At 57.4% G+C, this 57,500-nt stretch carries 56 protein-coding genes and 1 pseudogene (1 of these 57 running past the window's edge); 21 read left to right on the top strand and 36 right to left on the bottom strand.

The window, feature by feature from the left end; genetic code table 11:
• Both V7680_RS05655 and V7680_RS05650 read left to right on the top strand, forming a co-directional pair.
• Positions 1-1,163, top strand: partial view of an acyl-CoA carboxylase subunit beta gene (locus V7680_RS05655; RefSeq protein WP_335652312.1) — the 3' portion only. Its footprint begins 358 nt before the window's first position; 1,163 of the gene's 1,521 nt are visible here — the last part of the coding sequence; its start codon lies off the left edge, out of view; the stop codon is at positions 1,161-1,163.
• 228 nt (positions 1,164-1,391) lie between these two features.
• Positions 1,392-1,775 carry a hypothetical protein gene (locus V7680_RS05650; RefSeq protein ID WP_335652311.1) on the top strand — a complete coding sequence of 128 codons (384 nt, stop codon included), beginning with the start codon at positions 1,392-1,394 and terminating at the stop codon, positions 1,773-1,775.
• A 12-nt stretch (positions 1,776-1,787) separates the two neighbouring features.
• Here V7680_RS05650 and V7680_RS05645 read toward each other — a convergent pair whose 3' ends face one another.
• On the bottom strand, positions 1,788-2,879 hold the full coding sequence (locus V7680_RS05645) for an endonuclease/exonuclease/phosphatase family protein (RefSeq protein WP_335652310.1): 1,092 nt from the start codon (positions 2,877-2,879) through the stop codon (positions 1,788-1,790).
• A gap of 327 nt (positions 2,880-3,206) precedes the next feature.
• Positions 3,207-4,115, bottom strand: a complete 909-nt coding sequence (locus V7680_RS05640; protein ID WP_335652309.1) for a haloalkane dehalogenase — start codon at positions 4,113-4,115, stop codon at positions 3,207-3,209.
• 568 nt (positions 4,116-4,683) lie between these two features.
• Between V7680_RS05640 and V7680_RS05635 the strand changes: the two genes are divergently transcribed.
• Positions 4,684-5,412 carry an outer membrane protein gene (locus V7680_RS05635; protein WP_335652308.1) on the top strand — a complete coding sequence of 243 codons (729 nt, stop codon included), beginning with the start codon at positions 4,684-4,686 and terminating at the stop codon, positions 5,410-5,412.
• Between the two features lie 348 nt (positions 5,413-5,760).
• Here the strand turns inward: V7680_RS05635 and V7680_RS05630 are convergent, their stop codons facing one another.
• The 5 genes from V7680_RS05630 to V7680_RS05610 form a co-directional block, all read right to left on the bottom strand.
• Complete coding sequence (locus V7680_RS05630; RefSeq protein ID WP_335652307.1) at positions 5,761-7,962, bottom strand: M3 family metallopeptidase; 2,202 nt, start codon at positions 7,960-7,962, stop codon at positions 5,761-5,763.
• Positions 7,963-8,132: 170 nt separating this feature from the next.
• Positions 8,133-8,981 (bottom strand): phosphodiesterase, encoded by an 849-nt coding sequence (locus tag V7680_RS05625; protein ID WP_335652306.1) that lies wholly within the window; start codon positions 8,979-8,981, stop codon positions 8,133-8,135.
• A 27-nt stretch (positions 8,982-9,008) separates the two neighbouring features.
• On the bottom strand, positions 9,009-10,814 hold the full coding sequence (locus V7680_RS05620; RefSeq protein ID WP_335652305.1) for a cytochrome c3 family protein: 1,806 nt from the start codon (positions 10,812-10,814) through the stop codon (positions 9,009-9,011).
• A gap of 15 nt (positions 10,815-10,829) precedes the next feature.
• Positions 10,830-11,711, bottom strand: a complete 882-nt coding sequence (locus tag V7680_RS05615) for a hypothetical protein (RefSeq protein WP_335652304.1) — start codon at positions 11,709-11,711, stop codon at positions 10,830-10,832.
• A gap of 157 nt (positions 11,712-11,868) precedes the next feature.
• Positions 11,869-14,319 carry a cyclic nucleotide-binding domain-containing protein gene (locus V7680_RS05610; protein WP_335652303.1) on the bottom strand — a complete coding sequence of 817 codons (2,451 nt, stop codon included), beginning with the start codon at positions 14,317-14,319 and terminating at the stop codon, positions 11,869-11,871.
• Positions 14,320-14,562: 243 nt separating this feature from the next.
• Between V7680_RS05610 and V7680_RS05605 the strand changes: the two genes are divergently transcribed.
• Positions 14,563-15,525, top strand: a complete 963-nt coding sequence (locus V7680_RS05605; protein ID WP_335652302.1) for a tetratricopeptide repeat protein — start codon at positions 14,563-14,565, stop codon at positions 15,523-15,525.
• A gap of 92 nt (positions 15,526-15,617) precedes the next feature.
• Here V7680_RS05605 and V7680_RS05600 read toward each other — a convergent pair whose 3' ends face one another.
• Positions 15,618-15,776, bottom strand: a complete 159-nt coding sequence (locus tag V7680_RS05600) for a hypothetical protein (protein WP_335652301.1) — start codon at positions 15,774-15,776, stop codon at positions 15,618-15,620.
• Positions 15,777-16,085: 309 nt separating this feature from the next.
• On the opposite strand from V7680_RS05600, the gene V7680_RS05595 reads away from it, so the two are divergent.
• Positions 16,086-16,424 (top strand): hypothetical protein, encoded by a 339-nt coding sequence (locus V7680_RS05595; protein WP_335652300.1) that lies wholly within the window; start codon positions 16,086-16,088, stop codon positions 16,422-16,424.
• Between the two features lie 81 nt (positions 16,425-16,505).
• On the opposite strand, the gene V7680_RS05590 is transcribed toward V7680_RS05595, so the two are convergent.
• Positions 16,506-16,943, bottom strand: a complete 438-nt coding sequence (locus V7680_RS05590) for a MerR family transcriptional regulator (protein ID WP_335652299.1) — start codon at positions 16,941-16,943, stop codon at positions 16,506-16,508.
• Between the two features lie 68 nt (positions 16,944-17,011).
• Here V7680_RS05590 and V7680_RS05585 point away from each other — a divergent pair, with 68 nt between their 5' ends.
• Entirely contained in the window at positions 17,012-17,662 is a 651-nt protein-coding gene (locus tag V7680_RS05585) for a cation transporter (RefSeq protein ID WP_335652298.1), read from the top strand.
• A 64-nt stretch (positions 17,663-17,726) separates the two neighbouring features.
• Here V7680_RS05585 and V7680_RS05580 read toward each other — a convergent pair whose 3' ends face one another.
• From V7680_RS05580 to V7680_RS05515, 14 genes are all read right to left on the bottom strand, one after another.
• The gene (locus V7680_RS05580; protein ID WP_335652297.1) at positions 17,727-18,044 is read right to left on the bottom strand and encodes a helix-turn-helix domain-containing transcriptional regulator; all 318 of its coding nucleotides are present in this window, start codon (positions 18,042-18,044) and stop codon (positions 17,727-17,729) included.
• A gap of 2 nt (positions 18,045-18,046) precedes the next feature.
• Positions 18,047-18,388 (bottom strand): type II toxin-antitoxin system RelE/ParE family toxin, encoded by a 342-nt coding sequence (locus V7680_RS05575; protein WP_335652296.1) that lies wholly within the window; start codon positions 18,386-18,388, stop codon positions 18,047-18,049.
• Positions 18,389-18,565: 177 nt separating this feature from the next.
• A complete protein-coding gene (locus V7680_RS05570; RefSeq protein WP_335652295.1) occupies positions 18,566-20,008 on the bottom strand; it encodes an AMP nucleosidase in 1,443 nt (480 codons plus the stop codon).
• Between the two features lie 55 nt (positions 20,009-20,063).
• Complete coding sequence (locus V7680_RS05565; protein WP_335652294.1) at positions 20,064-20,762, bottom strand: ATP12 family chaperone protein; 699 nt, start codon at positions 20,760-20,762, stop codon at positions 20,064-20,066.
• Complete coding sequence (locus V7680_RS05560) at positions 20,759-21,061, bottom strand: hypothetical protein (protein ID WP_335652293.1); 303 nt, start codon at positions 21,059-21,061, stop codon at positions 20,759-20,761. Before V7680_RS05560 ends, V7680_RS05565 begins: the two co-directional genes overlap by 4 nt.
• Positions 21,058-21,714, bottom strand: a complete 657-nt coding sequence (locus V7680_RS05555; RefSeq protein ID WP_335652292.1) for an HAD-IA family hydrolase — start codon at positions 21,712-21,714, stop codon at positions 21,058-21,060. Before V7680_RS05555 ends, V7680_RS05560 begins: the two co-directional genes overlap by 4 nt.
• The gene (locus tag V7680_RS05550; protein ID WP_335652291.1) at positions 21,711-22,346 is read right to left on the bottom strand and encodes an FMN-binding negative transcriptional regulator; all 636 of its coding nucleotides are present in this window, start codon (positions 22,344-22,346) and stop codon (positions 21,711-21,713) included. Before V7680_RS05550 ends, V7680_RS05555 begins: the two co-directional genes overlap by 4 nt.
• A complete protein-coding gene (locus V7680_RS05545) occupies positions 22,346-23,563 on the bottom strand; it encodes an RluA family pseudouridine synthase (protein ID WP_335652318.1) in 1,218 nt (405 codons plus the stop codon). The genes V7680_RS05550 and V7680_RS05545 overlap by 1 nt, the downstream gene beginning before the upstream one ends.
• 68 nt (positions 23,564-23,631) lie before the next feature.
• On the bottom strand, positions 23,632-24,009 hold the full coding sequence (gene crcB / locus V7680_RS05540) for a fluoride efflux transporter CrcB (protein ID WP_335652290.1): 378 nt from the start codon (positions 24,007-24,009) through the stop codon (positions 23,632-23,634).
• Between the two features lie 9 nt (positions 24,010-24,018).
• On the bottom strand, positions 24,019-24,282 hold the full coding sequence (locus tag V7680_RS05535) for a ribbon-helix-helix domain-containing protein (protein ID WP_335652289.1): 264 nt from the start codon (positions 24,280-24,282) through the stop codon (positions 24,019-24,021).
• A complete protein-coding gene (gene hemH / locus V7680_RS05530; protein ID WP_335652317.1) occupies positions 24,273-25,280 on the bottom strand; it encodes a ferrochelatase in 1,008 nt (335 codons plus the stop codon). Before hemH ends, V7680_RS05535 begins: the two co-directional genes overlap by 10 nt.
• A gap of 2 nt (positions 25,281-25,282) precedes the next feature.
• Positions 25,283-27,571 carry a xanthine dehydrogenase family protein molybdopterin-binding subunit gene (locus V7680_RS05525; protein ID WP_335652288.1) on the bottom strand — a complete coding sequence of 763 codons (2,289 nt, stop codon included), beginning with the start codon at positions 27,569-27,571 and terminating at the stop codon, positions 25,283-25,285.
• Positions 27,561-27,998, bottom strand: a complete 438-nt coding sequence (locus V7680_RS05520; protein WP_335652287.1) for a CoA-binding protein — start codon at positions 27,996-27,998, stop codon at positions 27,561-27,563. The genes V7680_RS05525 and V7680_RS05520 overlap by 11 nt, the downstream gene beginning before the upstream one ends.
• A gap of 17 nt (positions 27,999-28,015) precedes the next feature.
• Positions 28,016-28,978 (bottom strand): Mrp/NBP35 family ATP-binding protein, encoded by a 963-nt coding sequence (locus V7680_RS05515; protein ID WP_335652286.1) that lies wholly within the window; start codon positions 28,976-28,978, stop codon positions 28,016-28,018.
• Positions 28,979-29,109: 131 nt separating this feature from the next.
• Here V7680_RS05515 and hflK point away from each other — a divergent pair, with 131 nt between their 5' ends.
• The 4 genes from hflK (at position 29,110) to V7680_RS05495 (ending at position 34,503) form a co-directional block, all read left to right on the top strand.
• Complete coding sequence (gene hflK, locus V7680_RS05510; RefSeq protein WP_335652316.1) at positions 29,110-30,150, top strand: FtsH protease activity modulator HflK; 1,041 nt, start codon at positions 29,110-29,112, stop codon at positions 30,148-30,150.
• Positions 30,150-31,001 carry a protease modulator HflC gene (hflC, locus tag V7680_RS05505; RefSeq protein WP_335652315.1) on the top strand — a complete coding sequence of 284 codons (852 nt, stop codon included), beginning with the start codon at positions 30,150-30,152 and terminating at the stop codon, positions 30,999-31,001. The genes hflK and hflC overlap by 1 nt, the downstream gene beginning before the upstream one ends.
• 275 nt (positions 31,002-31,276) lie before the next feature.
• Entirely contained in the window at positions 31,277-32,818 is a 1,542-nt protein-coding gene (locus V7680_RS05500; protein ID WP_335652285.1) for a Do family serine endopeptidase, read from the top strand.
• Between the two features lie 104 nt (positions 32,819-32,922).
• Positions 32,923-34,503 carry a helicase HerA-like domain-containing protein gene (locus V7680_RS05495; protein WP_335652284.1) on the top strand — a complete coding sequence of 527 codons (1,581 nt, stop codon included), beginning with the start codon at positions 32,923-32,925 and terminating at the stop codon, positions 34,501-34,503.
• Positions 34,504-34,551: 48 nt separating this feature from the next.
• Here V7680_RS05495 and V7680_RS05490 read toward each other — a convergent pair whose 3' ends face one another.
• The 3 genes from V7680_RS05490 to queF form a co-directional block, all read right to left on the bottom strand.
• Positions 34,552-34,944: an acyl-CoA thioesterase gene (locus V7680_RS05490; protein WP_335652283.1), complete on the bottom strand. Its 393-nt coding sequence runs from the start codon at positions 34,942-34,944 to the stop codon at positions 34,552-34,554.
• Positions 34,945-35,025: 81 nt separating this feature from the next.
• Complete coding sequence (locus V7680_RS05485; protein ID WP_335652282.1) at positions 35,026-36,114, bottom strand: glutathione S-transferase family protein; 1,089 nt, start codon at positions 36,112-36,114, stop codon at positions 35,026-35,028.
• Positions 36,114-36,584, bottom strand: coding sequence for a preQ(1) synthase (gene queF, locus V7680_RS05480; RefSeq protein ID WP_335652281.1), 471 nt, complete (start codon positions 36,582-36,584; stop codon positions 36,114-36,116). Before queF ends, V7680_RS05485 begins: the two co-directional genes overlap by 1 nt.
• 28 nt (positions 36,585-36,612) lie before the next feature.
• Here queF and V7680_RS05475 point away from each other — a divergent pair, with 28 nt between their 5' ends.
• From V7680_RS05475 to V7680_RS05455, 5 genes are all read left to right on the top strand, one after another.
• Positions 36,613-37,887, top strand: a complete 1,275-nt coding sequence (locus tag V7680_RS05475; RefSeq protein WP_335652280.1) for a hypothetical protein — start codon at positions 36,613-36,615, stop codon at positions 37,885-37,887.
• A gap of 193 nt (positions 37,888-38,080) precedes the next feature.
• A complete protein-coding gene (gene sseA, locus V7680_RS05470) occupies positions 38,081-38,917 on the top strand; it encodes a 3-mercaptopyruvate sulfurtransferase (protein ID WP_335652279.1) in 837 nt (278 codons plus the stop codon).
• 26 nt (positions 38,918-38,943) lie between these two features.
• Positions 38,944-40,143: a cystathionine beta-lyase gene (metC, locus tag V7680_RS05465; RefSeq protein ID WP_335652278.1), complete on the top strand. Its 1,200-nt coding sequence runs from the start codon at positions 38,944-38,946 to the stop codon at positions 40,141-40,143.
• Positions 40,140-41,477 (top strand): mechanosensitive ion channel family protein, encoded by a 1,338-nt coding sequence (locus tag V7680_RS05460; protein WP_335652277.1) that lies wholly within the window; start codon positions 40,140-40,142, stop codon positions 41,475-41,477. The genes metC and V7680_RS05460 overlap by 4 nt, the downstream gene beginning before the upstream one ends.
• Positions 41,478-41,780: 303 nt before the next feature.
• Positions 41,781-42,560 carry a TorF family putative porin gene (locus tag V7680_RS05455; protein WP_335652276.1) on the top strand — a complete coding sequence of 260 codons (780 nt, stop codon included), beginning with the start codon at positions 41,781-41,783 and terminating at the stop codon, positions 42,558-42,560.
• A gap of 56 nt (positions 42,561-42,616) precedes the next feature.
• Here the strand turns inward: V7680_RS05455 and V7680_RS05450 are convergent, their stop codons facing one another.
• From V7680_RS05450 to V7680_RS05430, 5 genes are all read right to left on the bottom strand, one after another.
• Positions 42,617-44,164, bottom strand: a complete 1,548-nt coding sequence (locus V7680_RS05450; protein WP_335652275.1) for an ABC transporter ATP-binding protein — start codon at positions 44,162-44,164, stop codon at positions 42,617-42,619.
• Entirely contained in the window at positions 44,161-44,949 is a 789-nt protein-coding gene (locus tag V7680_RS05445) for an ABC transporter permease (protein ID WP_335652274.1), read from the bottom strand. Before V7680_RS05445 ends, V7680_RS05450 begins: the two co-directional genes overlap by 4 nt.
• Positions 44,950-44,953: 4 nt before the next feature.
• Positions 44,954-45,874 (bottom strand): ABC transporter permease, encoded by a 921-nt coding sequence (locus V7680_RS05440; RefSeq protein ID WP_335652273.1) that lies wholly within the window; start codon positions 45,872-45,874, stop codon positions 44,954-44,956.
• Between the two features lie 6 nt (positions 45,875-45,880).
• On the bottom strand, positions 45,881-47,026 hold the full coding sequence (locus V7680_RS05435) for an epoxide hydrolase family protein (protein ID WP_335652272.1): 1,146 nt from the start codon (positions 47,024-47,026) through the stop codon (positions 45,881-45,883).
• Positions 47,027-47,125: 99 nt separating this feature from the next.
• Entirely contained in the window at positions 47,126-47,995 is an 870-nt protein-coding gene (locus V7680_RS05430; RefSeq protein WP_335652271.1) for a 3-hydroxyacyl-CoA dehydrogenase family protein, read from the bottom strand.
• 76 nt (positions 47,996-48,071) lie between these two features.
• Between V7680_RS05430 and V7680_RS05425 the strand changes: the two genes are divergently transcribed.
• A complete protein-coding gene (locus V7680_RS05425; RefSeq protein WP_335652270.1) occupies positions 48,072-49,163 on the top strand; it encodes a DUF1176 domain-containing protein in 1,092 nt (363 codons plus the stop codon).
• Positions 49,164-49,166: 3 nt separating this feature from the next.
• Here the strand turns inward: V7680_RS05425 and egtD are convergent, their stop codons facing one another.
• The 5 genes from egtD to gluQRS all read right to left on the bottom strand — a co-directional run bounded on the left by egtD (position 49,167) and on the right by gluQRS (position 53,194).
• Entirely contained in the window at positions 49,167-50,126 is a 960-nt protein-coding gene (egtD, locus tag V7680_RS05420) for an L-histidine N(alpha)-methyltransferase (protein WP_335652269.1), read from the bottom strand.
• Between the two features lie 17 nt (positions 50,127-50,143).
• A complete protein-coding gene (egtB, locus tag V7680_RS05415; protein ID WP_335652314.1) occupies positions 50,144-51,298 on the bottom strand; it encodes an ergothioneine biosynthesis protein EgtB in 1,155 nt (384 codons plus the stop codon).
• 191 nt (positions 51,299-51,489) lie between these two features.
• Positions 51,490-52,068 (bottom strand): cob(I)yrinic acid a,c-diamide adenosyltransferase, encoded by a 579-nt coding sequence (locus V7680_RS05410; protein ID WP_335652268.1) that lies wholly within the window; start codon positions 52,066-52,068, stop codon positions 51,490-51,492.
• A gap of 13 nt (positions 52,069-52,081) precedes the next feature.
• Entirely contained in the window at positions 52,082-52,312 is a 231-nt protein-coding gene (locus V7680_RS05405; RefSeq protein ID WP_335652267.1) for a hypothetical protein, read from the bottom strand.
• Between the two features lie 15 nt (positions 52,313-52,327).
• The gene (gluQRS, locus tag V7680_RS05400; RefSeq protein ID WP_335652266.1) at positions 52,328-53,194 is read right to left on the bottom strand and encodes a tRNA glutamyl-Q(34) synthetase GluQRS; all 867 of its coding nucleotides are present in this window, start codon (positions 53,192-53,194) and stop codon (positions 52,328-52,330) included.
• A gap of 104 nt (positions 53,195-53,298) precedes the next feature.
• Here gluQRS and V7680_RS05395 point away from each other — a divergent pair, with 104 nt between their 5' ends.
• The 5 genes and pseudogenes from V7680_RS05395 to obgE all read left to right on the top strand — a co-directional run.
• Positions 53,299-53,865: an HNH endonuclease gene (locus V7680_RS05395; RefSeq protein WP_335652265.1), complete on the top strand. Its 567-nt coding sequence runs from the start codon at positions 53,299-53,301 to the stop codon at positions 53,863-53,865.
• A 177-nt stretch (positions 53,866-54,042) separates the two neighbouring features.
• Positions 54,043-54,279: an FRG domain-containing protein gene (locus V7680_RS15735; RefSeq protein WP_442954977.1), complete on the top strand. Its 237-nt coding sequence runs from the start codon at positions 54,043-54,045 to the stop codon at positions 54,277-54,279.
• Positions 54,185-54,559 (top strand): hypothetical protein, encoded by a 375-nt coding sequence (locus V7680_RS05390; protein WP_335652264.1) that lies wholly within the window; start codon positions 54,185-54,187, stop codon positions 54,557-54,559. Before V7680_RS15735 ends, V7680_RS05390 begins: the two co-directional genes overlap by 95 nt.
• Positions 54,560-54,621: 62 nt before the next feature.
• Positions 54,622-57,309, top strand: coding sequence for a phosphoenolpyruvate carboxylase (ppc, locus tag V7680_RS05385; protein ID WP_335652263.1), 2,688 nt, complete (start codon positions 54,622-54,624; stop codon positions 57,307-57,309).
• An 80-nt stretch (positions 57,310-57,389) separates the two neighbouring features.
• Positions 57,390-57,500 (top strand): annotated as a pseudogene (gene obgE, locus V7680_RS05380) (GTPase ObgE); the annotation flags it as partial.

Below are 57,500 nucleotides of genomic sequence, written 5' to 3'. Positions count from 1 at the left end.
TCGGCATTCCGATGATCCGGATGATCGACGGCACCGGCGGTGGGGGTTCAGTCAAGTCGCTGGAAGATATGGGCTTTACCTATGTTCCGGCGGTCCCCGGCTGGGAAGATATTATCAAGAACCAAGACACGGTGCCGGTGGTGGCACTGGCGCTCGGTCCGACCGCGGGCATGGGCGCGGCGCGTACCGTCGCCAGCCATTATTCGATCATGGTCAAGGGACTATCCCAGATATTCGCCGCTGGCCCTGCGGTCGCTGCCGCGATCGGCGATGATCTCAGCAAGGAGCAATTGGGCGGATCGGACATTCATACCACCAACGGCGTGATCGACGAAGAGGTGGCCAGCGAAGCCGAGGCTTTCCTGACGGCTCGCAAATTCCTGTCTTACCTGCCGAGCAATGTGAACCAGCTGTCCGCCCGCACCGAAAACTGGGACCCCGTCGACCGCAAGGACGAAAGCCTGCTCTCCGCCGTTCCGCGCGCCGACAAGCAGGTCTATTCGATGCGCAAGATCATGACATCGGTGTTTGACGAAGGCTCGGTATTCGAAATGGGCAAGCGCTGGGGCCGCGCCGCGATTACCGCCTTTGCCCGGCTCGACGGCTGGCCGGTTGCTGTACTGGCCAATGATCCGTCTTTTCTGGGTGGATCATGGGAGGCAAAATCATCCGAAAAGGTCGAACGCTTCGTCAAGCTGGCCCAACAATTCCATCTGCCGGTCGTCCATCTGGTGGACAATCCCGGCTTCATGATCGGCGGCGAAGCCGAGCGCACCGGCACCATCCGCTATGGCGTGCAGGCGATGAACGCGGTGTATAGAGCGACCGTGCCATGGGCCAGCGTCATCGTTCGCCGCGCCTATGGTATTGCCGGCAGCGCGATGAGCAATGCCGAGAATTTCCAATATCGCTTTGCCTGGCCCTCGGGCGACTGGGGATCGCTGCCGATCGCTGGCGGCCTGGAGGTCGCTTACAAGAGCGATATCGAAAGCGCCGAAGATCCGGCCGCGCGGCTCGCCGAGATCAAGGCGAAGCTCGACAAGGTCACCTCGCCCTTCCGCACCGCCGAGCAGTTCAGCGTCGAGGACATCATCGATCCGCGCGAGACACGGCCCTTGTTATGCGAATTTGCCGATCTCGCGTGGCGAAAACTGGGCACATAATAAGCGCCCCGCGCGGTTCAGGGAACGGGATGGTGAATCGAGCGGGAGAGCAGTTGATTCGTTCACAGGTCGATCGGGGGCGCCGGTTAACATTGTCCTTCAACCCTCTCCATTAATCCCCTGGCTCATTTCGGGACTCACCCGGTAAATTATTCCTGCTCAAAATCAGACAGTTGACCACGACTGTGACGATAATCACCGGAAGATGTCGAATTACTCCTATCGATTTTGAACGAACCAGATATCATTTCATCTACCAAAACGAACGGTTCATCGCTGGTAAAGCAACGAAATGCGATTTGGTGCGAAGTAATCGAAGTAAGTTTGGCACAATCAAGGAAGGAAGAAACGATGTACTTATCTCCTAGATCATTCATCAATCAGCCTGTTCAACCATTGGCCGAACAGGGGAGCCAGCGCGGCTATCAGCCGCTCTATCATCTCGATATTGTCAACCGCTGCCCCGGTTGCGGCAAATCAAGCTGGCATGTCGGCCGGTTCAGTGCGGAATGCGCGCATTGCGAGACTGCTTTGCCGCTGGCGATGGTTGCCAGTCAGCCGATGCAGCCGCGTTTTACCGAGCATTTCAGCAAAACCGCGATGGCGGCCTGACCCCACTCGGGCTCAGTCTGATTTCAAACCCGCCAGATAGGAAGCTGCCGCATTTGACTTGATCCGCACCCACATCGGTTTGTGGTCGGACAGCTGATAAGTGCGCCAGTTTCCCTTGTAATATTTGGTCAGCGCAGCACCCTGCTTGTCCTTGCCGCCGGCCTTCTTGCGCAGCTCGCTTTCATATTCGAGCGTGTCACCATCGCGGAACACCGACTTGTAAATCTCGAAAATCCCGGCATTGGCTTTCTTCGGATCGTCGGTCTGGCGGTCGATGAAGTTCAATGTGTCATCATCGGTCATGAACGCGATCTGGTCATAATATTTTGTGAGATCCAGATTGGATGGCCGGTTGAGCGCGTTGGGAATCCGAAAGCCGTGCCGTTTCAGCGCCGTCATCGTTTCATGATCCGGGTGAACGATATTGAAATCACCCAGCAAGATCAGCGACCGGCCTTCCTTTTGCGCCTGTTCGGCCCGATCGCCGAAATAGTCTGCAACGCGGTCGATTTCCTGCACCCTTTGCTGCAATTTCGATCCCGAAGAGGAGCCGTAGAAAAGATGGACGGTGCAAATATCGAACTTGAACCAGCCGGATTGGAAAGCGGTGATAAACGGTGATCGCCGGAACTGCTTGCCCTGGAACAGCTCTCCCCCCTCTCCCGCCGTATCATCGGTGATCAGCATGTCGGTCGGCAGGACGATTTCACCGGCGATATTCTGGAACCGCACCTTGCGCTTGTCATAGAGATAGAGCAGCCGCTCACCGCCGCTGCCCAGCTTGTGATGGGTCTTGTCCGAGGCAATGAAATCATAGTCCGGCCCGAGCCGGTCCATCACCGCGCGCCAGTCGTCGAGATCGACCACTTCCTGCACCGCGACAAAGTCGAAGCGCGACAATATCTCGGCGATATACATCAGGCTTTCCGGTAGCCTTCTGACCTTGCCGAAATTGCGGATATTCCAGGTCGCGAGCAACAAGGTCTGCTCGCTGTCCTTGTCCGGCACTTCCCGGTCGAGCTGGCCGATCAGACGCTCGAGATTGCCGACAACCCGCGCCCGGTCGCTTTTGGGGACATATTTGAGATAATAATATTGCGGCATGATGCTTCTCCCATATTCAGGAACCGATACATGCGACCATCTTGTCTTTTGCCGGACTATAGCTGATCTTGCCGGTGTAGGACAGTCTCGATCAATCCTTGCCGTTCGGCTCGCGTTTGCCGGGCCCGAGGTCAGCAAAGCTAGCGGCGCCGTTCGACCGGAGGGTCCTTCGACAGGCTCAGGACGAACGGGTTTGGTTGCCGTTCATTCTGCGCTTGATGAACGGGGGCTGGTTCCGTTCGTCCTGAGCTTGTCGAAGGACGTCTCTCGTCTAGAAGCATGGTTCGACAGGCTCACCACGAACGGATAACCGACTCCTCTCCGCCCTCAAATATCCCCGAACGACTTCAACGCCGCCGGTGCGACCACATCACCCCATTCCTGCACGAAATGTCCCGCTTCCTCGATCAGCAAAGGCTCGGGACAGCCGTTGATCAGGCCGCGCATCATGTTCATCACCGGCGGACCAAGCACCGGATCGGAGCCGCCGATCGCCATGAAGCTGGGCCCCGTGAATTCGCCGCTCCAGAAAGCCGCTGCCTGTTTGCTGACCGCGACGCCGTCCATGTCGGGCGATACCGGCACCAGCGCCGGGAAAGTCCGAGCCCCGCCCTGATAGCTGGAATCAGGATAAGGCGCATTATAGGCCGCCGTTTCCGCCTCGGTCATTTGCGGCGTACCGCGCGCGATAATCTCGCCGGCGTCGAACACCGGTGTGGTCAGCGCATATTCTTTCCACGCGTTGAAGCCGTCGCCCGCACCGGTGCCGAGGCCCAGAGCGGTGTTCATGATGATCAGCCGCGACAGCCGCGCCTTGAAGGCCTCGTCGACCGGCAGGGTCAGGCCGATCAGCCCGCCCCAGTCCTGCACCACCAGGGTGATATTTTTCAGATCCAGTCGCTCGACCAGCGCCAGGATATGGTCGCGGTGAAAGTCGAACGTGTAAGTGGCGAAATCGGTCGGCTTGTCGGACCGGCCAAAGCCGAAGAAATCGGGACAGACGCCCCGCGCGCCGGTGGCGGTGAAATGCGGGATCATCTTGCGATAAAGGAACGACCAGCTCGGCTCGCCGTGCAGACAGAGAAAAGTCTTCTCTGCATCCGCTGGCCCGGTATCGACCCAGGCCGCGCGCAGCCCTTCATAGCCCGGCAGATCGTCGGCATAATATAGCGGAAAATCAAAGTCCGGGATATCGGCAAAACGATCTTCGGGCGTGCGGACAGCGGCGATAGTCATGGCGGGGCTCCTCTCGAGTGGCGACCTGCAACCTGTCAATATATCGGAAGCCGGTCAAGCGATGATGGATTGCGCCGAATATAGCAGGTTCGCCATGGCAAGAACGAAATTCTGGCGAAACTTTACAGAGACCGGCATTTTTATTTTCTGTAATCTTTGCCTCAAAACCCCGTAATTCAGCGCTTTCACCAAGGCCAAAGCCCTGCCTAGTGTAATCTTTGGAATTGCCCGCAGCGAAGCGCTGACAATCAAGGGGGAAGAGGCAGGACAGGCTCATCGCGATGCCTAACATAAGCGCAACCGCCGTCTGTAGGAAAGAGACATTGCACAGCAGAACCTGTCGCCCTCGACGGTCCGTCCAACCGCCAAAACGTGCTATTTTTGCAACTTTTCGACTTTATCGAAATTTATCCGATTTGTGATGGAACGACATTGGCCTGTGGACCGTTCACCCTACTCGTCGATCAATGACGCCCAGTATTTAGCCATGGATCGACGATAAGCCCGCAATCATAGCGGGCACCGCCGGAACGTCCTCGTTCCACATTTAGTTAATTGGAGTAATATTATGAAATCCCCCATGATCACCCCCCTGATCCTTTCCTCCGTCGTCGGTGCCTTTGCCGTTGCCACACCCGCAGCCGCCCAGTCCGACTCCACCTTCACCGGCCCACGCGCTGAAATCCTTGGCGGCTATGACACGCTACGCTCGGGAAGCGACGTTGACGTCGACACCGACAATGACGGCATTTTCGAGAATAACACTCTCGACCAGTCGGTCGACGGCTTCGCTTATGGCGTGGCTCTCGGCTATGACATTGATGCCGGCCCGGTCGTTCTCGGCCTCGAAGGCGAATATATGGATTCGACCGGCCGTCAGGAAGGCGATGAAGACGTCAACGCGCCGTTCGGCTATCGCATCAACCTGAAGCGCGATCTCTATATCGGCGCGCGTATCGGTGCGAAGGTCACCCCGACCACTCTGCTCTACGCCAAGGGCGGTTATACCAACACCGCAGTCGAATCCCGCTTCCAGGACCGGGCCGAAGCCGATGGCGTTGACCTGAACTTCGACGACAGCCAGCAGGTTGACGGCTACCGCCTCGGCGCGGGCGTCGAGCAGCTGATCGGATCCGGCAAATCCGGCAACGGTTCCGGTGCCTATGTCAAACTCGAGTATCGCTATTCCAACTATAGCTCGCTCAAATATAACGACACATTGTTCAACGATAACAATGAAATCGGCGTCGACCTCGACCGCCATCAAGTGGTCGCGGGCGTTGGTTTCCGCTTTTAAGTTGGAGCTAGGCTAGCAACAGAAGGGCGCGCCGTTCATTGGACGGCGCGCCCTTTTTTTGTTTTGGGAGATGGCCTACCGCGAACCGCCTGTGCGTCCACCATCTCCATAAGCTGCGAGGGAAAAGGCGTAGACAGCGCTTCGGGTTCAGAGCCGATATATTGCTGCCATGTGGGACTGGCTTCGGGGTGGTTTTGATAGTAGCTGCACATTGGTGCATGTGTGGCCGGCTCCAGAGTAGCCACAGGCACTGAATGCCGTCACATAAAAAAGGGGAGCACAACCGCACTCCCCTCTCCTAACTTCATCCAGACAACAGCGGCTCAATTCACCGCGTCGCCCTCAGCCTCATTCACCCGGTACAGGAAAGCCGCGCTTCTTGAGGATATATTTGACCTCGGGATCGCGGCCGCGGAATTTGCGGTAGGCTTCCTTGCGGTCGGTTTCGTTGCCGGTCGCCAGCAGGATCGAGCGGAAACGTTCCGCGGTTTCCTTGTCCCACACATCGCCGGCTTCTTCAAAGGCGGCCCAGGTGTCGGCGTCCATCGTTTCCGACCAGAGATAGCTGTAATAGCCGGCCGAATAGGCGTCCGACGAGAAGAGGTGATTAAACTGTGGCAGGCGGTGCCGCATGACGATCTCTTTCGGCATGCCGATTGCGGTCAATGTCTCGCGCTCGAACTTGTCGGGGTCGGTGATCGCTTCCTCACGATTGTGCAGCTTCATGTCGACGATCGCCGAGGACAGATATTCCACCGTCGAGAAACCCTCGTTGAAGGTTTTTGACGCCTGAATCTTGTCGACCAGTTCCTTCGGGATCGGCTCGCCGGTCTTGTAATGGGTGGCGTAGGTCGAGAGGATATAAGGCGTCATCAGCCAATTCTCGTTCACCTGGCTCGGATATTCGACAAAGTCGCGCGGGGTGCCCGCGAGGCCGGGATAGGTGATGTCATAGTTGAGATAATGCAGCGCGTGACCGAATTCGTGGAACAAGGTCGTGGCATCATCGAGGCTGATCAAAGTCGGCTCGCCGTCGCCGCCCTTGACGAAATTATTGTTGTTCGACGATATGGTATATTCGTTTTTGCCACCCAGCTTGTAACTGTCCTTGTAGGTAGTCATCCACGCGCCGGAGCGTTTGCCGTTGCGGGCGAAATTGTCGAAAAACTGGACGCCAATAACCTTGTCGCCGCGTTTGACTTCAAAAGTGCGAACTTCGGGATCGAACACAGGAATGCTGCCGGTAGTTTCGGTGAAGGTCATGCCATAGAGTTTGCCGGCGGCATCGAACAGCGCGTCCATCATCTTGTCGAGCTGGAAATAGGGTTTGATCTCGGCGGAATCGAGGTCATATTTCGCCTTGCGGACCTTTTCCGCATAATAGCGATAATCCCACGGCGCGATGGTGATACCAGCGCCTTGGGCATCGGCTATTTCCTGCATGTCAGCGACTTCTTCACCGACGCGCGCGACGGCGGCTGGCCAGACCTTCATCATCAGGTCCATCGCCGCTTCCGGTTCCTTGGCCATCGTGTCGGCCATGCGATAATGGGCGTGGGTCTTGAAACCGAGTAGCTTGGCGCGGTCGGCGCGCAGCTTCAGGATTTTGGCGATGGTCGCGTTGGTGTCATTCTTGTCACCATTGTCGCCGCGGTTGATATAGGCGTTGTAAACCTTCTCGCGCAGATCGCGACGGGTCGAGTTCTGCAGGAAGGGCTGCATCACCGAACGGGTGTTTTTCAGCGCCCAGCCGGTCTTGCCCTGCTCTTCCGCCGCAGCTTTCAGCGAGGAGACAAAACTGTCCGGCAGGCCAGCCAGATCGGCTTCGTCGGTCAGGAAGATGAAGGTTTCCTCATCGGCCAATACCTTGTTGGAAAAGTCGTTAAACGCCTTCGACAATTCGGTATTGTAGGCGATCAGCGTTTCTTTTTTCGCGCCGTCGAGCAGAGCGCCATCGCGGACGAGCTGCTCGTAATTGCGTTCGACCAGACGGGTCTGCTGGGCATCGAGGCCAGCGGAAGCGCGATTGTCATAGACCGCTTTGGTCTTGGCGAGCAATTTGGGATCGAGGGTCAACTGGTCGAAGAAAGCGGAGACTTTCGGCAACCATTCGCCCTGGATTTCGCGAACCTGGTCGTTGGAAAGGTTGCTGCTGTGCACGCCCCAGATCGCGAACAGGTCATTGGCTTCATTACCGACCAGTTCCATCGGCACGGTGAAATTTTCAAAGGTCGCAGGGGCCGGATTGTCTCGGATCGCGTTTACTTCGGCCTGGATCTTGTCCATCGTCTGCTGGAAGGCGGCCGGAAAATCGGCGACTTTGACTTCATCCCACGGCGGCACGCCATCATAAGGACCTGTCCATTTTTGCAGGATGCTATTGTCGCTTGCCGCGCTTGGGGCGGATTGATTGGCGCTCATTTTGTTCAGTTCAGCTGTGGTCATTTTTTTCCCATGGTGGTCGGCGAAAGCGGGCGTCGCGGTCGCGCCGATAAGCGCGGCGCTGGAAACGCCCAGAAAGATTTTTCGGCTGGAAATCGTGAATCGCATTAGTGTTTCTCCAAATATCAGACCGCTCTCGCGCGTCTACCTGAAGCGCATGAGGCGCTGTTGGAGATGGTCTAGCCAAAGCGAAGCGGAAACGCAAAAAAGGTTGCGTTAGAAATCACTTATTAGACGAACGACCGTGTCCCGACGATGAACAGCATCGAAAAAACCGGTTATTTCGGTCTTTCGGCGAGCAAAGCACGGACCAGAGGCTGGAGATTTTCGTCGTAGCGAGCGAGCAGGACATGCTCTTCGGCGGTCTCGAAATGGCTGACCAGCTGGCGCCCGTTCCAGTAATGCAAAGCGATCGATGGCGCGTCGGCGACGATCATGTTGCGGCCATCGGGATTTTCCGGATCGATCGGATTGAGATCCAGCGCCACTTGCGGCGCAGTAGAGGCGCAAATTGCCAGACTGATATCGCGCCACCAGGTCGAGATATTGCGATGCAAATGTCCGGTGATCATGCCCTTTACATTATCGTGACCGGCTACTGCATCGGCGAGCCGAGCAACCCAGGGCTCGTCGGGATGGGTGTTCATCCAGTCGATGCCGCTTTCGACCGGTGGGTGGTGCAGAACCAGTATTGTCGGCTTGTCTTCATTCTCCGCAAGCCGCTCCGACAGCCATTTAGCCCGGGCCTCGCAGAAGGCACCGCCATGCCTGCCCTCCTCCAGCGTGTCGAGAAACAGCAGCCGCAATTCCGGTGTGTCGACCTCATATTGGACAAAGCCCTCAACCGTCGGAACATTCGGAAATTGCTTGGAGAACGGCGCGCGCAAATCATGATTGCCGAGACACATGTAGGTCGGAAATGGCACCCCCGAAAGAGCGTTTTCAAGCCGCCGGTAGCTTTCCAGATCACCGCGGTCAACAAGATCGCCGGTGGCCAGCAATAGATCGGGCTGCGGTTTCATGTCGCATATCGTCTTGATCGCCTGATCAAGACGCTTGCGGTTAAATTCCGCTGGATTATCCGGATCGAAACCCAGATGAATATCCGTGATCTGCGCCATCAACATGGGCGACCTCCCCTATTTGTTGTGGCCCTACTGACCGGCAATCTGCTTCTCCGGCTTCACTTGTTTGTCTTTTTTCTGGTCCCTGACCAGCCAGGGCGCACCATCGTCGGCGTGATAGTCATGGCACATGGCGCATGACGACGGCACGTCGGAAGATTTCTGGAATTCCCCGCCATGACATTCGCGGCAGGTCTTGATCCCGGGCAACAGCAGATCGTCGGCAGCCTTGGATGTAGTCGCATTGTGGCAGCTCGTGCATGTCTCGTCATTATGGGCATCATGGCTGAACCAGCCTTTTTCCATATAGCGATCGGTCTGGGTCACCGGCTTGATGCCATAATCGACCCGTCCGCGAGCGGTCGGCGGGGTAACCCCATGACAGTCGAAACAGGCGCCTCCGCGAGAGAATACCTGATTGATCGCGAGATTGGCGCGGCTCGGACGGAACTGGACGGCGCGGGCATAATCGCTGGCGACGCGGACATCATTGCTCTCGCCTGGGCGGCGGCGTTTCATCCCGCCGAGATTGATCGGACGGTTCGGGCGGGTGGAGCGATAATAAGCCCTGAGATCAGCCTGAACCATCGCCGGTTCCCCGTGTCGCAAGGTCCGGACCGTGCCGCCAATCTCGTCAAAGGCGAGACTATGGCACATGCTGCAGTCCTCTTTCATATCGACCGGTTCAAAGCGCACGCCCTTGGGATCGACCGTGTGGCAATCCTTGCAAGCGAGCGATGAACCAAAGCCAAATTCTTTCGACAGTCTGCGGCCCATTTGCGCGACACCGCCGGTCTTTGACAAATGCACGTCATGCGGGAATTTCAAGCCATTATATTCGGTCGGCTTCTCATCGAGCGATATCCGTTTGCGCTCCGGATTCTTGCCGCCAGGCGACACCAGAACGGCCGGCCTGAACTGCGGATGTTCAATCCCGAAGTCCGATGCGTTTTCCAGTTTCGTGTCGGTCAAACGTCCATCCATCCCATTGTGGCAATCCGCACAGAATTTTTGCGCAGTAGGCTGCATAGCACCGCCGCCTTCATGCTCGCTGTGACATTCGACACACCTGCCCGGTGGTTTGTTGAAAGCAGACGCAAACGCAGCGCCGATTTTCTCCAGCCCCTCCGGACCGCCGCGAGCGGTCAGCAGGCGCGGCTTGGCCGCATGGTCATGGGCATCGTCTTCATGACAAGTCAGGCAGGTATTGTCCGTGACGGTGACAAAAGCATCGACGTGACAGGCCTGACAGTCTTTCTCTAGCCCGTGATGGGCTTTGCTCAACGCGCCGGTTGACCACATGGTATCGGCGTGGAACTGGTCGGGCCGTTCCTCGACCCCGCGCCAGGTCGCCCAGGTGTAGATCGGCCAGACCAGAAACGCCGCCAGCACCAGAGCGATAAAACCCCAGGCAGTGAGCCGTTTCCCCGGCAACAGACCCTTGAGTGTATAAAGAGTAGATTCGCTGCGCGTTTCGGCGGAATCAGACAAGGCCTCGACCCGCTTGACGGTCAGGACAATATCCTCGCCCTCTTCGCTGACGACGATGACATGGCCGCCAAAGCCGAGCTCGGCGCCGGCGGACGGATCGATGGTGACCGAAATCCGGTGCTTGCCGTCAAGCGTGAAATTCTGGCCCGAGGTGCTTTCGACAATGATCTGACCGTCATCGCGCTTGCTGATGGTTGCATGGTCCGGATTGACCGCAAGATCGGGCAAATGGATCGCGTTGGTTGTACTGCGGCCGATACCGATTTCGCTGGCCGGGAACGGGTTAGACCGGATAATTTCCCGTCCGTCTGCTGTGGTCGCGATCTGGCGTACTATGAAGGTCATGTTTGGCTCTCCATCCTACCAGTAAAAAAAGACGCTGATGATATGCGCGGTGAGCGAGGCGATCAGCGCGAAGGTCATCGGAACATGGACGAACAACCAGACTTGCAGCATTGCCTTGAGCTTCAGATGGCGCCGCACGCGGGCCAAGGTCGCTTCCTTTTTCTCGAGTAGCGCATCGACCTTGTCGAGCGGATCATCGCCGCCCATTTTCGGTTGATAGGCACGCTCACGACGCAGATCTCCTTGCGCCTGACGGGTCGCACAATCGGGATATTTTCCGGAAATCCGACGGAAGAAGCCGCCGCCGAACGGATCCTGTTCGAGCGATTGCAGCACCAGAGCCGCATGTTCCCCCGACAGGGGCTGCGCCGATTCATGCAACTGCCGGTCGAGTGAACGGAGATTCTCGAGCATCTCTGTCTCGGTCATCTCGTCGCGATTGTCGGATAAAGCCTTGGGGATGGTCACGTAAAAATAGATACCGACGATGCCGGAAATGATGACGATCATCATGAACACATAGGCGGCGGTATGGATGTTCCAGCCAAGCTGGAAACCGGTGTGGAGCGTACCGATCACGATCAGGCTCAGCCCGAGATAGATATGCGCCGATGTCCAGGCCTTGAGCGACCATTGGCCCGACGTCATCGCCCGCTTGCGTACGCCTAGCATCGTCAGCCAGAGAATCAGCAATGCGCCGATTGTGCCTAGCGTATAGCCGTACCAGCTGCCACCATTGTGGCGTGGCGACACGTCGATGAACATATAGCTGACGATGCAGATCAGCATGATCGCCGATGAAATTTTCAGCCAGCGGAAACCGGCATGGCGGAGGAAACCGTCATGCATCACCACTTTCTTGCGGCCGGACTTGGCGGGCGCTGCTTGGCTGGCCATTAAACAACCCCTCCCGGCGCGACGGGTTCAGCTTCTATTGTTACCGTTCGTGCTGAGCTTGTCGAAGCATGGCGTCTTGCCAGCTGTCCTTCGACAGGCTCAGGACGAACGGTGTTCAGGGACGGACGAGTTAGAAGGTTTGCAGAAAGAACCGCCATCACACATCCTCCGCTTCAAGTTTGGAGACGGTAAGGAATTCCTCCGGAGCCACCCGGATCGCCGCACCGGTCGGGCAAGCCCGGACACAGGCGGGGCCACCGCTGATACCGGCACACATATCGCATTTGATCGCCTTTTTCGGCTTCTCGACCGCCAGATCGCTATGGTCGGAAACCCATTTCTTGTCGGGCTCGCCGGGGCCAGGACCAAAACCGAACAGCAGCCAGTTCAATATGCCCGGCTTCTTCGGCGGCACCTTGTCCATCCGGATCACGCCATAAGGGCAATAGCGCTGGCAATTGCCGCAGCCGATGCAGGTGTCGTCGATAAACACCTCGCCATCGGGTCCGCGATGGATCGCGTCTGGCGGGCAATCGGACATGCAATGCGGATGTTCGCAATGGCGGCAGCTGGTCGGCACATGAAGATGCGCATAAGTGCGCCCCGCCTCGCGGTCGAGCCGCGACAGGCCTTCATGGCTGTCGGCGCAGGCTTTCTCGCAATTGTCACAACCGACGCATAGATTTTCGTCGATCAGCAGCACGTCGGTTGCTTCGCCAATACCATTGTCGACGAGGAAATTGGCGATCCCCGAATACATGTCGACAACACCCGAGAAACTGTCCTTTTTCGCTTCGACAAAGGCGTTGATATCTTGGCGCGCGGCCATTTCCTTCTTCGCCTTGCGCATCAGATCGGGGTGGGCATCGAGCACTTTCTTGAACGCATCGCCGTTGATCTTGATAACCTCCGACTTGATCGCGGCCTTGACGGTCGCGGTGCGATAGCCGCCGGCAATCAGCGTCATTTCACCGACATAGGAACCGGCAGGCAGATAGGAAAGGAACACCGGCTTGCCGCCAATCTCTTTCTCGACCACCATCGAGCCGACGCGAATGACGTAGATGTCATTGCCCTCGCCGCCTTCCTCGATAATCGCCTCGCCAGCGCGGACATTGATAATCTCGCTGGACTCGACAACCTCGACAATATCTTCCTTGGTCAGCCCCGACCCGAACATTTGCAGCAATTGGCGCTCGGTGGATATCTGGGTGATCCGCCGTTTGGCGGCGGGGACCGATGCCTGCAATTTGAGCGCTGCGGTGCGCGAGATTTCGACCACAATCACATCTTCAGCAGCCTTGATCGTCGCGCCGCGGCGGCGACCGGAAATCAGACCGACTTCACCGAAGATCGAGCCCTGTTCGATCGGCACGGTAATCGAGGGATCATCCGGGTTTATCTCAACCGCGACCGAGCCTTCGGCTATGGCGAACAGGGAGCTTCCCGGATCACTTTTCTCGAAAATCACCTCGCCCCGGCGATAGCTTTGCGGCTCGCTGTCGAGCATGAATTCGCGCATTTGCAGCGGCGACAGGTCGTTGAGGATGGTCACATTGGAACGGAAGAATTCGAGCCATTCGTCGACCGGACGGCGTTGTGGCAGGCTGGCAAATTTCGCTTCGAGGATCGGCTCATCGGCGGGTTTCAGGTCGCTGTTGCCGTTGATGAACTCGATAACATCATAGCCCTGGTTCATACAGTGTTTGATCAGCGGATAGCCGGCAAGCGCGCCGATGACATAAATACCCTTCTTGGTGCTCTCGAACGCCGGCGACAATTTGGGATAGGCCTCGCGGTCCTCGCTGGTAAACTCGATCCCGCAATCTTCGACGAATTTGCGCGGCGGCGCGCTGCCCATGCGCGCGATGATCCGGTCGCATTTGATCACTTCCTGCCCGTCGCGGGTTTCGAGCACCAGCTCGCCATCCTTGACCTCGGCCGGTGTGGTCTCGTTGCGGATCATCACCTTGCCCTGCTCGCCTGCTTCCATCAGCAGTTTGACATTCGCTTTCTTGGCCCGGGCAAATTCTGCCGAGCGGTTGAGGATGGTGACGACATTGTTCTGCGCCGCGTCGGCGGCAAGACCCAGCGCATTTTCGATACCTGCGTCGCCTGAGCCGATGACCGTAATATGTTCATCATAATATTCGCCGGGATCGTCGAGCTGATATTGCACCAGCTTGTTGTCACCGCCGGGGCAGCGCATTAGATTTGGATTGCCCTGGGTTCCGATCGCCATGACGATGGTTTCGGTCTGCACCGTCTCACCGTTTTTCAGGCTGATGGTGAAATTGCCCTCTTCGCCTTCGATTTTGACTGGCTCGGCCTGATACATGACATTGACGCCATGGTCGGCGGTTTGCTGGTCCCACGTGCCGAGAATGGCTTCGCGCTTGCCGGCATCAAAATCCATATCGGAACGCAGAACCAATTGGCTCGGCGTCGCCATGACATGCTTGCCCTTTTGATATTTATAGATGGTGTCAGAGAGATGATCGGTCTTCTCGAGCAATACATGTTTCAGCTTCAGCTGTGCGGCGCGCCCAGCGGCACTCATGCCCGCTGGTCCGGATCCTATAATTACTACTCGAAACTTGTCCGCCACGCGCTTGCTTCCCCCCTTATGCTTTCCCCGACCAAATGCACCCTCATACATTTTTGCGATCCGGTTCAGCTATCTGTCCGGCTTTAGCGCGACCCAAAAGATTGAACTTTGGCAGTATCTTACCAAAATGCCTCTCCATTGCCAGTGCAAAATAAATCAACCATCTCGGCGCTTGTCAGGCAGCGAACGGCTCCGTATCTCTGCGCACAGATATAGCGACAAGAAATAGCTTGGGAATAGATCATGGCAGCAACAGGTTCATCGATGAACATCAACCGTATCGCTCTGATAATAGCGGCTTTACTCGCGCTCGGCGCGATCGCCGTACAGGTTTATCGCAGCATGAACGATGGTTCCGGCTCGGACGTGTCTCTCGCCGGTGGCGCTGACGAATCCGAGGAAGCGCCAAGCGTTGACGAGGTCATCGCCGGGCTAGAAAAGAAGCTGCAGGAAAGCCCTGACGACGCTGAAAGCTGGCGGATGCTGGGATGGAGCTATTTCGAGACAGGAAAATTCCCCGAATCGGCGACCGCAATGAAGCGCGCGACCACGCTCGATCCCGACAATCCGGAATATTGGTCGATGCTGGGCGAGGCTTTGGTCATGTCGAGCGATGGCCAGCAAGTGCCGGCCGACGCCGCCCAGGCCTTCCGCAATGCCCTGAAATATGACAAGAAGGACCCGCGCGCTCGCTATTTTCTGGCGGTGCAGAAAGACATTTCCGGCGATCACGAAGGCGCGATCGATGACTGGTTCACTCTACTCGAAGACACGCCCGCCGACGCGCCTTATGCCACCGATATCCGCCGCGTGATCGGTCAGGTCGCCAAGAATGAAGGCATTGATGTCGCCGCACGCCTCGCCAAGGCTGCGCCCGCTGCACCGACCGGCGGCATCACCACCACCGGTCCGGCCACCGCCACAGCCGCGATCCCCGGCCCCAGCCGTCAGCAAATGAAAGAAGCAGCCGCTTTGCCCGCTGGCCAACAGGAAGCAATGATCGCCGGCATGGTCGACGGGCTGGACAAACGCCTGACAGCCAATCCCAATGACGCCAATGGCTGGATCATGCTGATCCGCAGCCGCATGCAACTCGGCCAGACGGTGCAGGCAAAGCAGGCGCTGGAGCGTGGCTTGAAAGCGTTCAAGAATGACGGAGCGGAAGCGAAGCGGATCAGAGAAGCGGCAGCGGCTCTGGGGGTTTAACGAAGAGAGGGATGACTATCGCAACATCTCCGGAATCGTTCGCCCCCCAACAGGCAATAGTCCGTTCGGGGGACGGCGCAGCTTAACTGACCTCAGTTTGTACGATCGCGAGAATCTGACAGCTGCAGGGCTTCGATGGCCTCGGCTATTCTCAGCGCCGCGATCATTTCTCCCGATTCGTCCAGCCGAAGAAGCATCCGGTTTAGCGCATCGACCATATCAGATATTTCGTCTCTTTGGTCGATCCTCATAAACTCTCTCTGGCGCATGATCGTTCGGGGAAATTTGCTTTATATTCAAATAGAACAAGCTGGTCCGAACGTCCCTTGATTTGGCAGCCTGTTAGGCCAACAGCAGAATCGCGGCAAGGACCGTTCAGACCGAGGATACATTATTTTACGCGTGACGCCTTTCGGTGGCAGGAGCTATGCTATATCGAGCCGATTGAAACACGCGAATGAAGCGTTAATTCTCTACCCTCGAGCAATGGGGCAAAATAACGAGGCTGCAGATATGAAATCGGTAATGACAATCATGGAACCAGTGGTCGGTGAAGCCCGTTGACCGATCTCTCCGCCAAACAGCTTGACCGTTTTGTACGGACTGTCGCCCATACCCGTCGGCAGATATCCAAGCATTTTTTCGACAATCTAAATCTCCCGGCGGCGCCGTGCCTCGATATTCTATTCGCATTGCACGCAAATGATGGCGCGCCGCTCGATATGGAGAGCCTGTCAGAATATATCTCCAGCGGCAGCTCCATCACGGTCAGATATCTGAACCTGATGGTCGCCAAAGGCCTGGTGGAAGTTGATGACGGCAACGTACGGATCACTTCCGACGGCACCAGCGAGCTGCTGAACATCATGTCGCAATATCGCGAGGATTTTAACCCGTAGATCTGTTGGCCAGCGCGCCCTGACGGGGTACGGAGAAGCCTGGTGGAACCGCTGCCTTCTCGGCGAAACAATCTCTATTCGCTAGCCGTTCCCTTGTGGGCCTTTTGCTTGCTCGCGGATATTCACCAGCGTTATCGAAGCCAGGGACGAAATGATCCGGCAGTCACCGACCGTGCCGTCCCCCGAACATTGCAACAGCAGCGCCAATTGGTCACGCAACGCGGTAAGGTCGGCAATTTTCTGTTCGACCGCGAGAAGATGCGCCGACGCGACTTCATCCACCGCATCGCATGATTCCTCGTCATCATCAGCCAGCGTCAGCAGTTCGCGGACCGATTTCAGTGTGAAGCCCAGGTCCCGCGACCGTCTTATGAACATCAATCGTTCGAGATGGGACAGCTCATAGTCACGGTAATTGGCCTGCGTCCTCGCCGGCTTTGGCAACAGTCCGGACGCTTCATAATAGCGGACGGTTTCGACCTTCGTGCCCGTCGCCTTTGCCAGTTCCCCAATTTTCATCGCTTGACCCTATAGTTACTACAGGGTGCATAGCTAGGAACGAATCACAAAATGTCTAGGGAAATTTGATGGCCGGAAATTGTTGTGGAAGCGGAGCGGACGATCAGGCCTCTCTCAATGATCCGCGCTGGCGGCTGGCTTTGTGGATAGCGCTGGCGGTCAATGCGGGCATGTTCATCTTCGAATTTGCAGCCGGTGCGGCAGCGGATTCCCGCGCGCTTCAGGCCGATGCGCTCGATTTCTTCGGCGACAGCGCCAATTACGCGATCAGTCTGGTGGTGGCCGGCATGGCCCTGACCTGGCGTGCGCGCACTGCCTTTCTGAAAGGACTGACGCTGCTCGCCTTCGGGCTCTGGGTGCTGGTGACGGCGATCCTGGCTTTCATCAACGGCACCGCGCCGCATGCCGAAATGATGGGCATCGTCGGCGCGATGGCTCTGGTCGCCAATGTCGGCGTCGCCTTGCTGCTTTATCGCTTCCGCACCGGGGACGCGAATATGCGCTCGGTCTGGATATGTTCGCGCAACGACGCGATCGGCAACGTCGCGGTAATGATCGCGGCATTCGGCGTGTTCCAGACCGGAAGCGCCTATCCCGATCTGGCGGTCGCCGGCCTACTGGCGGCGCTGGCGATCAGCGGCGGCGGGCAGGTAGTCTGGCAAGCCCGCGGCGAGATGCGGTCGGTGAGCGCGGAGGATGAGGGTGTGAGGGATAGGTGAAGAGGTTGAGGCCATAGCTTGTCATGCTATGGCAAGCAGCTGATATCCTCAAAACAACCGCTTCCTAGTCCACCGCCTCAAACGTCAAACTGACTTTCTCCTGCGCCTTCAAATGCGCAAGAACCGCAAAGAGATTATCCGTGCGCGGATTGCCTTTGGCGCTCAACATCCGCATCAAATTTTTAGGACTCTTGTCGAGTTCCTTTCCAAGCTTTTCAAAGCCGACCGTGGCATTGACATAGTCACGCAGGACGATCTTTCCGGTTTCAACATCGCCGTCCATGAAGGCATTCATCGCCTCTTGGAACAAGCCTATACGAAAGACCGGATCGCGATCAGCGCGGGCCTTTACTGTGTCTTTGAAGCTGCGGGTCAATGCCATGGCTAGCCTGCTTTCCTTTTCCGTTTCCTATAGTCCGACCAAAGCGCTTGCGCCTGATCAACGTCTTTTTGCTGGCGTTTTTTGGTACCGCCGGTCAGCAGCAGCACCAGAGTGTCACCATCCTTGCCGAAATATATCCGATAGCCGGGGCCAAAATTGATACGACGCTCCGAAACGCCGGAACCGACCGGCTTGATATCGCCCAGATTGCCAGATTCCATTCTAGCAACCGCCGTGCGGAACTTCAACGCTGCCTGCGTGTCGAGTCCGTCAAACCAATCGGCAAAAGGACAGTCGCCTGCCGCCATCACATATTGCTCGACTCTCATACTTATTGGTAACATATATGTTACTATATCACAAGGGGAGAGAACAACGGAGACTTCGCGCCTGAGCTTTAGCGAAGGAGGTTAGCCGGATTCGGTGAGGGGTGGCGCCAAGCCGCGGCCTCTCCAACGTCGCCTAGGCATCAAGATGCCAAGGCTTTGGTATCCTCTCCCTCAAGGGGAGAGGATGATATCCTACCTGAACAACGGCTCGCCGAAACTGCGCAGCTTGCGACTATGCAGCGTCCCTGCTTCCGCCTCTTTCGCCAGCAGATCAATCGCCCGCAGCCCGATCGCGAGATGCTGGCCGACGCGTTCCTGATAGAAAGCATCCGCCATGCCGGGCAGCTTGATCTCGCCGTGCAGCGGCTTGTCCGAGGCGCATAGCAGCGTCCCGTAAGGTACGCGGTAGCGGTAGCCGTTGGCTGCAACCGTTGCCGATTCCATATCGATCGCGATGGCGCGGGACTGGTTGAGACGCTTGGCAATCTGCTCAAAACGCAGCTCCCAGTTGCGGTCGCCGGTGGTGACGACGGTGCCGGTGCGCAATTGCTGTTTGAGCTTGGATTTGTCGATGCCGGTTTCTTCCTGCACCGCCTGGGTCAGCGCCAGTTGCACCTCGGCAATTGTCGGCAGCGGGATGCTCGGCGGCAGCACATCATCAAGCACATTGTCGTCGCGCAAATAAGCGTGGGCAAGCACATAGTCGCCGAGCCGCTGGGTCCGGCGGAGCGCACCGCAATGGCCGATCATCAGCCAGACATGCGGGCGGAGCACCGCGAGATGATCGGTGATCGTCTTGGCATTGCTCGGACCGACGCCGATATTGACCAGGGTCACGCCGGGACGACCGTCGCTGCGGACCAGATGATAGGCCGGCATTTGCGGTGGTTTGGCGATGGGCGGGGCAGAGGGCTTGCCATCCTGACCGGTGATCCGGTTCCCCGGTTCGACCAGCATGGAGGCTTTGCCGGATGTCACTTCGGCCAGACCATGTTCGATGAACTCGTCCACATAGCGCTGATAGTTGGTGAACAGGATGAAGGGCTGGAAATGCTCGGGCGCAGTCGCGCAATAATGGCGGATCCGGTGGAGCGAATAGTCGACCCGCTCGGCGGTGAACAAGGCCAGCGCGGAAGCTTCCTCGCCCTGGAATATCTGGCCGCCGTCGACGATTTCGTCATTGGTTTTGACCAGATTGGGGGTGTGGAAATAATTGGGCAGCTTTTCCTTCTTCGCCCGGTCAAGACCGGCACCGGCATCCTCGAGCGCAAAGGCCAGCGGTATCGGCGTGTCGGACAGACCGACCCAGATTTTAGCGGTGAAGGTCGTGTGGATACGTTCCAGCTGGTCGAGCAGATAGAGACGGTATAATTTCGGTTCGGTTATCGTCGTCCGGTAGGTGTTGATATCGGCTAGATGACCAGATGCCAGATGGCTGGTTTCGGTCGCCTGATCGGCCGGAATCTGGACACTGATCTGCGGGTAAAGACCCTGCTGGCGATCATCCTGGGACAATTTCGATGTCGCATAGCGGGCAAAGCGTGTCGCCGTGACAGCGATTTGTTCCGCGTAAAGTTTTTCAAGCAAGGCCACGGCTTCGGCTGGCGTGGCGCATAGAGTGGAATCGGTTGTCATGCAGTCTCCGTTACAGTTTCAGCCCTTTAACGGAAAAACGGAGCGAAGGGAAAAACTAACGGCGCGAAAGATCAAGAAAGCGGGCAGCCGCTTCAAATTCGGCCTGCTTGAGATTGCGCATGGCAACGGCCACATCGTCACGGCCCCATTGCTGCTCCTGCCAAAGCTCTTCCAGATTGACGATTGGCCAAAGCGTCTCGCTATCGTGGGTCTGTTCAACAAGCCCCAATGTGGCAATTAACGAGCCGGACAGGCCGACAAGCGACAGCATCGCCGCGACGGTAAATCCATCCTGCGCCTCGACCACATTGGTCAGACGCGTGATCGTTTCTTCCGGCTGCGCCTCATATCGGATGCCGTGGATCAGATTGAAACCAACATCATAGCGTTGCCGCGCCCAGTCGAGCAGCGGGTCCCAATGTTCGGCCTGATGGTCGATCAGCGCCTGCTGACCTTCATCAGCACGATAGTAGAGCATGTCGCTGTCGGCATAGGCGGCGATCCGGGAGATTATCCGGGGACGTTCGTTATCCACCTGATCCAGCGCGCCCTGCGCCAGACCGGTCAGCGGCATCGATGCGGGAATGATATCCTCACGTTGCGCCGCCCATTCTTCGGCAATTGCATCGGCAAGACCGGATAGCGGCACGGCCAGAGGATTGCGCTGGGGTGTCTTCATCGGACGACCGTCGAGCGAGATGGCAAAGGCGTCGCCCACCGGGGAAACCGATACGTCCTTGTAAAAGCGTTTCACTGTTTTTCCGTGCTTTCCGCCGCTTTGGCCATTTCTTCTTCGGCCACGCGGGCGCGAATATATTTGCGGATGATCCATACCGGCGCCGCCCACATCTGGGCCATGCCCAAAAAGATCAGCGGATAGCCCGCGAGCGGAGGAACCGGTGGCAGGCGGTCGAGCACGATCGCCAGTCCGAGCATCACCAGCACAACGCCAAGCAAACGGACGATACTGACCAAGAAATGCACGGCCTTCGCCTGTTTTTCCTTCACCGGATCGGGGATATATTCCGGCTGGTCGTCGATAGGGTTGCTCATCGGTTCAATATTCCGTTCAAATCCGCCATCGTCGCGGCCACCACTTCCGCGCCCGCGCTAATCAGCTCATGCTCGTCATGATAGCCCCAGTCGACCCCGACCGCGCGGACTTTGGCATTGACCGCCATTTCCATATCGAAGCTGGTATCGCCGATCATCGCCGTGGTCTCGGGCGAGGCGCCGGCTTCGGCGATCGCAAGCTCGACCATCGCCGGATGCGGCTTCGACGGATGCCGGTCGGCGGTCTGCAGCGTCACAAAACGGTCCGAAAGCCCGTGGGTTTCCAGCACATGGCGAAGACCGCGATCCGATTTTCCGGTGGCTACGCCGAGGACCCAGCCAGATGCCTCCAACTCTTCCAGTATCTCGAGCAAACCGTCATAAAGCGGTTCGTGAACCCCTCCCGCCTGGCGCAGTTCGACGAAACCGTCCTTATAGGATTGGGTCACCGCGGCGACGATCTGCTGATCGCCTTCGGGGTGCAATTGCGCCACCGCTTCCATCAGGCTGAGACCGACGATCCGGCGCACCAGATGGTGGTCCGGCGGGACCAGACCGTGCTTTTCAAAGGCCTGATCCATCGAGGCGCAAATATTGGCCTGGCTGTCGACCATAGTGCCGTCGCAATCGAACAGGGCGAGCTTGTTGGTCATCTTGCGCTGAATTCCTTCATCAAATGGGCGATCGCGCGGCGACCGGTGGCATCCAGCGCCGCAGCGGCGCTTTCCCGCACCGCAGCCGGTTTGTTCTGGCCAAGCTTGGCGGTTGGACGCCAGGCCAATATTTCCATTTCGAAGCCGATAATCGCGTCGACCATCTTGTCGAATTTTTCCGGGTCCATCTTGTCCCGATGCCACGGTTTTTTGGGAGCCAGCTTCGCTTCATTCCGGGCGGACAGGTCGTCGAGCAGGCTGATCAGGCCTTCGCGCTCCATCCGGCGGACCGTGCCTTCAAGCTCCAGAGCCAGATAATTCCACGTCGGCACTTGATCGTCGATCCCGTACCAGTCCGGGCTGATATAGGCGTCGGGACCGTTGATCACGCACAGCGCCTTGTTCTTCGCAATATGCTTCGTCAGGGCATTGCCGCGCGACAGATGAAATTGTAGCGCGCCATCGCCGGTGGAAAAGACCGGAACATGAGCAACGCGCGGTCCATCCGGCGTTTCGGCAAAGACCATCCCGAATCCGATATCCGCAATCATCGCCTCGAGCGCAGCCCGCTCGTCGGCGTCCTGATGATCATTGGCAGATTTGGGCCATCGGAAGGCGGGATCGGGATGCATTATTTGGGTTTCTTGTGGAGAGCCTGTTTGACTTTTGCCTTGTGCGGCATGTTCTTCTTATGCGTCGCCTTGCCGGCATTCGGGCGTTCCCGCTTGGTTGGCTTGCCCGCCTTGGTCGGCTTGCCATCGGTCTCGCCACGGCCACGACGTTCGCCCCGCTTGTCCTTGCGAATCATTTTTGCGTGGGCCTTGGCCTGCTGCTTGCGGACCATTTTGCCGCCCGGCTTCTTCTCGTCGAGGGGAAGATCGCCGAGGATCATATCAAGCCCGAGATTATCGATGGTTTCCGCAAAATGCGTTGGCAAGTCAGCGGTCACGTCGAGATTGTGGCCGTCGGGATGTTCGATCCGCAGGCGCCGAGCGTGCAAATGCATCTTGCGACTGATCGCACCGGTCAGAAATGCGTCCTTGCCGCCATATTTGCCGTCGCCGACAATCGGATGGCCGATCGCTGCCATGTGCACGCGCAACTGATGGGTGCGACCGCTATGGGGTTGCAATTCGACCCAGCAAGCGCGGTTGCCTGCCCGTTCGATAATCCGGTAGCGCGATTTGGCCGACTGGCCATTCTCTTCATCGACGTGCATTTTCTCGCCGCCGGAGCCCGGCTGTTTCGAAAGCGGCAGGTCGATCACGCCATCGGCAATCTCCGGCACGCCCATGACAATCGCCCAGTAAACCTTGCGCACGTCGCGACCGGCAAAGCGTTTGGAGAAAAAGGACGCTGCGCCCGGGGAGCGCGCCAGCAGGATCACGCCGCTGGTGTCCTTGTCGAGTCGATGGACCAGCTTCGGCCGCGATTTCGCGTCATAGGTCAGCCCGTCGAGCAAACCGTCGAGATGGGTTGTGGTTTTGCTGCCGCCCTGAGTCGCCAGGCCCGGAGGCTTGTTGACCACGATCGCGGACTTGTCTTTGTGAATCACCAGTTCGCGGACGAAATCGATCTGGTCCTGCGACAAGTCGGTCTTCACTTTGGCGACGCGACCCGGCCGCTCGATTTCCTGCGGCGGCACGCGCAATACTTGTCCCGCCTGAACGCGATCGCCCGGCGATACTCGCTTGCCATCCAGCCGCAACTGCCCGGTCCGCGCCCAGCGCGAAACGATGTTGAACGGCACATCTTCCATATGACGTTTGAACCAGCGGTCGACGCGGATATCGTCATCATCGGGAGAAACCGTGAATTGCCGGACATCAAGTGTCTTCAGCGCCTGCATCTGCTCCTTGGGCGAGCCCTGGGGCGTTTCTTCCTCGGAGCCGCTTTCGGCTGTGGGATCAAAACCGCTCATGCCAGTGCCCTAACTGCCATCAGGCCCGCAAACAGAGCCAGCACCGAACCGACAACAGAGAGCAAGGCATAGCCCACGGCTATGCCCCATTCATTTCGCTCAATCATATTGAGAACTTCCAAACTAAAGGCCGAAAAAGTTGTAAAACCGCCCAGTAGGCCAACACCAAGCAATAGCCGCCACGGCTCGTCGACAAAATTACTGCGGGCCAAAACCCCCGCCAACACACCCATCAAGAAACCACCGGTCACATTGGCCACCAAGGTACCGATGGGGTAACCCAACGGAGCAAGATGGAAGACAAGTCGGCCGAGATGATAGCGTCCCGCCGCACCCATCGCACCGCCTGCCATGACAAGAAGGGTAGCGTTCATGGGCGTCCCTTAGTCGGCTTGGGTGATTTTTCCAAGCAGATCATTGGTCAGCCACAAGCGGATGGCGGTTGCGAGACCCGGCGGTTGTGCCGCGGTGATCCGTTCGACGTCGATTCTTGCGACCAATGCGTTGAGCGGCAGACCGCGCTGATCGGCGGCGGCTTTGAGCAAATCCCAGAACAGAGGTTCGAGGGAAATCGAGGTTTGATGCGCGGCAATGGTGATGCTGCGCTTGACTGGCGGGTGGAAGATTTCGGGCTTTTCTAGATCCACCCGGACAATTCCCGCCGCACCAATGTCTCCAGCATTTTGATGCCGATGTCGCTGTCATTGAGGCAAGGGAGATAGGCAAATTTCTCGCCGCCGCCCGCTTCGAATTGCTCCTTGCCCCTGATCGCCAGTTCCTCGCAGGTTTCCAGACAATCGCTCGAGAAGCCCGGCGCGAAAATCGCGATATTCTTTTTCCCCTGCCCGGCCAGCGACTCCAGCATTGTGTCGGTCGCCGGTTCCAGCCATTTTGCCCGGCCAAAGCGCGACTGGAAAGCCACGACCAGCTCCCGGCCCATCTTCTCCGACAATAGCCGTGCGGTTTTCCGGCAGTGACAATGATAGGGATCGCCCAGTTCCAGTGTCCGCTGCGGCATACCGTGGAAGCTGGCGACGATCGCATCCGGCACAAAATCCAGCGCCGCTATATCGCGCTCGAGACTGGTTGCCAGCGCATCAATATAGGCTGGATCGTCATGATAGGCCGGCAGCAGCCGGATCGCCGGTTGCCAGCGCATGGCAGCGATTGCGTCGAACACCGCATCATGGACACTGGCCGTGGTGGCACCACTATATTGCGGGTAGAGCGGCGCGATCAATATGCGGTCGCAGCCTGCCGCTTTCATCGCGTCCAGGCGGCTTTTGACGCTCGGATTGCCGTAGCGCATCGCCCAGTCGACCATCACGCCGTCCATGTTGGGGGCAAGTTTTTCAGCCTGCTTGCGCGTATAGAAAGCTAGCGGCGAACCGTCCTCGGTCCATACCAGGCTGTAAGCTTCTGCGGATTTTGCCGGCCGAGTGTTGAGAATGATCCCGCGCAAAATCGGCTGCCAGATGATCGAGGGAATCTCCACCACCCTTTTGTCCGACAGAAATTCCTTGAGATAGCGTTTGACCGCTTTCTTCTCCGGCGCGTCGGGTGTGCCGAGATTGACCAGCAAAACGCCGATTTTCTTGACTGCAACCGGCGGGTGGTCCGATGGCAGAGGTCCTGTTTTACGCATGGTCACGACACTTCTCCGAACAGGGGCAATTGCCGGAACCTGGTGCCGGTTGCCGAGAATAAGGCATTGGCAACCGCGGGTGCTACCGCCGGTACGCCGAGTTCTTCATAGCCGACCGGCTCTTCGTCGCTTCGCAGAAATTCTATCTGGATCGGCGGGATTTCGGCCAGTCGCGGCAAAGAAAGGTCGCTGAGCCGTCTGGCGGTTGGCAAGCCATTCTGAAAGCGGGTCGCGCTGCCCAGCGCCATCGCTAGTCCGAATACGATGCCGCCCTCGATCTGCTGCCTCGCGATATCGGGATGAATGATCCGGCCGATATCGACCGTTGCCGAAATCCGGCGAACCTCCATACCGCTAGTCCCCCTGCTCGCGCTCACGATCACTGCGATATGTCCGCCGTGCATGCTGTGACAGGCGATGCCTTGACCGCTGCTGTCGAGGCCACCATCCCATCCGGCCATGGCCGCGACACCAGTCAGACAGCGGGCCAGTCTCGGCTGGTTGTTCATCATCTGCATTCGGAACGACAATGGCTCGATACCGGCTTTGGCCGCCAGTTCGTCGATGAACGATTCGAGGTAGAATATATTGCTGCTATGGGCGTTGCTGCGCCAGTTCCCGGTCGGCACGCCTACAAAAGCGCTATGGTGATCCACGGTCAGATTGGGAATATCATAAGGCACTTCGAGACCGGCCACTGCCTTGATGTCGGCTTCACCAATCGTCGACTGCATCGCTTCGACCCGGTCCATCCCGTCAAACAGTCGCTTAACCTGTTCCCGCGCCGAGGGTGGAGCGGCGATCTTGATCTGTAGCGCCTCCAGGCGTCCCGCCTTTGCCATCGCTGCATCAAATCGCGCCTGGCTCGGAGCCCGATAGTGATCGTGCATCATATCCTCAGCGCGGGACCAGACCAGCTGCACCGGCCGCCCCATTTGTTTGGCAATCAGAGCAACCTGTCCAGCGATATCATTGTCGAGATTGCGGTCGAACGACCCGCCACTGAGCATCGGATAGAGCGTCACGCGATCCTGGCTGATACCCAGCGCGCGTGCAGCAGTCTGAACCGCCGCAACCGGTGCCTGGGTGGCCATCCAGAGCTCCAGTCCGCCATCCTTATATTCTGCCGTAGCGGTTCGCGTCTCGATCGGCGCATGCAGCGCAGCATCGGCGTGATAGCGAGCACGATAGATATTATCGTCGTCAAACACGCCGTTGGTATCACCGCGCGACACGAAGCGTATCCCCGGGCCGTCTTCCAGCGCCTCGCGCAAAGCCGTGTCGATTTTGTCGCTATCGGCCATGAAGCCTTTGGTTTCGAAAACCGGGCTCATCTTGTCGAGGGCCCGATTGGCAGCCCACCAGTTGGTGGCCACCGCCGCAATCCATGTCCCGCCATCGACAACGTCGATGAAGCCGGTGATCTTACTCGCTCCGCCGCGCTTAAAGGATTTCAGCCGGGTTTCGCCGATCGGCCCTTGGCGGATAGCGGCGAACACCATATCGGGAAGCCGGATATCACCGGCGAAATTGGCAGAACCGTCGAGTTTGCTCGGCAGGTCAAGCCGCGGCACGTCCTGCCCGATCAGATTGCCTTCGCCGGCCGGCCGGAGCGGCACAGGATCGGGCAAAGGCAGCAAGGCTGCCTCTCGCACCAATTCGCCGAACCGCAGCTTTTTATCACCACTGGAAATGACACCATTTTCGACCGTGCAGGTTTCCCAGGCCACATCCCACCGGTCAGCCGCTGCCTTGGTTAGCAAGACCCGCGCTGCCGCGCCGGCTTCGCGAAACCTTCCCGCGAAACCAGGGATGGAGGTTGAATCCGCCGTCACCATGAACTGATCGCGGAGAGTTACATTTTGCGTGATCCATTGAAGCGCGGCATTTTTCGCCAGCTTTCCGGCGCCTGCCGGCATCAGGGATTCAGCCCACTGCTCGGCCAGCAAGCCGTTGCTGTATAATGGATTGATCGGTGCCGGTTCCACCGCAACCGTGCGCCAGTCAGCGCCAAGTTCGTCGGCCAATATTTGCGGCAACACGGTATAGACGCCCTGGCCCATTTCGCTTTGCGGCACGACCACGATGACCTGCCCGTCTTCGGATATTTTCAGAAAGGCACCAAAGACCTGTTCATTCTCGGTCGCCGCGACATTGGGCTCGTAGCTGCGCGGCCAGACCGCCCAAGCGACCACCAGTCCAACACCGGCAGCTCCGCCGATCAGGAATTTGCGACGATTAAATCCGGAGGCGGATTCTTCGACCTGTTCGCTTTCGGGATCAGCCGTCATGGGGTTCCTTTAGCAGGCCCAGACGCGGTATTTCAATTTTCGGACAGCGGTCCATGACCACCTCGAGACCGGCAGAAGTCGCGCGCGCAGCCGCTGGTTTGTTGATCACGGCAAGCTGCATCCACACCGATTTGGCACCCGCCGCGATGGCTTCATCGACAACATCACCAGCAGCCTCGGAATTGCGGAAGATATCGACCATATCGATTTCACCCTCGATGTCCGCCAGCGATCCAACCACTGTCACACCATGTAAGGACTGACCGGCAAGAACCGGATTGACCGGAATCACATCATAGCCCTGCTCGAGCAGAAACTTGAGAACCTCGTTGCTCGCGCGCTGCGGCTTATTGGACGCGCCGACCAGAGCGATGCGTCTGGTCGAGGTCAGCAGTTCGGTTATTTCCTGATCGCTTTGCAGCAGCATGATGCCATTCCAATCGTTTATTGATTATCCAACCATGTCGCGAGCTTTTTGGCAATATCGCGGAACGCCTGTCCGTGGACATCGTCGGTGCACGCCGGTGGCGTGCCACCATCGCTAGACTTGCGGATCTCGATATCAAGCGGGATTCTTCCCAGAAAAGGCATGCCCATGGTCTTGGCAGCGGCTTCCGCCCCGCCTGCACCGAAAGGATCGCTCACTTCGCCGCAGTGCGGACATTGATAGCCGGCCATATTCTCGACCATGCCGATGATCGGAATCTTTGCCTGGTTGAACAGATCAACCGCGCGGGTTGCGTCCATCAAGGCCAGATCCTGCGGCGTCGAAACAATCACCGCGCCGACCGGCTTGTGATTTTGCATCATAGAAAGTTGCACATCGCCGGTACCGGGTGGCATATCGACGATCAGTTCCTCGACATCGCCCCAATGGGCATCGATCAGCTGCTCAAGCGCCTTGCCTGCCATCGGTCCGCGCCAGGCAATTGCCTGTCCGGGTTTCGCCAGATGGCCCATCGACAGCACCGGCACATCATAATCATTGGGCACCGGGATCAACTGCTTGCCTTCGGCTTCGGGTCGCATTCCTTCACAATGAAGCAGTCGCGGCTGCGACGGACCATATATGTCGGCATCGACCATTCCGACCTTGCGACCTAGCCGCTGCATGGCAATCGCGAGATTGGTGGAAAGTGTGGACTTGCCAACACCGCCCTTGCCACTGGCCACGGCGATCAGCCGCCGCTCGACTTTTTCTGCGGTCATGGCGACATCGACTTTCTCGACACCCTCCAGCCCTAACAGCTTGCCTTTCACCGCAATCTCGATCTGGCCGCGCTCTCGTACATCCAGTCCGCCGACGTTGAGCACCAGAGAGATACGGCCTTCGGAAAATTTTACGGCGCTGAAACGGCCTTTGGCAACAGCGTCCAGCGCTGCTTCGATTGTGGAAATATCGGTCATCGGATCGACATAGTTACACTTTTCTCGGATTGACACTGTTTTTCTGGCGGCGTGCTACCTATAAAGAACCTATGAATGATAATATTAACGGCGAAGCGCGCCGCAGATCGATTTTGGGCTCAATCTTGAACATGGCTGGCCCTTGGGGCAATGACGGCGGCGGTAATGATGGTGGCAATGGCAATGGCGGCGGCCCCCGCAATCCATGGGGCAATCCGCCAGGCGGATCTTCCGGCGGCGGGCGCAAAGGCGCCGGCTCTCTTGAAGAACTGTTTAAAAAAGGCACCGGCGGCGGCTTCAAGGGCGGCATGCCAACGCGCCCCGGCGGACGTCCCTGGTGGCCTGTCCTGCTGATCGGCTTTATCATCCTCTGGGTCCTGCTGAGCAGTATCCACCGCATCAGCCCGCAACAACGCGGCGTGGTTACATCTTTGGGTTCCTATTCCCGGACCATGCAACCTGGTCTGCATTTCTCGCTCCCCAATCCGCTCGAACAAGTCACAAAGCTTGATGTCGAAGAGATTCGGACAATCGACATTCCCGAAGGTGAAACCGAAAAGCTGATCCTGACCGGCGATCAGAATATCGTCGATCTCGCTTATTCGGTGCGTTGGAACATCAAGGCACCTGAACTATTCCTTTTCCAGATCGCCGAACCTGAGGAAACGATCAGGGAAGTGGCCGAAGCCGCGATGCGCGCATCGGTTGCCAATTTCACTCTCGATGACACTATCGGTTCGGAACGGACCGAAATCGAACAGCAGGTCGAACGCAATATGCAGCAATTGCTCGATGGCTATGGTGCCGGTGTTGTCATTCGCGGCATCGCGATCAAAAAGGCCGATCCTCCTGCCAAGGTCAATGATGCCTTCAAGGAAGTGTCTGCCGCTCAGCAGACCGCGCAGACCTATCTCAACGAAGCCCGCGCTTATGCGCAGCAGCTCACCGCTCAGGCGCAAGGCGAATCCGCAGCCTTTGACAAGGTTTACGAGGAATATCGACTGGCCCCGACCGTGACGCGGCAACGTATGTATTATGAAACAATGGAGCGTGTCCTGTCCAAGGTCGACAAGACGGTTATCGAAGCAAGAGGCGTTACTCCTTACCTGGCATTGCCGGAATTGAAGAAACGGTCGCAGCAGCAGCCCATTACAACCGTGGAGGGCAAATGATGAACCGGATTTTCCAAAACCCAGTCGCGCTTGGCGTGATCATTATCGCCGCCCTGTTCACCTTGCTGAACACGCTGATAATCGTGCCGGAGACCCGCCAGGGTGTGGTTGTCCGCTTTGGTGAACCGGTTCGTATCATCAACCGTTACCAAAACGGCGTCCCATTTGGCCAGACCGGTGCCGGACTGCTGCCTAAAATACCATTTATCGAGCAGGTCGTGTGGATCGACAAGCGCATCCGCGACGTCGAGATGGAACAGCAGCAAGTGCTCTCGACCGACCAGCTTCGTCTGCAAGTCGATGCCTTTGCCCGCTTCCGGATCACCGATCCGCTGCGCATGTATATCGCGGCCGGTAGCGAAGAGCGGGTTTCGGAAGAACTCCGCCCGATCCTGGGCTCTGCGCTCAGAAACGAACTTGGCAAACGTCCGTTTGCCGCCTTGCTTAGCCCCGAACGCGGCCAGGTGATGAACAATATCCAGGCTGGTCTCAACCGGGTCGCACGCCAATATGGTGCGGAAATTGTCGACGTGCGGATCAAGCGCGCCGATCTGCCCGACGGCACGCCGCTCGATAGCGCCTATGAAAGAATGCGGACCGCGCGTGACCAGGAAGCCCGGACCATTCGTGCGCAAGGCGCAAAGCAAGCCCAGATCATTCGTGCTGAAGCCGATGCGAGTGCCGCACGGACCTATGCGGAAAGCTTTGGCAAGGACCCGAAATTCTATGATTTCTATCGAGCCATGAAAAGCTATGAAACGACGTTCCTGCCGAGCAGTCCAGACGGTCCGCAAAGTTCGTTCGTCCTATCGCCGGACAATGAATATCTGCGCCAGTTCCGCGGTCAATAGTCGTCGCGGAGAGACGATCGACTACATTTGTCGTCTTTTCTGCACAGTGCCGGTTTTTTTCGACCAAGGGCGATTCGCGGCTTGCGCAAAGGCTTTCACGCACCCAAATAGGTTGCCATCGGAAGTGCCTCGCCGCTCTGCGCTTAAGATCGGCGAGAAAATATGCTAATATTCAATTTCCGTTCATGAAAATCTCGTCATTGTTTGCGTGATTTTGAACGGATTTGGCGGCAGATATTCATTTGTTCCGCCAGAATTTTGAGAGGAAAATATCAGTGCGTTACGCTTACGGAATTTCAACAGCTTTGCTTTTGGCCGGCAGTGCAGCAACCTTGACCGGCGTCGTCCCGGCCGGTGCCCAAACCGCCGCCAATGACAGCTCGGTGATGCGCAATGTGGTACCACGTGCCAATGCACCGATGAGTTTTGCGGACCTGACCGAGCAGCTACAGCCCGCTGTGGTCAATATCTCCACCACCCAGCGCGTCCGGGTGAACAATAGCAATCCTTTCGCCGGCACGCCGTTCGGCAGCCTGTTCGGCAATCAGCAGGGCGGCAGCGGCGGCGCACAGACCCGCGAGGCCCAGTCTCTGGGTTCCGGCTTCATCATCTCGGCCGATGGCTATGTTGTCACCAACAACCATGTTGTTGCACCGGGCAACCGCAACGCGACGATTGAATCGATCAAAGTGATCATGCCGGACCGCACGGAATATGAAGCCGAACTGGTCGGTCGTGACGCTGCATCGGATATTGCTGTCCTGAAGATCAAATCAGCCAAGCCGCTGCCGTTCGTCAAATTCGGCGACAGCACGGCAACCCGCGTCGGCGACTGGGTGATTGCGATCGGCAATCCCTTTGGTCTTGGCGGAACCGTTACCACCGGTATCATTTCGGCTATCCACCGGAATACCGGTCAGGGCGGTGCCTATGACCGCTTCTTGCAGACCGATGCATCGATCAACCGCGGCAATAGCGGCGGACCGATGTTTGATCTCAACGGCAATGTCATCGGCATCAACAACGCGATCATCTCGCCCACCGGCGGCAATGTCGGTATCGGCTTTGCCATTCCTGCCGAAGTCGCAGGACCGATCGTCGAAACGCTGAAAAAGGGACAGACGATCGAACGCGGTTATCTCGGTGTCCAGATTAGCGGGCTTTCGGAAGATCTCGCGGACTCCCTTGGTCTCGAGAAAAACCTGGGCGAATTTGTCCAGCGCGTCGAGCCTGGCGAAGCGGCTGCAAAGGCCGGCATCCAGGCTGGCGATGTGATCACCAAGGTGAACGGCAAGACGGTCACACTTGACCAAACCTTGTCTTATCTGGTTGCCAACCTTCCCGTCGGCACGGATGTTCCGATCGAACTGATTCGCAATGGCAAGTCCATCAAGGTCAATGCCAAGCTTGGCAAACGTCCTTCGGAAGAAGAACTGGCCAGCAATACATTTGATCCTGATGCAGAAGCCGATACTCTGAATCAGGATGATGACAGCGCCAGCGCCCAGGCAACCGCCGATGCGCTGGGATTATCCGTGGTCGACCTGACCCCGGTAATTGCACGACAAATCGGCGTCCCTGCAACGGCCAAAGGTGTTGTCGTATCGATCGTTAATCCGAGCAGCGATGCCGCTCAGAAAGGCATTAAACGCGGTTTTCTGATCACCAGCGTCAATCGCCAGCCGGTGAACAGCGCAACCGATCTGGACAAGGCGATCGGCGAGGTAAAACGCTCCAAACGCAACGCGGTGCTGCTGCAGGTCCGCCGTGGTGCTCGCGATCCAGAATTTGTCGCGGTCCGCCTGCAGGAAAGCTAGGCACTTCTAAACAGATGTAACAGAAAAAGGCAGGCGCTTGACGCCGGCCTTTTTTTTGCGTCAAGCTAGTCGCAGCTTTGCAAAACAATTGAGGGAATCCGCCAATGGCCGACGCAACAGAAATATTTCTCGGACTGGGCGGCGGTGAGCAGCAAAGCCTGAATCTCTCCCGCGCCAACCGGCACGGCCTGATTGCTGGCGCGACCGGCACCGGCAAAACCGTCACCCTGCAGGGTCTGGCGGAAAGCTTCTCCGCCAATGGCGTCCCGGTCTTCGTGGCCGACGTCAAAGGGGATCTCTCCGGGGTTTCCATGGCTGGTTCCTCGCAATTCAAACATGCCGACAAGCTCGAGGAACGGGCAGCAGAACTGGGCATGAGCGATTATGCCTATTCCGACAATCCGGCAATATTCTGGGACCTCTATGGCAAGCAGGGCCATCCGATCCGGACCACCATATCGGAAATGGGGCCACTGTTGCTCGCGCGCCTGATGGATCTGAACGACACCCAGGAAGGCGTGCTCAATATCGTTTTCCGCTTTGCCGATGAAGAAGGGTTGCTGCTGCTCAACCTCGACGATCTGCAGTCGATGCTCGCTTATACTGCAGAGAACGCAAAGCAGTTATCGGCCAAATATGGCAATGTCAGCAAAGCCAGCGTTGGCGCGATCCAGCGCCAGTTGCTGCAACTCGATAGCCAGGGCGCGGGCCAGTTTTTTGGCGAGCCCGCTCTGGAAATCGACGATTTCATCAAATGCGACGATCAGGGTCGCGGCTATATCAACGTGCTCGCCGCCGACCAGCTGATGCGCAGCCCGAAGCTGTACGCGACATTCCTGCTCTGGCTGCTCGCCGAATTGTTCGAGACGCTGCCGGAAGTCGGTGATCCGACCAAGCCTAAGCTGGTTTTCTTCTTCGACGAAGCGCATCTGCTGTTTGACGACGCACCCAAGGCGCTGGAAGACAAGATCGAACAGGTCGTGCGTCTGATCCGCTCGAAAGGCGTCGGCGTCTTTTTCGTCACCCAGAACCCGATCGACATTCCCCAGAAAATCGCCGGCCAGCTTGGAAACCGTGTCCAGCACGCTTTGCGCGCATTCACTCCGCGCGACAAAAAGGCGATCAAGGCTGCTGCCGACACCTTCCGGATCAACCCCGATCTCGATGTCGAGCAGGCGATCACCGAATTGCGGGTGGGTGAAGCCCTGGTCTCGACCTTGCTGGAAGATGGTGCGCCATCGATTGTCCAGCGGACCTTGATCAAGCCGCCGCGCTCTCGTCTGGGGCCGGTCACGGTCAAAGAACGCGCGATCATGCGATCAATCTCGCCTTACGACGGCAAATATGACGTAGAGATCGACCGAAACAGCGCAGAAGAAATCCTTTCGCAAAAGGTGATCGACGCTACTGAAACCGCACAAGAAGTCGAGGAAAAGGGCGCCGAAGAGGTGGGTAAGCGCTCACGCAAGTCCAAGAGCATCTGGGAGAAGGCATTCAGCCGCGGTGCCAAGGTAGCGATGGGCTCAGCGGCGGGCATGGCCGCTTCGACAATGCTGGGCAAAAAATCCCGCGCCAATCCGATGCAGTCAGGGGTGACTTCCGCTGTAGGTTCGATGGTTACGGATCTTGCCGGCCCGGTTGCCGGACGTTTCGTTCGCAACCTGATCGGCGGGTTGATGCGTTAATTGCGGCGGCGCTGCGCTGCAAAAGCGCGGCGGAATGGCTCATCGTTGCTAACCGAAGAATTTTGCGACAATATCTTTCGCGAGGCGGGTCGGGCGCAAGGTGTCGGCATCGATACAGCACCAGCTCGACTGCACTTCGGCGAGCACTTCTTCACCGCGACGAATGACGGTGCTGTAAAAGGCACGGGCTCCGTGGACTTTTTCCAGCAGCACTTCGGCAATAACATCATCATCGAGAAACGCCGGCTTGCGGTATGTAATCTCGTGTTTGAGCGCTACCCATAAATGGGCTGTCACTGCTTCGGACGGGGCAATTTTCTGCCAGTGCGCGATCACGGCATCCTGCACCCATGTCAGATAATTGGCATTGTTCACATGGCCCATGAAATCGATATCACCGGGCTCGATCGCAATGCTGTGTTGGTGAGGAATACTGCTCATAGTGTAGACAATAAGATTTGCGACGGCCGATTGATAGGGGAAACTAAATTATTGTGCCAAATTTCCTGTCAGTTTCTTAGATTAACCCAGCGCCAGCTTGAAATTTTCGAACAATAACGGCAGTTTCATCCGAAAATTCTGGAAGGTCGAAGCACCGTTGATCGTCGACAGAAATTCATCTGCGGCTGATTTTTCGGCGCCTTCCAGTCCTTGATAATATTCCAGCGCGCGCTGCAACATCCACAGGCTGAACGGCGGCGCCATCCGCTGTCCGGAGACTCCTTCGACCGTAAATTCAGCCATGCCGACGGCACGGGGCAAGTCCGCGTCCGGATTGCCTTCAGCCCAAGTCGCCAGCATATCGGCTGTGGTCTGGAGGAAAGGCATTTGTTCACCCATCATCCGTTCAAGCACCGGAATCAGCGTTTCAGGCACTTCGTCATCGGGCAGAAATTCACCCGACAGCGGCGCTTTGACATCCACCATGCGTTCGACCCAGGCGGCAACGCGCGGGGCCAGACGTTTCATGATCTCGCCCGATGCGGGATCGCGATAGAGATGGGCATATAGCGGCCCGATCAGACCATAATCGCCGATCGAGGGGCGCGAGCCGAGAAGATAATCATATTGGGCAAAATGCCGGTCGAGATCGGCCAGAAGCGCTTCATAGCTCGCTTCAATCGCAGGGATAGTCAGCTCGTTAATCCCCAATATCGGGCAAAAGCCCTTGAACGCCTGACCGCGCTCGCGACCGATGACCATCTGCTCTTCCTTGTTGGCTTCCGGCGCTGCGACGGCACCAAATTCGCCGTAGACCCATTCTTCATTATAGTTCCAGCGATAGTGCATCGCCGGAATCACCAGCCATTCGTCACCGAACACTTCCATCAGCAACGCCACCAGCCGCTGCTTCGGCGTATCGGGATAGACGGACGGTCCACCGATCTCGGCTTCGAAATGGTCGATGATCAGCGTCGTGTCCTGAAGCGTTTCGCCTGCTTCGGTGACCATCACCGGAATGACCGGACGGCCCACTTTCGGCACGATAATCGTCTTGTAGACTTCCGTGCTACTGAGAATCTCCTCGTAATCCACCCCTTTCCAGTCGAGATAGGCCCGCGCCTTGCCGGAATAGAGCGACAGTGGTCCACCATAGAATTTATGCGTCATCAGCCTCGGCCCCGATAAGATGCGACGCCCTGTTCGGGAATCCATAGTCCTTTGGGCGGCTCGCCCGATTGCCAGAATATATCGATCGGAATGCCGCCGCGCGGATACCAATAGCCACCGATCCGCAGCCATCTTGGCTTCATTTCGTCGAACAGACGCTTGCCGATCCCGACAGTGCAGTCTTCGTGAAAAGCGGCATGATTGCGGAACGACCCGAGAAACAGTTTGAGAGACTTGGATTCGACGATGGTTTCATCCGGCGCATAGTCGATCACCAGATGGGCAAAATCCGGCTGACCGGTTACCGGGCAAAGCGAGGTGAATTCCGGCACGGCGAAGCGCGTCAGATAGAGCTCGCCTGCGCGGGGATTGGGAACATAATCGAGGATGGCCTCTTCCGGAGAGGAGGGCATTGCGCTTGCCTTGCCCAGAAATTTCGGGGCGGACGGAGAGGAGGGATCATTTGTCATTCCGACCATCTAATGCACGGGGCGCTTCATGTCATCACCCCTGCTACATTCATCGACCGTTCAGCGGATCGGGCCGCAATTTGTCCGAGAGATGAACGGGGATATGGTTGTTTTCCAGACGGTCGCACATATTGGCTTGAGAATGATTTTGGCTGGCGCAGTTTTGCTACTGTTCCCGAACGCACTCGCTATGGCTCAAGTGTCGAGCGAAGATCCACTGCCCACTCCTCAAAGCCGGCCATCACTGGAGGGCTATTCGCTGCCCCCCGGCCCTGGTCAGGCATCGGACCAGAATGTCCTGCAGGGGCCTGTTGACGAAGAAATTCCACTGGCACGACCGCCTGTTGTTACCCCGCGCGCCGCGCCTGCAAGAGCACCGGCGCAATCCGTCGATCCGATAGCCGGACCCGCCGACAGCGGAAGCGGTCAACCGCCACCACCGGTCAGACAGGCACCGCTCCGCGCCGGCGCCACCGAGGCAATAGCCCCGCCGGACCCTGAGCCGACAACGGAAAATCCATCAGCGGTAACGGAGGAACAGTCCGCGACGCCGGACGTGACCATCGAGGAGACCGATGCCAATCAAACCACAGGCGAAGCCCGGCCGGAGCCTGCATCGCGAAATGTTTCGAATGAGTCGAACGAGTCTAACGACTGGCTGCTTCTGCTGGTCGCAGCCCTGTTTTTCGTGCTGCTGGGTGGGATGTATATGTGGCGGACATATCGCACTTCCTCCAGAATATCGACTGCCACAAAAGTTGAACGACTGGAAACCAGCCAAACTGACCCAGTCCCAAAACTACCGGAACCACAGCAACATGTGCCGGTAATTGCGATAGGCTTTCAGCCCCACAAGGCCAACGCAACCTTGTTCAACGCGGTGGTGGGGTTCGAGCTGACGCTTTCCAATCAGGGCGACGAAGTTCTGACCGGCATCAAGGTCCATGGCGCGATGGTTCAGGCCGCAGAGCATAGCAGCGGTCGTCCCGTGGCGGACGACCTCCCGCCACTGCACGTCATTCCCAGTCTACTGGCCGGTAAAACCGAGACGGTCAGGACCGAATTGCGCGTGCCGTTGACGAGCATCGATCCAATCATATTCCGCTCACAGGCTCTGTTCGTGCCGCTGGTGCAAATCTCGATCGAATTTACCGATGGCGCTGGATTCGAATATTTCCAGACCGCAGCCTATCTGGTTGGTCAGGAACATCAGCCACAGCGCCCGAAACTGGCACCTTTGCGGCTGGATTTGGGGCCGCGCAGCTTTGCCCCGCTTGGCCACCGCCGGTTCGCTGAAGGATGATATATTCAGGTCGCGCCAGCGAACGGTACTGATTGTGGTGCAAATCGTGGACCACAGCGCCGATATTCCATGTAAAAAGACCACATAAGCGGTGGATTCGCGGAGCAATGCGTTATAGCCTCGACGTCAGGAAATCGAATCGCTAAACGGCGGGTCGAAAAGCGCAAATATTTGCGGGCATGAGGAGTTTAATATGGAATTGCTGGTAACGACCGAGTGGCTGGCCAATGAATTGGGTGCGTCCGATTTGCGAATTGTCGACGCGACAAAATTCATGGCCGATGCCGGACGCAATCCTGCAGCGGAATATGAGGCGGGCCATATCCCCGGCGCAGTATTCATGGACCTGAGCGAATTGACCGATGCCGGCAACCCGATCGAAAACATGCTTCCGCCGGCCGAGAAATTTGCCAGCCGCATGCAGTCACTTGGATTGGGTGATGGCAGCCGCATAGTATTATATGATGACAGCCCGCTCCAGAGCGCAGCGCGCGCCTGGTGGATGCTTACCATTTTTGGTGCGCATGAAGTTGCCATTCTCGATGGTGGCATCGCCAAATGGAAAGCCGAAGGCCGGCCGCTGGAAACCGGCAAGGAAGCCCTGCGTCACCGCCATTTCACCGTCTGGAAAGATGACAAGGACGTCCGCACCAAGGCAGATCTGCTCGCCAATTTACACAGCAAGGAAGAGCAGGTTGTCGACGCACGGCCTGCCGACCGGTTCAGCGGCGAAACCCCCGACCCTCGTGGTGCTACAGCCTCTGGCCATATCCCCGGTTCGATCAATATTCCCCACAGCAGCTTCTTCAACGCTGATGGAACGTGGAAAAGTGCCGAGGAAATCAACGCAATCTTCGCTGACGCTGGCGTCGACCTCTCCAAACCGCTGGTCACCACCTGTGGTTCGGGAATGACAGCAGCGGTGGTTTCCTTTGCAGCGGCCGTTGCCGGCGCAGAGAAAACCGCGCTTTATGATGGCAGCTGGGCCGAATGGGGCGCCGATGCGGACACCCCGAAAGCAACTGCTTGACGATGACAGCGCTGCTGGAACAATAGTTGGCCGATAACGACTCTGGTTCAAAAAAGCCCGCGACGCAGGTAGTTACCGGTGGTCGTCGGAAAATTTGGACCGGGGCCGTGGTCAATCCGCCCGTATGGCGCGGTAGCACGCATCTTTACGACAATGTCGCCCATCTCAGGGATGGCCTGAAAACCAATGACGATGGCCGCTTTTTCTACGGCCGCCGTGGTTCTCCGACCCAATGGTCGCTGGCAGAAGCATTGACCGAAATGGAGCCCGGCGCGGCCGGGACCATGCTCTATCCTTCGGGTGTCGCCGCCATTTCCTGTGCGCTGCTGGCGATTTTGAAGCCGGGCGACGAGGTCCTGCTGACCGACAGCAGCTATGACCCCAGCCGCAGCTTTGCCGATGCCTTCCTCAAGCGGATGGGCATCACCGCGCGCTATTATGATCCATTGATCGGTGCCGATATCGCCAGCCTGTTCGGTCCGAACACAAAGGCTATTTTGATGGAAAGTCCGGGCAGCCTGACCTTCGAGGTTCAGGATGTCCCGGCGATCTGTAGAGCCGCGAAGGCTGCCGGCATAATCACCCTGCTCGACAATACATGGGCGACCTCGCGATTCTTTCCGGCGCTGGAACATGGTGTCGATATCGCGATCACTGCCGCGACCAAATATATTGTCGGCCATAGCGACGTGATGATGGGCGCGGTTACCACCCATGACAAATATTGGGCCCGACTACGTCGCACCGCCCAGCAACTGGGTCAGGTGGTCTCTCCGGACGACGCCTATCTTGCAGCGCGCGGCCTCAGGACGCTCGACGTCCGTCTGCGGCAACATGAAGCCAGCGGGCTGAAAATTGCGCACTGGCTGAAGCAACGGCCCGAAGTCGGTCTGGTCCTCCACCCCGCCCTGCCCGATTGTCCGGGTCATGAAATCTGGAAGCGGGATTTCAAGGGCGCGTCGGGTCTGTTTTCATTCGAACTATCGGACGGCGACGACCAAGGCCGTACTGCTTTCATTGATGCGCTGTCGCTGTTCGGGATCGGTTATAGCTGGGGCGGATTTGAGAGCCTCGCGCTTCCGGTCGATCCTGCAAAGCACCGCACGGTAACAAAATGGTCCGGAAAAGGACCGCTGGTGCGGCTGAATATTGGCCTGGAAGACCCGGACGATTTGATAGCGGACCTTGCCAAAGGCTTTGAACATTACCACAGTGCGCGATCATGATTGATAACGCCCTTAAATATCTGGAAACGCTGGCTCCCGATACGCCGCGCAACCTCCAATATATAGAAGGTATAATCGCTGCGGGGCTTGCCGCAATCGCTCTGACGGCAGGCTGGTATCTCAGCAAATATATCGGACCCAAGCTGCGCCACCTCTGGGAAGCGCGCGCAGGCTACGAAAGCGAGCTTGCCGGTCGCCGAATTCGCGACATGACCCGCCGGGCGACCACGTTCATCCTTTGCGGCATATTTCTGGCCGCCTATCCCTGGCATCTGATCGCCCAGGTCGTCTTTTCTCTCACCATCGCGATCACGGTGGGCCTGTTTGCCAATGACCTGATCCGCGGGGTGCGGATGCCGGACTGGCTGGGCACTGCCATCGGTCTGGCTCTGTTTGTTACCATCGGCTCCGGTCTGGTCGGCGGCATCGCGCCGATCGCAGAGGCAATGGAGCGGGTGGGCTTTGACCTCGGGTCGCGCCGGATATCCTTATGGTGGATCGTGACCGGGGCGATGACCGCCGTCATGCTATTCGCAGTGGCCCGCGCCTTGATGAAAATAGTCACGCATGTCATCGGCAACAGCCAGCTGGATGGCGCACAAAAAGTTCTGGGTCAGAAGCTTGCAATTGTCGCGATTTTCACTGGTGCTTTCGTGCTTGGCCTCGACATACTGGGCATCGACCTGACCGCGCTGGCGGTCTTCTCCGGTGCTTTTGGTCTGGCTATCGGTTTCGGCATGCAGAAAACCATCGGCAACCTGATCGCCGGAATCATCCTGCTGATGGATCGTTCGATCAAGCCCGGTGATGTGATCGCGGTCGGCGATACATACGGCTGGGTCAACAAGATCGGGGTGCGAGCGGTCTCGGTGCTCACCCGCGAAGGAAAGGAACATCTGATCCCGAACGAGGATCTGATGACCCGCGAAGTTGAAAACTGGTCTTACTCGAGCCCGAATGTCCGGATCAGCATCCCGGTCGGCGTATCCTATAATACCGACATGGATCAGGCGATTGATCTGATGAAACAGGCCTGCGTCGATGTACCGCGCGTGCTCAACCATCCCAAGCCGGTCGTCTGGATGCTGGAATTCGGAGACAATAGCGTCAATTTCGAAATCCGCTGCTGGATCAAGGACCCGCAGTCGGGGGTCGGTAATTTCAAAGCAGCAATTCTGAAACGGGTCTGGGACCTGTTCAAGGAACATGGCGTCGAGATTCCCTTCCCGCAGCGCGACGTCCATATCAAATCGCTGCCAGAGGGCGGAACGATCAAACTTGAAGCCGGTTCGCAACCCACGATGAGCGAGTCAGAATCGACTGCGTCCAAATAAGCAAGTGCACCAGACCGGCGGCTGATATTGATAGCCCGGAGCATGAAGTGACGCATTATTAGCCACTCTGAATCATATCCGCCTAAATTTTAAGCGACCGCGAACCGGTTTGTTGCGCAAGTGCAACATTTTCAATTTATGTCATCTATTCTGTCGTTTTCTTTCTTGTGCGGCGCAATAATTTAGACCAGCTTTCCCTTACATGTTTAGAGACTGTTCGCGTTCGGGGCATCTGGCGCAATAAAAAGACAGCCGAGACAGAATACAGGAGGGGCGATTCGCATCAACGAGAAAGGGATTTCCATGCGCACGTCCAATATGAATATTCTTGGCAAAAAAGCCAAACTGAACCTCGCCGGCCTCTCGGCCATCCTGCTCGCCACCACGGCGACACCGGCTTTCGCTCAGGACGCCGACGCGCCCAGCGCGATCACAATCTCAGGAAATGCCGCGGTCACTTCAGATTACCGTTTTCGCGGCCTGTCCTTTTCCGATGGCGACATTGCAATCCAGGGTGGCATTGATGTCGCTCACGAAAGCGGTTTCTATGTCGGAACCTGGGGCTCTTCCATCGAAGACAGCGCCACATATGGCCATACGGAGCTAGACGTGTACGGCGGCTGGTCCGGTGAAGTGACATCCGGCCTGACACTCGATGTCGGACTGCTATATTTCATCTACCCCAATGGTGAAGGCGGCCTCGCCGGCCCAAGCGACTATTTCGAGCCTTATGCTTCGGTCGCCGGTTCAATCGGTCCGGTGGAAATCAAAAGCGGAATCGCTTATGCTTGGAGCCAGGACAGTCTCGGAAATTCCGACAATGTCTATATCTATACCGGCGCATCGGCAGGCATTCCGAACACGCCTATCACCTTGAATGCCAATATCGGCATCAATGACGGCTCTTTGGGCAATCCAACGGGTGTTCTCGGCGACAATGACTATGTCGACTGGATGCTCGGCGTCGATTGGGCGGTTACCGACAATCTGACCGCAACCCTGGCCTATACCGATACCGACGCGCCAGCGGTCAACAATTTCACTGACAGCGCAATTGTGTTCACTCTCGGCGTCTCGTTCTAAATTCACAAAAATAACGCTGAAAAAGGGGGCTGCTCGGGCAATCGAGCGGCCCTTTTTTAAGTGGCGGCGACCAGCCTTTGCGTTGCCGAATGGCGGGGATTATCGATCACCGCCTGCATATCACCGGTTTCGACAATGTGACCGTCATCCATCACCGCGATCCGGTGGCACAATCGACGGGCAGCGGCAATATCGTGGGTGATGAACAAAAGGCTCAGTCCGTTCTCCCGCTGCAATCGGGCGAGCAAGGCAAGAATTTCCGCGCCCACCAGCGGATCAAGCGCGGAAGTCGCCTCGTCGAGCACCAGAAATTGTGGCGAAGCGATGATCGCCCGAGCGATCGCAACCCGCTGCGCCTGACCACCCGACAGGCTGGCCGGTACGCGGGTCAGGAAATCGTCGGTCAGATCAACATCCGACAAGGCCCGCCGTGCCATGTCATTCCGCTCAGCCTTGGTCAGGTCTGGACGCAGATTGCGCAGCGGTTCGGCGACGATGTCGATGACCTTCCATTGCGGATCAAGGCTGGCGACCGGATCCTGAAATACCGGCTGGATCATCCTCCGCATTTCCAGACCGCGTTTGCGGCGCTCGGGAAGCGCCCTTCCCTGCCATCGAATCTCGCCCTTGGTGACCGGCCCGATACCGGCGATAGCCCGCCCGAGCGTCGACTTACCCGAACCAGACCCTCCGACCAAGGCGAGGGATTCACCCTGCCTGATCATGATAGCTGCATCGACTACAGCGGCGATTTTGCCGCGACGCCAGCCGGACCGTTGAAATTCGACCGCGACATCCTCGGTCTCGAGCAGGACATCGCCAGGCTCGCCTAGCTCCGGGGATGGCTCATCAAGACGCGGCGTAGCAGCGATCAGGCGCCTCGTATAATCTTCTGCAGGACGGGCAATCACAACAGCAGCCGAACCGCTTTCCAATACCCCACCCCGATCCATCACCACCAGCTGATCGGCATGCCCCTCGACCGAGGCAAGGTCATGGCTGACCAGCAGCATCCCCAGCCCCTGCTCGGCGCGTAGCTGGTCGAGCAGGTCCATGATCTCGGCGCGCAAGGAAGCGTCGAGGGCGCTGGTCGGTTCGTCGGCGATCAGCAATTTGGGACTGTGCGCAATAGCGGCGGCGATCATCACCCGCTGGCGCTCGCCACCGGATAAGCGGTGCGGGAACTGGTCGAGCCGCTCGGCGGGCCGGGAAAGACCAACCCGTTCGAGCTGTCGCACCAGATCATGCCGCGAAGGCCGCGTCGCGCCCGCCTGCATCGTCGCTTCCTGTAATTGCGCGCCGACCGTCAGATGCGGGGTCAGCGCGGTCAGTGGCTGCTGGAATATAAAACCGGTTAGCCTGCGACGCGCATCTCTCAATTGACCGGCATCGGCATGGACGAGATCAATATCATCCAACCGGATCGAGCCGGTGGCGATGCCCGGTGTCAGCCCAAACGGGGTCAGGCAGGTCAGGCTTTTTCCCGAACCGGATGCGCCGATGATCGCCGTGCACTGGCCCGGCTCGACCGTGAGGCTGACCTCTTCAACCAGCCGATGCCCTTCGATATCCACGGCGAGATTGCGGATTTCATAAAGGCTCACGAGAAGCGATCCCGCAAACGTTCGCCTTCGATCGTCAGACAGACCAGGATCACCACCAGCACAGCGCCGGGCAACAGCAGCCCGAGCGGGGCCATATCCATATCGTCAGCACCCTCCTTGACCAATATGCCGAGTGAGGTCAGCGGTTCCTGCACACCCAGACCGAGGAAGGATAGAAAACTCTCGACCATCACCACTTGCGGCACGGTCAGCATCAGATAGGCCAGCGCGACGCCGGCAATATTCGGCAATATGTGGCGCAATATGATTGTGATTGATGGCGTCCCTGCAGCCTCCGCAGCCAAGATGAACGGTCGCTGTTTGAGCGCCATTACCTGCCCCCTGACCACCCGCGCCATAGTCAACCATTCAACCAGTCCGATGCCGACAAAGACCAGCAATATTGACCGCCCGAATACCACCATCAGCAGAATGACGATGAACATGAAGGGCAAGGCATAGAGACCGTCGACAATCCGCATCATCGCCTCGTCGACCCGGCCGCCGATCCAGCCTGCGGTCGCTCCCCAGGCGATGCCGACGATCAGCGAAACCAGCGCCGCCGCGATAGCGACCATCAGCGTGATCTGCGTTCCGGCTGCCAGTCGCGCCAGACGATCCCGGCCAATTTCATCGGTACCGAAAATATGCGATCCACTGAACGCCGGCGAGCGAACCGCATCCCAATCAATCTGGTCGTAATTCCACGGAAGCAGCAACGGCAGCAATAGCGCCAACGTTACAAGCATCAGAACGATCAACAACGGAAAATGGCGTTTTAACATTACGTCACCCTTCCCGCATTCTGGGATCGAGCCAGCCGTAGATCAGATCGGCGAACAGGTTGAAAAGGATGATCAGCGCCGCGTAGAGTGTGACCACACCGAGCACGAGCGGATAGTCGCGGTTGAGCGCACCCTGGACAAAATAGCGGCCCAGTCCCGGTAGGCCGAAAACGGTCTCGACCACGACCGCTCCAGTCAACAGGCCTGCCGCTGCAGGACCCAGATAGCTGGCTACCGGAACCAGGGCTGGCCGTAGCCCGTGTTTGAACAGGATTTTGGTTTCCGAAAGCCCTCTGGCCCGAGCGGTGCGGATATGATCCTGCTTGAGCACGCTGGCCAGTCCGGCGCGGGTAAGCTTGGCAATCGCGCCGGACACCGGCAGTGCCAACGCAACCACCGGCATGATCAGCCATGTGATACCCTCACCGGTCCCCGATACCGGTAGCAAGCCGAGCCATAGACCAAATAGTAGCGCCAGCGCGGGGCCGGTAACGAAGGTCGGCAGCGCGGTGGCGACGGTCGCAAACATCATGATCGTCTTGTCTGCCGCCTGCCCCGCTCTTACAGCGGCGAATAGCCCTGCTGTCACACCGATGGCCAAGGCCAATAATATTGCCAGCCCTCCGAGCATCAGGGAAATCGGCAGCCCCTGTGCAATCAGCTCCGATACGGTGAAGTCACGATAGACCAGAGATGGCCCGAAATCGCCCTGCACCAGTCGTGACACATAAAGCCACGCCTGCTCCCAGAGCGGCCGGTCGAGGCCATAGGCTTGTTGCAACGCAGCCTGCGTCGCCGGATCGAGCGGACGTTCCCCGTCAAACGGCCCGCCGGGCGCCAGCCGCATCAGGAAGAAAGAAGCCAAAATGATCACCAGCAGCGTCGGGATTGCCGTCATAATCCGCCGGGTGATCAAGGCCAGCACAGCTTGTTACAGCTCCATAGTAGCGAAACAGGCGCGTACTTCTTGCACGAACAGTTCCGGGACCTCCATCGCGGCGAAGTGGCCGCCTTTTTCCGGCTCGCTCCAATATTTCAAATCCTTGAACCGTTGCTCTGCCCAGCGGCGCGAAGGAGTGATTATTTCGTTGGGGAAAATACTGCAACCTGAAGGTATGGCAACGGGGTCGACATTCACTGCCCCGAAACTTTCGCGGTACAGCCGCGCCGAGGATGCTCCGGCGTTGTTGAGCCAATAGATCATGACATTGTCGAGCAACCGATCGCAGTCGAAATTTTCATCGGGCGCTTTAGCGCCTTCCGCCCAGCCCTGGAATTTTTCCATGATCCACGCCATCTGCCCAACGGGAGAATCGGCCAGACCATAGCCGAGTGTCTGCGGACGGGTCCGCTGGATTTCGGCATAGCCCGAGCCCTGCGACTGATATTCCCCATAATGCGCCAGCGCAGCTTGCTCTTGCGGCGTCGGGTTGGCCAGCATCTCTTCTGACGGAGGACCTGTGACCACCAGATTTACATGGATGCCCGCACAATGGCCGAGATTTTGCGCGCCGATAACCGATGTCACCATGCCGCCCCAATCGCCGCCCTGGGCAAAATAGCGGTCATAGCCGAGCCGGGTCATCAGCACGTCCCATGCCTGGGCAATTTTCTCCATTCCCCAACCGGTCGCGGTGGGCTTACCGGAGAAACCAAAGCCCGGCAGGGTCGGCACCACCAGATGATAGGCATCTTTTGCCTCGCCGCCATAAGCAACCGGATCGGTCAGCGGACCGATCACATCCATGAATTCGATAATCGAACCAGGCCAGCCGTGGGTGATCATGAGCGGCCGTGCGTGGGCTTCCGGCGAGCGAATATGCATGAAATGGATATCGACGCCATCGATCTCGGTCAGATGATGGCTATATTGTTTGAGCTCATCCTCGCAGCGCCGCCAGTCATAGCTGGTCCGCCAATGTTCAACGATGGTTTTGACATATTCGAGCGGTATGCCCTGAGACCAGTCATCGACCGGTTCCGGATCGGGCCAGCGGACGTGGCGCAACCGGATTTCCAGATCGTCCAGTGCGGTCTTCGGGATATCAATGTTGAAGTCTCTGATTTCGTCACTCATCGGCTTATCATCCTAAATCCGCGCCCTAAGCCTGTCGAAGGACGGTTGCTACATTATGATCTTCATTGTCCGAAAAGCTTCGGGTGAATGAAGATATATTTACATCGTCGGAACCGGGATTTCGCCGGAATAATCATAGAAGCCCTTGCCCGTCTTGCGACCCAGCCAGCCGGCTTCGACATATTTCATCAATATCGGCGCCGGGCGATATTTCGGATCGCCAAAATCATTCTGCAGCACCCGGAGGATTTCCAGCAATGTATCGAGACCGATAAGGTCAGCCAGCGTGATCGGCCCCATCGGATGGCCGAGGCCCAGTTGAATACCGCGATCGATATCTTCCATCGACGCCGTGCCTTCGCCGAGCGCGAAAAACGACTCGTTCAGCATCGGCAGCAGGATACGGTTGACGACAAAGCAGGGCGAATCCTTGGCCATAACCGGTGACTTGCCGACCGCTTTCGCAAAGTCGCTCGCCATTGCTGCGGTCTGGTCGCTGGTGGCGAGACCGCGAATGACCTCGACCAGACCCATCAAAGGAACCGGATTGAAAAAATGCACCCCGACGAAGCGCGACGGATCTTTGACAGACTGCGCCAGTCTGGTGATCGAGATCGACGAGGTATTGCTCGCCAATATTGCCTGATGGCCGAGAACTTCGGAAGCAGCAGCAAAAATCTGGCGCTTGATTTCTTCGCGCTCGGTGGCGGCCTCGATGATGATATCCGCATTGGCCATCGGGTCGAGCTGCACGATCGGTTCGATACGAGACAGCGTAGTTTCAGCCGTTTGCTGATCGATCTTATCCTTGTCGACCAGTCGCGTCAGCTGCTTGGCAATACCGGCCTTGCCGCGTTCCGCGATTTCCAGACTGACGTCGGATAGATAGACATGATAGCCTGCCTGAGCCGAAACCTGTGCGATACCGGCACCCATTTGCCCCGATCCGATTATGCCGATTGCTTTCATTATGTGCCTTTCGCGCTGTTCGTCGTGATATCACAAGCCACTAGCGATTGTCGGACAAACTGGCTAGATTGCAATTATGCCCCCAATCACATTCCTCGCTGGCATATTTGCCACCATCGCCACATCAGCCGCCTTGCCGGTGCCACAGCCGGGTGAAATCCCGACATTCAAGGACTGGGCCGTCGGCTGCGACAATATAGGAAATTGCGAGGCGGTGTCGTTGTTGGCGGAAGAGGGCGGCGCGCGCTTTGACGACTGGGGTGGCCCGATCTCGATCATTCGTACGGCTGGCAAGGATGATATTTTCAAGATTCGCGTCCTGTTCGACGGCAAGGGATTCGATCGTTACAAAATGATGGTTGATAACGAACTGGTTGACACCGGCCCGATCGTCGAGGGCGACTATCCAATCGAAATTGTCGGCGAAGATGCCAAAAAAGTCGCTGATGCGATCATCAAGGGCAAGCGGCTGGTCGTCCAAGACCCCACCGGCGAAAATATCACACATATTTCGCTGGCCGGTTCATCTGCGGCGCTACGTTACATCGACCAGAAGCAAGACCGCTCCGGTACCGACACCGCTCTGGTCGCCAAGGGCAAGCGGCCGTTCCAAGCCACGGCGACCCAGGCCCCTATCATCGTTGTCGACCAGTGGGAAACCGCAAAGCTGGTCCCCGAAGCGGGATCCCTTGTTGCCCTCGCCGAGGATTCGAAATGCAAGGAAGACCGCTACGGGCTGGTCGAGGATCAGGCGTATCCGCTTGGCAAGCGCGGAGATGTATATCGCGCGTTGGTGCTGATTTCCTGCGGCGCTGGCGCCTATAATTTTTCCAGTGCGCCTTATGTCGGCGAATATCGCAAAGACGATAGCGCGGGCTGGACTTTCACCCCGGCCAAATTTGATCGCCAGCCATCATGGGGTGGAGAGGGCAATCAGCCGTTGCTGGTCAACGTCAGCTGGAACGAACAGGACCAGACACTCAGCAGCTATGGCAAAGGTCGCGGCGTTGGTGACTGCGGCAGCGCCGAAAATTACGTCTGGGATGGCGACGCATTCCGCCTGATCGATGCCAGCGCGATGAATGAATGCCGCGGCGCTTATGAATGGATCACAATCTGGCGCGCCCAATACCGCAAACTGGATCAGGCCACCAATACCGACAAATAGTGCTTAAGGCGCGTGCTTATAGGGGTGCGCTTCGACCAGCATGAGGGTGAAATAATTCTGCTCGTCGCTCCATTCGTGCAACGGCGTCCAGCCGCCCGCCCTCAACATCAATCGTGCATCGCGCAGGCCATATTTGTGGCTGTTTTCAACGTGCAACCTCTGGCCCTTCAACAAGGCATAGCCGTTCCCGTCGATGGAAAATTCTACATCGGCCTGTGCTTCGAGATAGATTTCGATCCGGGCGTAAAGATCGTTCCAGATGGCAACATGCCGGAATTGTTCAACGGGAATATTACCGTCCAGTTCGCGGTTGATCCGGTGAAGCAGATTTAACGAGAATTCCGCGGTTACGCCGGCGCCATCATCATAGGCATCGACCAATATCTGTTCGTCCTTGATCCGGTCAAAACCGATCAGAAGCTGCGCGCCTTCGCCCAATGTTTCGCGCATGAAACGCAACAGGTCGACCGAAGTGCGGGCGATCATGTTGCCAATTGTCGAGCCAGGGAAAAAGCCCAGTTTCGGCATATCCGCAACGGCATCCGGTAACGCCACGCGTTTCATGAAATCGGCCTCGACGGGATGGATCGGCAGGTCCGGAAATTCCTCCTGCAGCAGCGATGCGCTATGCTTCAGAAACTCGCCGCTAATGTCGATCGGCACATAGGCGGCAGGGTCGATCGCTTTAAGCAAGTGAGGAGTCTTGGTCGAACTGCCCGAACCAAATTCGATCACCGCGCGCTTCGGTCCGATCGATTTTGCAAAGGCCGACCCGTTGTCGATCAGCAGCTTGGTCTCGGTCCGGGTCGGATAATATTCGGGAAGATCGGTAATCTCCTCGAACAATTCCGATCCCCGCCGGTCATAAAGCCAGCGCGCCGGAATCGCAAAAGTCTGTTTTTCAAAACAGCGCCTTACATCCTTGCGAAAGGTATGATCAACAAGCGTAGTGGTCATGTCCATGGGGGTGGTCCTTTGCGTCAGATATCTTTGGCTAGCCGCAATCCGCAGAACTGCCAGCGCTGATGGGGGTAGAAGAAATTCCGGTAACTTGGCCGGGCATGGCCGGGCGGCGTGGCAATGCTGCCTCCCTTGAGGACCGACTGTCCTGACATGAACTTGCCATTATATTCCCCGACCGCGCCATCGGCGGGTTTGAAACCGGGATAGGGTAGATAGGCGCTGCCGGTCCATTCCCAGACGGCACCAGTGCCGGGCAGTCCATCATTGGCGGCAACTTCCCATTCCGCTTCGGTCGGCAGTCGCGCGCCGGCCCATGTGGCAAATGCATCGGCTTCATAGTGGCTGACATGTTTGACCGGAGCCGACGGATCCAAGCTGTGATCGCCGGCCAGTCCGAACTCGGCCCATTCCCGATCGGATGCACGGTTCCAGTATAAGGGCGCCTCGATGGCTTCTGCCTTTACCCAGGCCCAGCCGTCGGACAGCCAGTGGCGGGCCTCGCGATAGCCGCCGTCTTCGATGAAGGCCAGCCACTCGCCGTTGGTAACCGGACGATTGGCAATCGCATATGGGTGAAGCAGAACGTCGTGGCGGGGCCCTTCGCAATCAAACGCAAAATCCGGACCTTCATGGCCGACCTTCTGGACACCGGTCCTGCCCTCGATCCATTGCACCGGCCCCGGTTCAGCGGCGCGCTCTGGCGGTGTCAGCAAATAGGCGGGCTTGAGAGGATTGCGGGAGAAGAGATGCAATATGTCGGTGAGCAGCAATTCCTGATGCTGCTGTTCATGATTGAGGCCAAGCTCGACGAGATCGAGCAATGCTTCTGGGAAACCCGCCAGAGCATCTGCAATCGCGCCATCGACATGGCTGCGATAATCCATCACTTGGTTCAGCGAAGGACGGGTCAGCAAGCCTCGCTCGGGCCGCGCGTGCCTTGCGCCTTCTGCCTCGTAATAGCTGTTGAATAAATAGGGATAAGATTCGTCGAACAGGCGATAACCAGCAACATGGTCGCGCAGCAGAAATGTCTCGAAAAACCAGCTGGTGTGGGCGAGATGCCATTTGGCCGGAGAAGCATCGTCCATCGATTGTGCGGTCGCGTCGGCGTCGCTCAAGCCTTCAGTGAGACTTGTCGAATGTTGTCTTACATGTTTGAACCGTTCCAGCAGTTCACTCGATCGGGAAGAATTTTCTGCGTCGAGCGAAAGCGGAAAAGGGCGTTGCGGTTGGCTTGCGATCGGTCCTACTCCGGTGGATGCTCGGGTTCTCCCTAGAACATAGAGCGAACGATGATTAGGTCAACAACGCATATTTGCGCCAGATGGTTGCATAAATCTGCACAATGTTGCGCTGATGCGGTCTAGCGCGATGCCCCCGGTACCCAAAGAATATCATCTTTTCCGCCATTATTCAGAGCCCGTCCGAGCACGAACAAATAATCTGAAAGGCGATTGATATAGGCCAGAGCCTGCGGATTGATTGCCGTTTCCTGAGCCGCGGCAACACAGCTACGCTCGGTGCGTCTGGCAATTGCGCGCGTGCAATGAATGGCTGCCGCCGCTTTCGAACCGCCGGGCAAAATGAAACTGGTCAGAGGATTCAAATCACCATTGACCGCGTCGATTTCCGTTTCCAGCCGCTCGACCTGTGACGGCACCACGCGAAGCACCATCTGGGAAGGAGCAAAATCGTCGCCCTCGTCCGCCGGAGTCGCAAGATCGGCGCCGAGATCGAACAGATCATTCTGGATTACCCGCAAAGTCCCTACCAGCACACCATCGGTGATTTCGCAAATTGCAAAACCGAGCGAACTATTCAGTTCATCGACATCGCCGATCGCCGCCATACGCGGATTGTTCTTGGACAGCCGCGACCCGTCGACCAGTCCGGTCGTGCCGTCGTCACCGGTTTTCGTGTAAATCTTGTTGAGCTTTACCATCGGAGGGAGCCGACTAGCTCTGACCACCCGCCAGTGCGAGCAAAATTACCACCAGGACAATAGCAATTGCCTGATATTTGACGCGGGCAAACATCATTTCATTCTGCTTTTTATGCGACGCTGTTATGCCGTCTGCATCAACGTCATCCGGTTCCATATTGGCGAACGCGATCAGCCCGCGGACCAGTGCATAAACAACAGCGCCTGCGGCTGCGATGATCATCAATATCAAAATATAGCTCATATTTTCACCTTAAACCTAAGAAAGCGAGATTCCAACCGGGAAGATGTCCCGGCGGAGTTGCTGCACCAGTTCATAGCCGTCATGACCCGCCATCCGCAATACGGACAAAGAGGCAGAATCGCGACTTTTGGACAATTTTGCGCCGCTTTCATCGATCAGCAGCGGGTGATGAAAGTATGTCGGTGTTGGCAGATCGAGCAGCGCCTGCAGCAAGCGATGGATATCGGTGGACGCGAACAGATCGTCGCCCCGTACGACATGGGTGATGCCGTCGCGGGCGTCGTCGAGTGTTACTGCAAGATGATAAGCGACCGGCGTATCTTTCGGGACGATGACGACATCACCGAGCTTCTCGGCATCAATGACCTGCTTGCCGTGCCGTTCGTCCAGCCACTCCAACGACCCGGTTCTGGCGATCGCCTTGGCAAGATCAAGACGCCAGCTATGCGGCTCGGTCAGCCCCCGTTGTTCGGCGAGAGCCGTGTCCAGATGACGACAGGTGCCTGCATAGATCGGACCATCCGGGCCTTCAGCCTGCGAACCATCCTCCTGTACCTGCCGCATGCTGGTCCGGGTACAGAAACAGCGGTAGAGCAAATCCATCGACTTCAGCCGTTCGACCGCAGCGGCGTAGCTATCCCAGCGATCAGACTGGAAAATCACATCCCCGTCCCAGAGCAATCCGAGCCATTGCAAATCCGCCAATATCGCTTCAACAAATTCGGATCGGCTGCGCCCGCTATCAATATCCTCGATTCGAAGCAGAAACCGGCCGCCGCGCTTGCGAGCGAAATCATGCGCCACCATCGCGGCATAGGCGTGACCCAAATGCAACAATCCGTTGGGGCTTGGGGCGAAACGCACCACAATATCTCGATTCATTTGCCCACTTGACGTCATGATGAGGATATTGTTCTTTGTGTCATAGTCATGTCACGTTCTTAGGGATAAAGAATGGGCAGTAAAGGACAAGGGAGACAGTATTTATGTATCACCCCGACTTGCTCAGGCATCCGGAAAGCTGCCCTTCGCTCGTCCTCAACGCTGACTATACGCCTCTATCCTATTATCCGCTCAGTCTGTGGCCTTGGCAAACTGCGATAAAAGCGGTGTTTCTCGACCGGGTCGATATCGTCTCCAGCTATGAGCGCGAGGTACACAGCCCCAATCTCGACATGAAAATCCCGTCGGTGATAGCGCTAAAGAAATATATCAAGCCTTCCGAATATCCGGCCTTTACTCGCTTCAACCTGTTTTTGCGCGACAAGTTCGAGTGCCAATATTGCGGATCGCCCAACAATCTGACATTCGACCACGTCATCCCACGACGCCAGAAAGGTCGCACGACCTGGGAAAATGTCGCCACCGCCTGCTTGCCGTGCAATCTGAAGAAAGGCGGCCGAACACCCAAAGAAGCGCATATGCAGCTCGCCAATCGTCCAATCAAGCCGACCAGTTGGCACCTGCAGGAACATGGCCGGGCGTTCCCGCCCAATTTCCTCCACGATACGTGGCATGACTGGCTTTATTGGGATATCGAGCTGGAGAGCTAGGCATATGCAGTGCGACGAAAGATGAATGATGGCTTTAACGTAATTTCGCAGTTCATAGAAACTGTCAAAGATGGGCTCCATAAAAAATCGGTTTACCGAGGACACGCGGATAAAATATGGGAAATCAAAGCATCAGCTTTTCGAGACAATAGCTAGGGAATTACAGATAGCTCTAAATTGGCAAAATGGAAAACTGCAGCCGGCAGGTTTGCAAGCCCGCGACCTCAAAACGATTTTGAATGGCTAGTGCTTGCTCAACACTATGGCATAGCCACGCCGCTATTGGATTGGACGACCAATCCGCTAATCGCCTTGTTCTTTGCCTGTCAGAGAAACGAACAGAAACAAGCCGGTTGCGTTTTACGATTTAGTCCCGAAAAACTTAAAACATTTGCCCATTCCAGATTCAGTTGAGATTTTTAAGAAAGACCGAAACGAGCCTGGTTTTATCGACGCATCGAGTATGAACGCCAGGTCACTCGCACAAGATAGCGCTATGACTCTTCATTCCGAAGAAGACGGCGACATTTCGGATGATACCGAAGCGATTTTCGAAGTCCACGAGTCTGAAAAGTGGGAAGTACGCCAAGCCCTTAGGGTTTTTGGATTTTCCCCAGATAGACTTTACTTCGACTTGAATACAGCTGCCAGAGAATTTGGTGAGGAGCTCGAAATTGACCATTTTCTTGGATAAATCGATTTCAACATATACATGATTTTCTTGACCATAACTCTGCCGCAGTGCAGCAGAGCACAATGACAGAATCCCTCACCGTTCGCCAAAATCCTGACATTAAATATCTCGGTAAGCTGCTGGGCGATGTCATTCGTTCTTATGGCGGAGAAGAGCTTTATCGGCGTACCGAATATATCCGGTCGACCAGCGTCGACCGCCATCGCGGCCTGGCTGATGCGGATGCCATAGACCCCGGTCTGGATGCGCTGTCGCTCGACGAAACCTTGGCTTTTGTCCGCGGGTTCATGCTGTTTTCCTTGCTCGCCAATCTTGCGGAGGATCGTCAGGGAGTAGCGGCAGAAAAAGGCGCGACCGTGGTCGAGGCAATCGAACTGCTCGCCAACGAAGGCGTTGACCGCGACGCGATCCTGAAGCTGCTCGACGAAGCGCTGATCGCGCCAGTACTGACCGCCCACCCGACCGAAGTGCGGCGCAAAAGCATCATCGATCATAAATCCCGGATTGCCGAACTTCTGCTGATGAAGGACGAGGGAGAGACAGAAACCCCGCAGGGTGACATGCTCGACGCCGCTATCCTGCGCCAGATCGCACTGCTGTGGCAGACCCGCCCGCTGCGCCGCGAGCGTCTGTTCGTCACCGATGAAGTGCAAATTTCACAAAGCTATATGAAGGACGTGTTCCTGCCCGTCCTGCCCCGACTCTATGCCAAATGGGAACGGACCCTGGGTGCGCGACTGCCCAGTTTCCTGAAACTCAACAGCTGGATCGGCGGCGATCGCGACGGCAACCCATTTGTCGACGCGGGTGCGATGGAGGAAGCGCTGTCACGCGCAGCGGAGTCCGTCATCGGCTATTATCTGATGTGCGTTCACACATTGGGCGCAGAGCTTTCCATCTCCACTGAACTGGCCGAAGTGCCCGATGCGGTCATCGCGCTGGCCGAAGCTAGCGGTGACGATTCGCTCAGCCGCAAGGACGAACCCTATCGCCGCGCGCTGTCGGGCATTTACGCCAGACTGTCCGCCACCCATCTCAAGCTCTGCGACCATGTACCGGGCCGCATGTCTCCCCTCGCCGCCAAGGCTTATGACAATCCGCAACAGTTGCGCGAGGAACTTGTCATATTGGCGCATGGCCTGAAGTCGGCTGGCAAGGGCGTCTTCGCCACCTCCGGCGCTTTGGGGCGGCTGATCCGCACGGTCGAACTATTCGGCTTCCACCTCGCCACGCTCGACATGCGCCAGAACAGCAAGGTTCACGAACGGGTGGTCGCCGAGCTGCTGAAGCAGGCCGGGGTCGAGGATGATTATCTGGCGCTGGATGAAGCGGCACGGGTCAAGCGTCTGCGCACGGAACTGGCCAACAATCGCCCGCTGGCCAGCCCGTGGATCACCTATAGCGACGAGACCGCAAAGGAACTGTCGATCATCCGGGCCGCTGCCGAAGCGCACCGAAAATATGGCCCCGACGTCATCACCAATTATAATATCAGCAACGGCGAGAGCGTTTCCGACATATTGGAAGTCTATGTCCTGTTGATGGAGACGGGTCTCTATCACGCACCGACCCAGGACAGCGCAGCACCGTCCTGCCCGGTCATGGCCGTGCCTTTGTTCGAGACCGTCGCCGATCTTGAAAATGCGCCCGAGGTGATGACCGATTTCTTCGCCCTTCCGGAAATGCACGCTCTGGCAAAGGGCCGCGGTCATCAGGAAGTGATGATCGGCTATTCGGACAGCAACAAGGATGGCGGTTATCTGACTTCGACCTGGAGCCTGTTCAAGGCGAGCGATGCCCTGACCCCGATATTTGCCGATGCCGGTGTCAAAATGCAGCTGTTCCATGGGCGCGGCGGCGCCGTGGGTCGCGGTGGCGGCTCGGCCTTTGGTGCGATCAAGGCGCAGCCCAAGGGCACCGTCGCCGGCCGCATCCGGATCACCGAACAGGGCGAAGTGATCGCCGCGAAATATGGCACGGCAGATGTCGCGGAAGCCAATCTGGAAGCGATGACCTCGGCGGTGCTGATCAATTCGCTGGAGCCGGACCGGACCGACAGCAAGGTGCTGGCAGATCATGCAGAAGCAATGGACCAAATCTCGCAAGTCGCATTCACCGAATATCGTGATCTGGTCTATGGCGACGACAGCTTCCGGACCTTCTTCCGGCAGATGACGCCACTGACGGAAATCGCCAAGCTCAAGATCGGTTCACGCCCCGCCAGCCGGACGAAGAGCGACAAGATCGAGGATTTGCGCGCCATTCCCTGGGTATTCAGCTGGGCACAGGCCCGCGTCATGCTGCCCGGATGGTACGGTGTCGGACAGGCGCTCACCGCGTTTGATGACAAGGCCAAGTTGAAGGATATGGCGCAAAGCTGGCCATTTTTTCAGGCGTCGCTGTCCAATATGGAAATGGTTCTCGCCAAGTCCGACATGGGCATCGCCGCCCGCTATGCCGAGCTGGTCGAGGACAAGGACATGGGCCAGGCATTTTTCGACCGGATCCGGTCCAGCTGGTACCAGACCCGCGACATATTGCTGGAAATCACCGATCAGCCGCACCTGCTGGCGAAAAGCCCGGCGCTGTTCAACAGCATCGAGTTGCGCCTGCCCTATATCGAGCCGCTCAACCATCTCCAGATCGAGCTGATGAAACGCTTGCGCGCCGGGGAAGACGACCCGCGCATCGGCGAAGGCATCCAGTTGTCGCTCAACGCGATAGCGACTGCTTTGCGCAATAGTGGCTGATTCATAGCTCTGAAGATGCGAATGTCGTTATATTGCAGCAAAGCCTAGCCTTTCGCGCACCAAATCCCTAAATGCCAACCATGCATTTTCTGGATCAAGCAAAAATATATGTCAGCTCGGGTCAGGGCGGCCCTGGTGCCGTCGGATTCCGGCGTGAGAAATATATTCAATATGGTGGCCCCGATGGCGGC

It is taken from the genome of Parasphingorhabdus sp. (genome assembly GCF_036963705.1).
Lineage (GTDB): Bacteria > Pseudomonadota > Alphaproteobacteria > Sphingomonadales > Sphingomonadaceae > Parasphingorhabdus.
The sequence above is the reverse complement of the archived record's forward strand: the minus strand, read 5'-3'. Positions and strand labels throughout refer to the sequence as shown.

Coding starts and splice junctions, on each gene's coding strand:
- V7680_RS05645 (WP_335652310.1), bottom strand. CDS start 2,879: ATGCCGCAATATTATTATCTCAAATATGTCCCCAAAAGCGACCGGGCG.
- V7680_RS05640 (WP_335652309.1), bottom strand. CDS start 4,115: ATGACTATCGCCGCTGTCCGCACGCCCGAAGATCGTTTTGCCGATATC.
- V7680_RS05635 (WP_335652308.1), top strand. CDS start 4,684: ATGAAATCCCCCATGATCACCCCCCTGATCCTTTCCTCCGTCGTCGGT.
- V7680_RS05630 (WP_335652307.1), bottom strand. CDS start 7,962: ATGCGATTCACGATTTCCAGCCGAAAAATCTTTCTGGGCGTTTCCAGC.
- V7680_RS05625 (WP_335652306.1), bottom strand. CDS start 8,981: ATGTTGATGGCGCAGATCACGGATATTCATCTGGGTTTCGATCCGGAT.
- V7680_RS05620 (WP_335652305.1), bottom strand. CDS start 10,814: ATGACCTTCATAGTACGCCAGATCGCGACCACAGCAGACGGACGGGAA.
- V7680_RS05615 (WP_335652304.1), bottom strand. CDS start 11,711: ATGGCCAGCCAAGCAGCGCCCGCCAAGTCCGGCCGCAAGAAAGTGGTG.
- V7680_RS05605 (WP_335652302.1), top strand. CDS start 14,563: ATGGCAGCAACAGGTTCATCGATGAACATCAACCGTATCGCTCTGATA.
- V7680_RS05600 (WP_335652301.1), bottom strand. CDS start 15,776: ATGAGGATCGACCAAAGAGACGAAATATCTGATATGGTCGATGCGCTA.
- V7680_RS05590 (WP_335652299.1), bottom strand. CDS start 16,943: ATGAAAATTGGGGAACTGGCAAAGGCGACGGGCACGAAGGTCGAAACC.
- V7680_RS05585 (WP_335652298.1), top strand. CDS start 17,012: ATGGCCGGAAATTGTTGTGGAAGCGGAGCGGACGATCAGGCCTCTCTC.
- V7680_RS05580 (WP_335652297.1), bottom strand. CDS start 18,044: ATGGCATTGACCCGCAGCTTCAAAGACACAGTAAAGGCCCGCGCTGAT.
- V7680_RS05575 (WP_335652296.1), bottom strand. CDS start 18,388: ATGTTACCAATAAGTATGAGAGTCGAGCAATATGTGATGGCGGCAGGC.
- V7680_RS05570 (WP_335652295.1), bottom strand. CDS start 20,008: ATGACAACCGATTCCACTCTATGCGCCACGCCAGCCGAAGCCGTGGCC.
- V7680_RS05560 (WP_335652293.1), bottom strand. CDS start 21,061: ATGAGCAACCCTATCGACGACCAGCCGGAATATATCCCCGATCCGGTG.
- V7680_RS05555 (WP_335652292.1), bottom strand. CDS start 21,714: ATGACCAACAAGCTCGCCCTGTTCGATTGCGACGGCACTATGGTCGAC.
- V7680_RS05550 (WP_335652291.1), bottom strand. CDS start 22,346: ATGCATCCCGATCCCGCCTTCCGATGGCCCAAATCTGCCAATGATCAT.
- V7680_RS05545 (WP_335652318.1), bottom strand. CDS start 23,563: ATGCAGGCGCTGAAGACACTTGATGTCCGGCAATTCACGGTTTCTCCC.
- crcB (WP_335652290.1), bottom strand. CDS start 24,009: ATGAACGCTACCCTTCTTGTCATGGCAGGCGGTGCGATGGGTGCGGCG.
- hemH (WP_335652317.1), bottom strand. CDS start 25,280: ATGCGTAAAACAGGACCTCTGCCATCGGACCACCCGCCGGTTGCAGTC.
- V7680_RS05525 (WP_335652288.1), bottom strand. CDS start 27,571: ATGACGGCTGATCCCGAAAGCGAACAGGTCGAAGAATCCGCCTCCGGA.
- V7680_RS05520 (WP_335652287.1), bottom strand. CDS start 27,998: ATGCTGCTGCAAAGCGATCAGGAAATAACCGAACTGCTGACCTCGACC.
- V7680_RS05515 (WP_335652286.1), bottom strand. CDS start 28,978: ATGACCGATATTTCCACAATCGAAGCAGCGCTGGACGCTGTTGCCAAA.
- hflK (WP_335652316.1), top strand. CDS start 29,110: ATGGCTGGCCCTTGGGGCAATGACGGCGGCGGTAATGATGGTGGCAAT.
- hflC (WP_335652315.1), top strand. CDS start 30,150: ATGAACCGGATTTTCCAAAACCCAGTCGCGCTTGGCGTGATCATTATC.
- V7680_RS05495 (WP_335652284.1), top strand. CDS start 32,923: ATGGCCGACGCAACAGAAATATTTCTCGGACTGGGCGGCGGTGAGCAG.
- V7680_RS05490 (WP_335652283.1), bottom strand. CDS start 34,944: ATGAGCAGTATTCCTCACCAACACAGCATTGCGATCGAGCCCGGTGAT.
- V7680_RS05485 (WP_335652282.1), bottom strand. CDS start 36,114: ATGACGCATAAATTCTATGGTGGACCACTGTCGCTCTATTCCGGCAAG.
- queF (WP_335652281.1), bottom strand. CDS start 36,584: ATGACAAATGATCCCTCCTCTCCGTCCGCCCCGAAATTTCTGGGCAAG.
- V7680_RS05475 (WP_335652280.1), top strand. CDS start 36,613: ATGTCATCACCCCTGCTACATTCATCGACCGTTCAGCGGATCGGGCCG.
- sseA (WP_335652279.1), top strand. CDS start 38,081: ATGGAATTGCTGGTAACGACCGAGTGGCTGGCCAATGAATTGGGTGCG.
- V7680_RS05460 (WP_335652277.1), top strand. CDS start 40,140: ATGATTGATAACGCCCTTAAATATCTGGAAACGCTGGCTCCCGATACG.
- V7680_RS05455 (WP_335652276.1), top strand. CDS start 41,781: ATGCGCACGTCCAATATGAATATTCTTGGCAAAAAAGCCAAACTGAAC.
- V7680_RS05445 (WP_335652274.1), bottom strand. CDS start 44,949: ATGTTAAAACGCCATTTTCCGTTGTTGATCGTTCTGATGCTTGTAACG.
- V7680_RS05435 (WP_335652272.1), bottom strand. CDS start 47,026: ATGAGTGACGAAATCAGAGACTTCAACATTGATATCCCGAAGACCGCA.
- V7680_RS05430 (WP_335652271.1), bottom strand. CDS start 47,995: ATGAAAGCAATCGGCATAATCGGATCGGGGCAAATGGGTGCCGGTATC.
- V7680_RS05425 (WP_335652270.1), top strand. CDS start 48,072: ATGCCCCCAATCACATTCCTCGCTGGCATATTTGCCACCATCGCCACA.
- egtD (WP_335652269.1), bottom strand. CDS start 50,126: ATGGACATGACCACTACGCTTGTTGATCATACCTTTCGCAAGGATGTA.
- V7680_RS05410 (WP_335652268.1), bottom strand. CDS start 52,068: ATGGTAAAGCTCAACAAGATTTACACGAAAACCGGTGACGACGGCACG.
- V7680_RS05405 (WP_335652267.1), bottom strand. CDS start 52,312: ATGAGCTATATTTTGATATTGATGATCATCGCAGCCGCAGGCGCTGTT.
- gluQRS (WP_335652266.1), bottom strand. CDS start 53,194: ATGAATCGAGATATTGTGGTGCGTTTCGCCCCAAGCCCCAACGGATTG.
- V7680_RS05395 (WP_335652265.1), top strand. CDS start 53,299: ATGTATCACCCCGACTTGCTCAGGCATCCGGAAAGCTGCCCTTCGCTC.
- ppc (WP_335652263.1), top strand. CDS start 54,622: ATGACAGAATCCCTCACCGTTCGCCAAAATCCTGACATTAAATATCTC.